The organism is Arthrobacter rhombi (assembly GCF_900163545.1).
GTDB lineage: Bacteria > Actinomycetota > Actinomycetes > Actinomycetales > Micrococcaceae > Arthrobacter_H > Arthrobacter_H rhombi_A.
This window is the reverse complement of the sequence record NZ_FUHW01000022.1, coordinates 1-54788: the sequence shown is the minus strand read 5'-3', so window position 1 is coordinate 54788 and position 54788 is coordinate 1. Positions and strand designations below refer to the sequence as shown.

Sequence of the window (54788 nt, the reverse complement as noted above, 5' to 3'; positions counted from 1 at the left end):
GGTGCGTTCGTGCACTCCGGCCAGGTCTGCTCCGCCGGGGCCCGGCTGGTCGTCCACGAATCCATCGCCGAAGCCTTCGTGGATCAACTGGTTCGCCGAGCCGAGGATATCCGCATCGGCGGCCCCTATGACGACAACGCCGAAACCGGTCCGCTGATCTCCGCCGCCCACCTGGAGAAGGTCGACGCCTACGTCAAGAAGGGGGTCGCCGAGGGGGCCCGCCTGCGCACCGGCGGCCGTGCCGCCACGGAGGAGGATGGTGCCGGGCTGGGCGCCGGGCATTACTACCTGCCGACCATTTTGGACCAGGTCAGCCGGGGCATGTCGGTCGTCGCGGACGAGGCCTTCGGCCCCACGGTCACCGTCGAGACGTTCTCCACCGAGGACGAGGCAGTAGCCATCGCCAACGACACGATCTATGGTCTGGCCGGCGCCGTGTGGACCCAGGATGCCGGACGCGCCCAACGGGTGGCCGGACGCCTGCGTCACGGAACCATCTGGATCAACGACTTCCACCCCTACCTGCCGCAGGCAGAATGGGGCGGCATGGGCCAGTCGGGTGTCGGCCGTGAGCTCGGCCCGACCGGCCTGGGCGAGTACCAGGAAGCCAAGCACATCTACCAGAACACGGCTCCGCAGGTCACCGGCTGGTTCGCCGATCGCGCCTAACCCGTTCCCGATCTTGAGCAAGGAGAGTACTGAGATGACTGATTTCGAGACGTTGGATGGTTCGACCTACGACTACATCATCGTCGGCGGTGGATCCGCGGGCGCCGCGGTCGCCGCACGACTCAGCGAGGATTCCTCCCTCGAGGTGGCCCTGGTCGAAGCCGGGCCCGATGACCGGGGAATCGACGAGATCCTGCAGCTGGACCGCTGGATGGAACTGCTTGAGTCCGGTTACGACTGGGACTACCCGATCGAGGAGCAGGAGAACGGCAACTCGTTCATGCGCCACGCCCGCGCCAAGGTGATGGGCGGCTGCTCCAGCCACAACTCGTGCATTGCCTTCTGGGCGCCGCGCGAGGACCTGGACGAATGGGAGTCGAAGTACGGGGCCACCGGCTGGAACGCCGAGACCGCCTTCCGGCTGTACAAACAGTTGGAGACCAACGAGGACGCGGGGCCTGACGCCCCGCACCACGGAGATTCCGGGCCCGTCCACCTGATGAACGTCCCCCCGGCGGACCCCAGCGGTGTGGCAGTACTGGACGCCGCCGAGCAGGCGGGCATCCCGCGGGCGAAGTTCAACAACAACGAAACCGTCACCAACGGTGCGAACTTTTTCCAGATCAACCGCAGGGCCGATGGAACCCGCTCCTCCAGCTCGGTGTCCTATATCCACCCGATTGCCGACCGGAAGAACTTCCACCTGCTGACCGGGCTGCGCGCGAAGGTGTTGACCTTCGACGAGGAGAACAGGTGCACCGGTGTGGCCGTCGTCGACAACGGGTTCGGCAAGACCTACCAGCTCAACGCACGCGCAGAGGTCGTGGTCTCCACCGGTGCCATCGATTCGCCCAAACTGCTGATGCTCTCGGGCATCGGCCCGGCGGAGCAACTGAAGCAGAACCGGGTGGAGGTCCGCGTGGATTCCCCCGGTGTGGGCGAACACCTGCAGGACCACCCCGAGGGGGTCATCCAGTGGGAAGCGAAGAAGCCGATGGTTTCCGAGTCGACCCAGTGGTGGGAGATCGGGATCTTCACGCAGACCACCGAAGGGCTGGACCGCCCCGACCTCATGATGCATTACGGCTCGGTGCCCTTCGATATGCACACCCTGCGTCAGGGCTACCCGACCACGGAGAACGGCTTCTGCCTGACACCGAATGTCACCCACGCGAAGTCACGCGGCACCGTGCGCCTGCGCAGCGCCGACTTCCGGGATAAGCCCAAGGTCGACCCGCGCTACTTCACCGACCCAGAAGGTCACGACATGCGCGTCATGATCGCCGGCATCCGCAAGGCCCGCGAGATCGTCTCCCAGCCGGCCATGGCCGAATGGGCCGGGCGTGAGCTCTACCCGGGGACGGAGGCCCAGTCGGATGAGGAAATCGCCGACTACATCCGGCGCACCCACAACACGGTCTACCACCCGGTGGGCAGTGTCCGGATGGGGCCCGCCGACGACGAGATGTCGCCGCTGGACCCCGAACTACGGGTCAAGGGCGTGCAGGGGCTGCGCGTGGCCGACGCCTCGGTGATGCCCGAACAGGTCACCGTAAACCCGAATATCACCACCATGATGATCGGCGAACGCTGCGCCGAACTGATCAGGCAGGCCCGCAAGGGCTGACCAGTCACCGGCCGGCCGGCGGAACGAGGACGCGGCGGGGGATCGTGCCCGGTACACTCCGGGAATGACCCCGCAGCGCCCCGTTTCCGTCCGCCCGGCAGTTGCCCTGTGGGCCGCGGTGACCGCCGCGGGCGTCTGGCTGGTGGCCACGCTGATCAATCAGTGGATCGCCGCGCCCGGCACCGGGCCGGTCATCACCGCCCTGAAGCCACTGATTCCCGCCACGGGGCCATCCGGGCTGGCCGGGATTCCGGCACCCTGGCCCTTCCTCGTTCCACTGGCCGCCGCGCTGGCCCTGGGTTCGCTTCTGTTGGCGTTGCTGCCTGCGGTGCTGCGACAGGTTCCCCGCCCGAAACCGCTGGCTCTCTTCCTGGCCGGCTGGGCGTGCGTGGTCGCTGCCGCAGCCCTGCTGGGCGCGCTGCTGGCCCTGGGCGCCATCGTTGCCGGATGGCCCCCGGCACGGTGGTCGTTCATCTTCTCAGGAGTCCAGCCACAGGTCGGGGCAGGAGCCTATTGGGGGCTGGTGTGGGGCTGGATTCCCGCGGCGGTCGCGGTCCTGGTGAGCCGACACTCCACCGAAGCTGCCACCGCACCGTCGGGGAGGAAGTCTCCTGCATGGCGGGGTACGCGCGCCATCGTGGATATTCTGCCGGCACTGGGCTTCGCCGTCGTGCTGGTGGCGGCGATCTCGCTGGCCGCTGCGGCACCCCGGGCCACGACCCCGGCTGTCTCCGAACCGCCCCCCGCACCGAAGCACTTCGGGCACCCCGACGTCTCGGCGGCCGTCGAGGAGGGGGCTCCCGGTTCCGCGCATCCCGAGGGCGGACACTGGTGTTCAGGGGATGCGGTGCACAGCGAATTCGGCATCGGGGACGCCGCGACCGGACACCGTTCCCAATTGCTGCGGGTCACCAACACCTCGGGGCAGGCATGTCGGCTGGGGAACTACCCCGATATCGTCTTCGACAACGCCGAGGGCGATGCGATGAACGTCTTGTTCTACCGGGGCGGATCCTTCATGACCGAGGATGCCGGCCTGGCGGCAGTGATCCTGGAACCGGGCTCCAGTGCAACGGCGGAACTGGGATGGAACGCCATGGCCACCGCGGGGGTTCCCACCCCGGGCACCGCGCTGGTGGCCCCGTATGCCGGCGCCGCGCGGGCCCGACTTCCGTTGCGCTCGGGCCGGGAGGGGCATTCCGCGGCCTCCGCGCCGGATACCATCCGCCACCCCGGTGAGCGCGACCCGGAGGTTCCCGACCGCGAGCGGGCCGACCCGTCACCGGTGCTGGACATCACCGATGGGTCGGCCGTGGCGATCACGGCCTGGGCCCGCGAAGTGGCAGCCGGGTCCTAGCCCTTCTTTGGGGCCTTCTTGGGTGCCTTCGGCTGGGCCTTGCGGGCGTGGCTGCGCAATTGGACGATGCGGGCCGCTCCGGCAATGGCGACGATGATGCCGCCGCCGACCGCTCCAACGAACAGTGCCAGTCCGAGTTGGACCGTCCCCTCCCACCCGAAGTAGCGCAGCTGCACCGTATTGGTGTTCTGCGCGATGAAGATGATCAGCAGCACCAGGAACACCAACGCCAGCACCGTCGCCGTCCACATGACCCCGCTACGGGTGACCCGGAGCGGGTCCTCGGCACGTGCGGCGGAGGTGCCGCCGGTGGGCTGATTGGCCGGTGTGCCGCCGGTGGGGGTGACCCCTGCGGGCGTCGGCCCTGCTGGCTGATCGCCGACCGGTGTCCCGGTGGCCGGCTTCCGGGGGTCCTTCGCTGGCTTCGGGTCCTTCGCCATGAGCACTACCTTTCGTCGACGTGGGCCGTGCCGTCCGTGCCCGGCGGTTCCGGGTCCCGGACCGCCGGGTGGCGAGCCAGAGGGCAGGTGCCCGTGGCTCTTCGCCATTAGTTTACTTCCAGAAGCCGCCGGCGTCCTGATTGGTAGGGTTTGGCTAGACCCGTCCCGAAGGAGCCACCATGAACCCGCGCCCGAAATTGCGTACCGCCGTGCTGGGATATGGGCTGTCCGGCCGCGTCTTCCACGCCCCGCTGATTGCCGCCGACCCCGATTACTCGCTGGACGCGATCGTCACTAGTCACCCGGTGCGCAGTGCCGACGCTGCTACGGCCCACCCAGAGACCTTGATCATCCCCGACGCGCAGACCCTCTTCGCCCGGGCCGCAGATTTTGATGTGGTCGTCATCGGAACCCCGCCGGCCACCCATGCACCCCTGGCACTGGAAGCGATCGGGCACGGCCTGCATGTGGTGATCGATAAACCCTTTGCCATCTCTGCTGCCGAAGGACGTGAAGTCATTGCGGCGGCCGACGCCGCCGGCGTGAAGCTCTCAGTTTTCCAGAACCGCCGGTGGGACGCTGACTTTTTGACTGTTGCCCGGGTGGTCCGTGAGGGGTCCCTCGGTGAGGTCCACACCTTCGAGTCACGGTTCGAACGCTGGAAACCCGCAGGACTGCGTGATTGGAAAGACAGCGCAGGAATTTCAGGTGGCGGGGGAGTCCTGTTCGATCTGGGCAGCCACGTCATCGACCAGGCAGTGGCCTTATTCGGACCTGCGGCGAAGGTGCATGGGCTGACCCGGAGGATCAGTGCTGGAGGATCCGACGCGGACGAAGATGCCTCCATCGTCATCCGGCACCAGTCAGGCGTGGATTCGCATTTATCGGTCGGGCTGCACTTCGCGGTCCCGGCTCCGCGCTTCCGGGTCCTGGGATCCCGTGCCGGATTCGAAATCTGGGGTACCGACGGGCAGGAGGCAGCGCTGGACGCCGGAATGAAACCCGACGACGCAGGGTATGGGCGGGTCCCAGAAAACCAGTGGGGTCGGCTCGGTGTTCCGGGGTCCATGGAACCGGTGCCCTCGGCGGTGGGCGCCTATCCGGAGTTCTATCGTCTCTTCGCCACGGCGGTCCACGGCAACACTTTGCTGCCGGTGGATCCGGAGGACGCCGTGGCCACCTTGCAGATCATCGAAGACATCCACGGGAGCAACCGGGCATGAACACCGAATCCAGCACCGCATCCAACCGAGGCAACCCATCTTCGGGCCCGGAGGCCTCCGTCCTGATCATCGGTGCCGGGCTGGCGGGATTCTCCACGGCGCGTCAGCTGCGCAGCCTGGGCCATACCGGACGGGTCAGAATCGTGGACCCCGAAGGACTGCCCTATGACCGGCCGCCCTTGAGCAAGGACTACCTGCTCGGGCGCACCGACCAGACGGGACTGCTGCTGGCCGACGCTGCCTGGTGTGAAGAGCACGAGATCGAAATCCTCACCGGAGCCGTGGCCAGCCTGCACCCGGCGACTGGCGAAGTGGTTCTGGTCGACGGCACGGTTTTGGATGCCGACGTGCTGGTTCTGGCCACCGGGGGGACGGCACGGAAACTTTCGATCCCCGGCGGGGACCTGGGCACCGTGCTGGAGTTGCGCAACCGGGACGACGCGGACCGGCTGCGCCACGCGTTACTGCCCGGCATACGGCTGGCGATTATCGGGGCGGGCCTTATCGGGGCAGAAACTGCCTCTGCGGCCCGTGAACTGGGCGCCGTCGTCGTCCTCATCGACCCCATGGACCCGCCCCTGGTCCCGGCCGTCGGTCCCGAACTGGCCCGCCGGTTGCACGATATGCATGCCGAGAAGGGAGTCACCGTGGTGACGGGAATTCCCGAATCCATCACCCGGAACGAGGGGCAACACATCATTGCGCTCGCGAACGGTGAAGAGATCATCGCCGACGCCGTCTTGGTGGGGGTCGGGATCACCCCCAATACGGCGCTCGCCGAGGCCTCGGGGCTGGAGGTCGACGGCGGGATCATCGTGGACAGCCAGCAACGCACCAGCCACCGGCGCGTCTACGCCGTGGGGGACTGCGCCCGGACCCGCACCGTTGAAGGCGTTCTCAAACGGCGGGCGGAGCACTGGGAAAACGCGATGAACTCGGGCCACCAGGCGGCATCGGCCATCGCCGGAGTCGACGCTCCGACGCAACGGGCCGACTGGTTCTGGTCCGACCGCCACGGGGTCCATGTCGAAGGGGTGGGCTCGATGACCGAACCGGGGACCACCGTGATCCGCGAGGCGGACGGGGTTCCGGTGATGGCCTTCCGGGTGGACGGCGAGGGTTATCTGCTCGGGTGTGCCACGGTGGACGGGGGGTTGGCGGTGAAGGCCGCCCGTCGGATCATCGACCGGCGGATCCGCGTGGATCCCGCGCACTTGGCAGACCCCACCGTCAACCTCAAGAAGCTCGCCCGCTAGCTGTCTTCCGGTTCGCGGGCCGCCTGGTGTCGCAGCGAGCTGCCGGCCTGGACGTCACGTTCCTCGACCAAGGCCTGCTTATCGCTGGCCTTGGTATCGCGTGGGGGCAACTGCACCGAGCGCTCTGCCTTGATGCCACCCTGCAACTGGCGGGCCCGTTCCATCTCCGAGTCGAAGACTGCCCCCAGGAGCAGCGAAAGGTTCGCGATCCAGATCCACAGCAGCAGGACGATGACGCCACCAATGGCCCCGTAGGTTGCGTTGTAGTTCCCGAAGTTGGACACGTAGAAGAAGAAACCGACGGTGGCCAGCGCCAAGACCACCAGCGCGATCACCGAACCCACGCTGAGCCAGCGGAACTTGGGCTGCTTCACGTTAGGGGTGCCGTAGTAGAGGATGGCGATCACGAGGATGACCAGGAGCACGGCGAGCGGCCATTTGGCGATGCCCCACACCAGCACCGCGGTGTCGCCGAGTCCGATCACATCACCGATGGTCTGGGCGATGGGGCCCGAGACGATCAGCAGGACCACCACGACGACGGCGACCAGCAGCATCACCAGGGTCACCAGCAGCAGCACCGGCTTGAGTTTGAAGAAGGAGCGGCCTTCGGTCACGTCATAGATCTGGTTCATCGCCCGCCCGAACGCCCCGGTGTAGCCCGAGGCCGACCACAAGGCACCGAGGATACCGACGATGAGAGCCAGCCCGGCCGAGGGGGTATTGGTGAGCTGCTCGATGGGCTGACGCAGCGTATCGACAACCCCCGGGCTCGCGAACTTCTCGAGGAAACCGATCAACGCCTTCGTGGTGGATTCGGCCTGGCCGACGACACCCAGCACGGAGACCATCGCCAGCAGGGCCGGGAAGATGGACAAGACCGCGTGATAGGTCAGACCCGCAGCCTGGTCCGTGCACTTATTACGGCCGAACTCGTGCAGTGACCGCTTCATCACGTATTTCCATGACGGGCCGCGCAGATCGGTCGGCGCCGAGGGTTTGCGTGCGTCGTCGGGCGAGGGTGCGTTGCGATCCTTCGCTGCGGTATCGGCGGCAGTGCCGCTCTCAGGTTCGACGCGACGATGACCTGGCATGGGAGCCTCCGCTGACTAGTGGTTGACGTGGGTTTTCGTGGGCACTGAAAGTCAAGCATGGGGGGCGGGGAGGCACAACCTCACGGGCGGCGTGTGATGACCGCCCTGTCCGGTGGAAGGCGGAGGCGCCAACTCGGTAGTGTGTAGGTATGTCCCTTCGTAACCGCCGCGCCGCGTCCCTGCCTGCCAAACTTTCCCGCTCGTGGCTGTTGGTCAATGCAGCAAACCCCGAGTTGTTTGCCCCGGCACTGTCATCCGAAGCGGACTCGGTCATTTTCGATATGGAAGCCTCGGTACCCGATAGCCAGAAGGCCGAAGCCCGCGATGCCGTGGTCGAAGCGCTGAGCACCGGGATGACCGCTTGGGTGCGCGTCAACGGAATCGAAACCGATTTCTGGGCCGAAGACCTGGCGGCACTGTCCAAGGCCAAGGGCCTGCGCGGGGTGATGTTGGCGATGACCGAAAAGCCCGAACAGGTGACCCTGACGGCCATGCGTCTGCAGGCCGGTACCCCGGTACTGGCGTTGATCGAATCGGCGGTCGGCATCGAAAACGCCACCCCGATTGCCTCCGCCCCCGGCACGTTCCGGCTGGCCTTCGGCGTCAACGACTTCCGCAAGGACACCGGCGTCTCCGACGACCCGCTGGCCTTGGCCTACGCCCGAGGCAAGCTGGTGGTGGCCTCCCGCGTCGGCCAGCTGCCCGGAGCCATTGACGGCCCGGCCGCAGCAGGAGCCGACTCCGAGGCTGTTCACGCCAGCTGCCGGACGACCGCCACCATGGGCATGACCGGAAAACTCAGCCTCTCCGCAGGGCAGGTCGACGACATCAACCAAGACCTCTCCCCGAGCACCGACGAACTCTCCTGGGCTCACGAACTCCTCGAAGCCCATGCCGCCGGCGCCTCGGTCGGCGACGGCTCCTACCTGCCGCGTCTGGCTCGCGCCCAGAAGATCGCCGACCTGGCCGACTCCTACGGCCTCTGGAACGCCTGATCTTTTGTCGTCAGGCCACGCCTTGACGGTTCACCGAGCTGCGGGCGGGCCAGGCCCGCCGTGCGGCCACTGCCGCTGCCACGGTGAGTCCGGCGAGGACCAGCGCCGTGGCCGGCAGCCCCAGCAGCGCCCCCGAGATTCCGGCTGCCGGATAGGTGAGAATGAAGCAGGCGTGGGAAAGGGAGAACTGTGCGGCGAACACCGCAGGCCGGTTTGACTCGTTCGAGAAACGCCGCAGAAGCCGAGCCGAGGGCGTCAGGATGAGGGAGGTCGCTGCCCCCAACACCAACCAGATGGTCAGCAGGAACGCCCATGTCGACCCCGAATCCGCGAGCATCGTCGCAGCTGAGGTGGCCACCAGCCCGGCCGGCAGAATGATGGCTCCGCCGAGCATGACCCGTCGATCGGGGATCGCGTCGAGCACCCGGGGAAGTGCCAGCGCAACGATCATGGAGCCGCTGCCGTAGGCGGCCAGAAGCAGCGCGACATCGGTTTGCGAGCGACCCAACTGTCCCTGGACCAGCACCACGGTGTTCACCACGACCATGGCGGTGGCCGCGGCGACCACCATGTTCAGTGCCAGGAGACTCCGAAGTTCAGGAGTTTTCCAGAACACCCGGGATCCGCGGGTCAGCCGTTCCAGGAACGGGGAAGCAGCGGCGGGCCGGAGGGCGGGAAAGACGGTCGCCAAGACCAGGACGGCCGAGCCGACGAATCCGATGGCCGTGCCCACGAAGAGATTGTGGTAGCTAAGAAGGGTGAGCAGGGCCGCGGCGAGCATCGGGCTGAGCAGGGATTCCAGGTCGTAGGCGAGGCGGGACATGGACAAGGCCCGAGTGTATTGGCGCTCCTCGGGCAAAATCTCCGGGATCACTGCCTGGAACGCCGGGGTGAACGTCGCCGAGGCGGCCTGCAACACGAAGATCAACACGTAGATCTGCCAAACTTCGGTGACGAAGGGCAGCATGAGGGCAACTCCGGCACGCAGCACATCGGAGCCGATCAGCAGGACCTTGCGAGGCACCTGCGAGGTGATGGCCGCGGCGATGGGTGCCACGGCGACGTAGGCGAGCATCTTGATGGTCAGTGCCGTGCCGAGAACGATGCCTGCGTCGCCGCCGGCCAGGTCGAAGGCCAGCAGGGACAGGGCCACCGTGAGTAGGCCGGTACCCAGCAAGGCGACGACTTGGGCGCTGAAGAGCTTCCGGTAGGACGCGTTGCGCAGGACCTCAAGCACGCGCGGCATCCGTAGTTGTTTCCGTGGGAGGACGGTCCTGCTTGTGGTGGGCCGGGTGTTCATCCAGGGCGTGTTGGGCTTGGAAAATAGCGTCGGTCACCAGCTGTCGGGCGTGCTCGTTGGCGAGACGGTAAAAGACCCTGTTTCCCCCCTGCCGCGTCGCCACGATGCGGGCCAGGCGCAGTTTCGCCAGGTGCTGCGACACTCCGGCCGGCGACTTGGAGACGATTTCGGCCAGGCTATTCACCGGCAATTCCCCATCGCGCAGTGCCAAGATGATGCGGACTCGGGTCGCATCGGCCAGCATCGTGAAGACTTCCACCGCCAACTCCACGTAGTCACTGTCCGGCGGCACAGTAAATTCACTATCTGCATTCATGCGTAGATAGTTGCATATAACTCGTCGCACCGCCATGGCGTCGGCAGGTGTGCCCGGAGCTCAGGCCTCGACGACGATCCCGTCCTCGTCCGAATGCAGCATGGCACCCGGCCTGAAGTCGACCCCGCCGAAGGAGAGAATGACGTCGGCCTCTCCGTTGCCGTGTTTGGAGGACTTGCGCGGGTTTGAACCGATGGCCTTCACCCCGAGGTCCAGTTCGGCCAGGGCCACCCGGTCGCGGATGCAGCCATGGATGACGACGCCCGACCAGCCGTTGGCCACGGCGGCCTCGCCGATCATGTCACCCATGAGGGCGGTCTCCAGTGATCCGCCGCCGTCAACAACGAGGACGGCGCCCTCGCCGGGAGTGTTCAGGGTCTGTTTGAGCAGGGCGTTATCGCGGTCGCAGCGGATGGTCCGTATCGGGCCGCTGAACCATGTCCGTCCCCCCAGGTTCTGGAGCTGCACGGAGAGCGTCTGGAGCGATTCGTCGTCGTCGAACAGGTCGCAGGTAGTGAAAGTCATGAACCCAGCATAATTCCAACGGCGATAAGACGTGGATCACCATAGTTGGACCATGAAACATCAGACGTCTAATGTTTCTCCGTGCCCTCTTCGACTTCCACCGCCCCACCACCCTCCGTCATCCCCCGGACGCGCTGGATCACGGTGCTCGGCGTGGTCGCCGTCGTGCTGGTGGGTTTGAACCTGAGGGCCGGCATCACCAGTGCCGCCGCCCTGTTCCACGACCTGCAGGCGGTGCTCGGGTACGGGCCGTTGGTGGCGGCCATCCTCCCTTCCATCCCCACGGTGACCTTCGCCTTCGCCGGTGCCGCGACCGCATGGTTGGTCCGCCGCATCGGGGTGGAGCGGACCATTTTGTTGGCGTTGGTCATCCTGGCTGCCGGGCTGGCGATCCGTGCCATCCCCTCGGTGGGCATGCTGCTGGTGGGGACCGTCGCAGGAATGTGCGGGATCGCGTTGTGCAACGTGGCGATGCCCTCCTTCATCCGCGAACACTATGCACACCGGACATCGACCCTGACCGGAACGTACACGATCACGATGTCCCTCGGGGCCACCGCAGCCTCGGCGCTGGGGGTCCCGTTGGCCCGGCAACTGGGTTCCCCGAGCCTGGGGTTGGCTGCCTGGTCGATTCTGGCCGCCGTCTCCGTCCTGGTCTTCATCCCGTTGGCGATCGCCGGTCGGCCGCGGCCGCGGCCGCGACAGGATGCCGCCCTGCCGGTGGCTCCGGCGGAACCCGGAGGCTCACTGCTGGCAGTCTTGCGAACCCGCCAGGGCCTGCTGATCACGGGGTTCTTCACCGTCCAGGCACTGTTGGTCTATTCGCTGATCAGTTGGTTGCCGGTCATCCTGATCTCCCGTGGCATGGACCCCTCGGCAGCAGGAATCATGCTGGGTCTCATGCAGCTGGTCACGATCCCGGCGACCGTGGTGCTGTTGGCCATGGCCACCCGCCCGCATCTGCTGCGTTCGGCCTTCATGGTGTGCTGTATCGGGATCCTGCTGGGTCTGAGCTGCCTGATCCTGCTGCCCGTCGGTTTCTCCGTCCTGTCAGTGGTCCTGTTGGGCCTCGGACTCACGATCTTCCCTCTCTTGCTGGTCGTCATTAGCCGCAGCGGCCGCAATGCTGTCGAAACCACGGCGATCTCCACGGTGGCCCAATCCGTGGGTTACCTGGTGGCCAGCGCTGGACCCTTCGGCCTGGCGTTGCTCCACACCCTGGCCGGCGGCTGGACCGCACCGTTGTGGGTGTTGTTCGTCGTCGCGGTGATCCAGCTGCTGCTGGCCTGGGCTCTCACCTCCGATAGACCGGCAGGACCGGCAGGTCAGGCACGCCGGAGGAGGAAGCGTGAGGTGCCGGCATGAACATCCCGCCGCGGACCCCCTTGGTCCAACAAGTCACCGATGCCCTGCGCCGGGCCATCAGCTCGGGCGAGTGGCCGGTCGGTGCACGGATCCCCGCCGAGCCGGCGCTGATCGAACGATTTGCCGTCTCGCGGGGCACGCTGCGTGAAGCCATCAAGGCCCTATCGCATGCCGGCATGCTTCAAGTCCGTCGCGGGGACGGAACCTATGTGCGCACTCGCAGCGAGATCGAAGGCGCCATCGGGCAGGCCTACCAACGTCATTCCGACCAGGACGTCATGCAGGTCAGGTTCGCCCTGGACGCCCAAGCGGCCCGGCTGGCAGCGGGCGTCGCCGGTGAAGCCGAGCTGGAGCAGCTGCGGGCAATTCTGGCCGAACGCCGTCGAGCGTGGGAGGTCGAGGATATCGAGGGGTGGATCGACGCCGACTGGAACTTCCATCTGGGGGTGGCCCGCGCCTCGGGAAATGCCTTATTGGCCGAGCTGTATGCCAGTTTCGGTGACGTCTTCCATGGCAGCAAGCTAGCCCAGCGCCTCTACCGCGGTTTCGACGGTTGCCGGGCGGCAGGTCATGAGGAACTTCTTGAGGCGATCGCCGCAGCGGATCCGGAGGCAGCGGATCGCAGCACGGTGTCGAACCTGCTGTACTGCCTGTCTTTCACCGAGGCGGGCTGAGCGCGGGTTCCGGAACCTTCTATCGGATCCGGTTGCGCTGAGTTCCGAGGCCGTCGATCCCTGTTTCCAGCACATCCCCGGAGGTGAGCCAGGGGTGGCGTCCCTGCTCGTTGCGCCGTCCCAAGGCCACCCCCGCCGGAGTCCCGGTGAGGATGAGGTCGCCGGGGACCAGGGTGACCATGGTGGAGAGGTAGGCGACCAGTCGAGCCGGGCCGAACACCAAATCTGCTGTCGAATCCTCCTGGACGGTCTCGCCGTTGACTCGGGTGCTGATGCGGGCCGCGTCGGGAAATTCTTCGGCGCTGACCAGATACGGGCCCACCGGGGTGGAGGCCTCCCAGCATTTACCGGCCAGCCATTCGGTGGTCCGCCCTTGCCAGCCGCGCATCGATACGTCATTGGCGACCGTATAGCCGGCAATATGCCCGGCGGCATCGGCCTCGGGGATCCGGCGGCCTGCCCTGCCGATGACGATGGCCAGTTCACCTTCCCAATCGAGGCGGTGGTCCTCCGGCGGCACGTCGATGGGGTCCATCGGCCCGGTGAGCGAGCGGGCGAACTTCGTGAACACCGTCGGATATTCGGGGAGCTGTTGCCCGGTTTCTAGGATGTGGTTGCGGTAGTTCAGCCCGATGCAGAAGACCTTCTCCGGGGAGCTGAGCAACGTCGCGAAATCGGCGTCGGCTACCGGTATCCCGGCGGAGGGGGCCCGCAGGGAAGCCGTGGGATCGGCGGCCGCCACAGCTTCGGCGCGGGTTTGTTCATCGGCGGCCAAGAAGGCCCCCACGTCGGAAAAGCCCGACAGTTCGTGGGCCGTCTCACCGTGGATCACTGCGGCGAAGGTGGACCCGGTGCCGGGTGTGCGAAGGGTGGCAAGTTTCATGCAACCATCCCACCACAGTGGTCTCCGCGGAACCTAGCGTGCCGCGGTGACCGCTGCGTCGTCGGGGTAGGCGGCCTGCGTACCCTTCTTCGTGGCAGCCAAGGCCGCGGCCACCGAGGCGAAGGAGGCGGCGTCGGACAGGGGGTCTCCTGCGGCCAACCGGGTCGCCAGGGCACCGGTGAAGGCGTCGCCGGTCCCGGTGGTGTCCACAGCGTGCACCCGGGTGGGGGCGACCCTGGTGATGCGGGCTCCGGCGCCTGGGTGGGCATCGAGCACCACCGAACCGTGGGCGCCCAGGGTGACGACCACGCGGTTCAACCCGCGGTCGGTGAAACGTCCGAGCACCGGCTCCCAGGCTTCATCGGCGGCGTCGGCCGCGGGGATGCCCGTGCCGTCCAAGAACTGGGAAGCCTCGTGCGTGTTGACCAGCAACACCGACGTCAGCTCCGCCAACTCCCGGGTGATCGGGGCATAGGGGGAGAGATTCAGGACCACGGTGGCACCGGCGTCGTTCCCGGCACGCGCCGCAGCCATGACTGCCTCCGGAGCAACTTCCAGACACAGGCACACCACGGAGGCACCGGTGAACAGCCCGGAGGCCTGGGTGATCGTGTCCTCCGAGACGGTTCCGTTGGCTCCTGCTGAAATGACGATGCTGTTCTCGCCCGCAGCGTCCACGGTCACCACGGCGACGCCGGTTTCCACCCCTGCCACGCGCTGTACCGCCTCGGTGCGGACGCCTGCGGCGGAACAGGAATCGAGCAGCATGGTGCCGTGCGGGTCATCGCCGACGGCACCCAGAAGAGTCACGTCGGCGCCGAGTCGGCCGGCGGCGACCGCCTGGTTGGCACTTTTGCCCCCGGGGTTCACGGTGAACCCTTCGCCATGCAGGGTCTCGCCCGGGGTGGGGAGGCGTTGGGTGTAAATGGTGAGATCGGCGTTCAGGGAACCGACGACTACGACGCGGCCCCGGTCTTCGGTGGTGTGGCTGGGGGTGTTCATGCGGTGACCTCCGCGTCGACGGGTTTGGGGATGAGCAACGAGGCGAATAGGGCGGCCGCGGTGATGACGAGGCCGGTGATGATGACCGCTGCGTAGGAGCCCTGCCCATCCGGCCCGGTCGTTGACACGAACACGGCAGGCAGCACGAGGAAACTGAGCCCGGCGCCGAGGTTGAACGCGCCGGCAGTCATACCCGGCAGGAAGCCGGGGTTGCCGACCGGGGACAGGACGATGCCCAACCCGTTGAGCATGATGTTCGCAGTGCCGGCATAGGCGATGCCCAGCAGGGCGGTGCCGGTGATCATCAAGGGCAGGCTGCCCAGACCGAACAGCAGGATCACCAGCAGGGCGGCGATGCTGCCGACCAGGCCGAGCCGCAACACCTTGTTGTAGCCGAGGACCGGGGCCAGCCGGCCGGCGAATGGCCCGACGATCCAGCCCAGCAGGGCGTACGGGGTGAGGATCAGCAGGGCCGTGGCCGTGGGTCCGAGGTCGAATCCCTGACCCGTGGCCTGTACGTAAGCGGGAACAATCCCGTTGATGACGGCGAAGACTCCGGTGATGGTCAGTACCGTGGTCAGCAGCGGGGCCCAGGTGGAGCGTTGGCGCAGATGGACGATCTGCACCATTGGCTCCGTGGAGGCCTTCTCAGTGGCCCAGAACGCAGCAAAGGCGGCGACGGCCACCGCCAACAGGAGCAGCGACACCAGCAGCCCGGAAGCCGAGAAGGCGGCCACCAGTTCGGCGCCCTCATTCAGGGCGGTCAGCAGCGCGCCGACGGCGACGACGATGAACAACACGCCGCGCCAATCCATGCGTGTCCCGGCCTGTGGCGTCGATTCGGGGGACTTCCAGGCGACGCAGGCAGCTGCGACGACGGAGATGACGACCATGAACCAGAAGATGCTGCGGAACCCGTGGTTCTCCGCCAGATACCCGCCCAGGAAGGAGTCGACGCCGGCGATGCCGCCGTTGACGGCGAGGATGAGACCCATCAAGGTGCCATAGCGGCGCTGGTCGGTCACGGCCGAGCGGAGCATGAGCAGGCAGAGCGGGACGGTGGGGCCGCTGACGCCCTGGATGATGCGTCCGGCGAACAGCCAGCCGATATTCGGTGCCAACGCGGCGACCGTGGAGCCGACGGCGGTCAGCAACAGCATCCCCACCAACACCCGGCGGCGTCCGATGATGTCGCTGAGCCGGGGAAGGAACAGCGAGAAGAGTGCAGCGGTGGTGAAAAACCAGGTCTGCGAGAGTCCGACGGCGGCCTGGTCGGTGTCAAGCTCCTGCCCGATGGTCACCAATGCGGGGCTGAGCATGGAGGCGTTGAGTTGGAAGGCCACGCAGGCGGCCAGCAGGGCGACCATGAGAGCGGTGGCCCCGCCGGTGGAGGATGCCGCCGGACGGGTGCTGGTCGCGCTCATCGGGCAGTCGCCGTCATCGGTGCGGTGGAGGCCAGATCCACGTCGCCAATGCGTTCGAGGGCGTCGGTGACCAGATCCCAGAAGCGCCCGTGGTCCAGGTCCACGGCGACCGAGGTGTTGCAGTCAGGTGGCGCCGGGGCCCTGAAGTCGGCGACCGTCATGCCCAGGGTCAGGGTTCCTCGGAGTTCTATGTTCACGGGGACCTTCACGGTGGAGACGATGGTCGGGTCGATGACGTAGGCGACGGCGCAGGGATCGTGGACCGGGGGAAAATCGAAACCCTGGTGGTCTTGGTAGGCCTGTGCGAAGAAGTCCATCAATTCGCGCACGAACTTCGCCGGTCCCGTGCCGATCGACTCGATCCGGGCGACGACCTCGTCGGTGGCCAGTGCCTGGTGGGTCAGGTCCAGACCGACCATGACTACCGGCCAGTCCTCGTTGAAGACGATATGGGCGGCCTCGGGGTCGATGATGATGTTGAATTCGGCCACGGCGCTCCAGTTCCCGGCGTGGTAGCCGCCACCCATCAGCACCACTTCGCGCACCCGTTCAACGATGCGTGGTTCCTTGCGGGCGGCCATGGCGATGTTGGTCAAACCGCCGGTGGGGACCAGGGTGATCGTCCCCGGCGCGTGGGCCATGATCGTCTCGATGATCAGATCCACGGCGTGACGCCGATCCAGTTCGATGGCCGGTTCGGGCTGGGTGGGGCCGTCCATGCCGGTCTCCCCGTGGATGTCGCCGGCGGTTTCGACCTGTCGAACCAGCGGACGATCGCAGCCGGCGGCGAAGGGGATGCCTGTCATGCCGGCGATGGTGCCCACGGACAAGGCGTTCTGGGTGACCTTGGCCAGGGTCTGGTTGCCCACGACGGTGGTGACCGCCAGCAGTTCGATATCGGGGTTGCCATGGGCCAGCAGGATGGCCACGGCGTCGTCGTGACCGGGGTCGCAGTCCAGGATGATCTTGCGGGGTCCGGCGGGGGCATCTGCGCCCATTTTTTTCTCCACGTCATTGGGGTGCCCGGTAGGAGCCAGGCGTCAGGGGTCTTCAGGGGCAGTTTTCCACTGCCAACCCCGGTACGTCAAACGCTTAACGTCAAACGCTTAACGTCAAACGGTGCGACGGCGGCCCGAGACGCTCGAGCTGGTGGCCCTGCCGGGCTGCCGGCTCGGTAGGATGGGGCCATGGAATCCGCCGATGCCCCACTTCCCGGCGCGCCCGGCAGGCGGCGGGCCACCGCGGCGATGGTCGCTGATCGGGCGCAGGTCTCCACCGCCACGGTGTCTCTGGTCGCCAACGGCAAATCACGTGGACGGGTCTCGGCGGTCAACGAGGCCCGCGTGTTGCAGGCCATCCACGAGCTGGGCTACGTGGTCGATGGCATCGGCAGCTCGCTGTCCCGCGGAGTCAGCTCGACCGTGATCATGGTGGCCCCCGATATCTCCAACCCCTTCTTCGCCAACGTGATCGCTGGAGTGCGCACGGCGCTGGGGCAGGACTACCAGCTGCTGCTCTCGGTCACGGACGCAGGTACGTTGCCCAGCGCCGCCGATACCCGCAGGCTGCTGTCCCTGCGACCTGCCGGATTGTTGGTCGATGCCCCGGACGAGGCGTTCCTGGAGGAGCTGTCGGCTCCGGACCCGCTGGTGCTGCTCGACGCTCCGGGCCTGGGGGAGCGGTTCGCCGCGGTGAACCTGGATGTCGCCCACGGCGCCCGGGAACTGGCAGGGCATCTGGCCGCAGCCGGCCACCGGAAGGTCGCCTATGTCGACGGCATCACCGGCACGGCGACCTTTGAGCTGCGCCGCGCGGCCTTCCTGGCCGCCGCAGATGCCTTGGGTCTGGAGGTCCCGGACGCCGCGTGCTTGGCGACCACCATCGACGTCGGTGTGGTCGCCTCCGAATTCGCCTCCGTCTGGCCTGCCTGGCAGCAGGCAGGGGTCACCGCTGTGGCCTGCGCGACCGATACCCATGCCTACGGGATCCTGCAGGAGGCCCGCGCCCGCGGGCTGCGCGTTCCCGGGGACCTGGCTGTCGCCGGCTTCGATGACCTGCCGTATTCGCGCACGAGCAATCCGTCACTGACCAGTGTGCACCTGCCGGGCGAGGAGCTCGGCCGGCAGGCGGCGCAGCAGCTGCGCCGGCTCATGGCCGGCGAAATGCTCGAAGACCAGGAGTTGACGTTGGCCAGCTCGTTGGTGGTGCGGGGCTCCACCACGGTGGACTAGCTACAGCACCATGAACAGCACGATCACGATGACGGAGAGCGTGGTGATCATGCCGATGATCGCCGGCCACGGGTTCCTGGGACCGGCCTGCGGGTCATAGGATTCCCGCAGGCCCGGTGCGCTCGGGTTTCCGCCGAGCAGCGGGGCGCTATCGGCCGGACGGGCCGTGGAGGGTTCGTCGTGGTCCATCTGTTGACTCCTCGAGAGCGGGTGGTTGAACCCCAGCCTAGCTCCAGGTGTTGTTCGGCGTGCGCTTGAACAGGCGTGAGAGCCAGCCGCCGGAGGTCGAGGATTCCTTGGGGGCATTCGGATCACAGGAGCAGCGGTCGGCGCGGGGCACATTCGCCATGACCTGCCGGACATGCTGTCCGCATCCGGCCCACGTCGTTTTCTGGCATTTGCGGCATTTCACGGCTCGGCACATGGGCTTCTCTTCGGTTCGGTGTCTGATTCTTCGGTTAGGCCAGCGAGAGGAAGAGGCGTTCCAGTTCCTTCTTGTCCATCGAGTTGTCCTCGCTGGACAGGCACTGCTCCAGCCCGGTGGCAATGATGGCGAAACCGGCCCGATCCAGCGCCTTGGAGACTGCCGAAAGCTGGGTGACGACGTCCTTGCATTCGCGCCCCTCCTCGATCATTCGGGTGACGGCCGAGAGCTGGCCCTGGGCGCGCTTGAGCCGGTTGATGACGGGGGTGAGTTCGGCGGTGTCGAGCTGCATGACTACTCCTGATGGTCGGTTTGTTGTTCCATTATACCCCCCTGGGTGTTTTTGCATACCCTAGGGGGTATGTGTGAGACTGCTGGGGAACCACTGAACCGATAGGAAGAAGTAGACGTGTCTCTTGCAACACCCGCCGTCACCGACCTCGACGCACAGACGGTCCGCAGCTGGATCGACGACCAGCAGAACGTGAAGATCATCGACGTCCGCTCCGCCGCCGAATTCGAGACCATGCACATTCGTGGCTCGTACAACGTGCCGCTTCCGTTGCTTTCCGAGCACACCGCCGAACTGGCCGAACGCCTCGATGGCCGCGTGGTGCTGGTCTGCCAATCGGGAGTCCGTGCCGATCAAGCACGCACTCGCCTCGACGGTGTCGGTGTCGACCACGCCCAGGTGCTCGATGGCGGCGTGGCGGCCTTTGCCGCTGCCGGTGGGGACGTCGTGCGCGGAGTCCAGCGCTGGGACCTGGAGCGTCAGGTACGCCTGGTGGCCGGATCCTTGGTGGTCGCCGGACTTCTGGCCGGAAAATTCCTGTCACCCAAGCTCCGCCTGCTTTCCGGGATGATCGGCACCGGGCTGACCGTCTCGGCGGCGACCAACACCTGCGCCATGGGCCAGGCGCTGTCCAAGATGCCGTGGAACCAGGGTGCCACCTGCCCGGCGCCGCGTGCGGTCATCGGCCAGATCCCGCGTTCGAACAGCTGATCCCAGACCCCCGAAGCCATTGGAGAAACCATGCCTGAAACCACGATCACCGAAACCGACCAACGCCGCAGGACCGAACAGGTCCTCGATGTCCGTGAGGACTTCGAATTAGTCGACGGGATGATCCCCGGCGCGGTGCATATCCCGATGGGACAACTGAACGAACGCGTGGGGGAGCTTGATGCCAACCGCCCCGTCATCGTGGTCTGCCGCAGCGGAAACCGTAGCGCCCACGTGGCCGACGCGCTCAACGCCGCCGGCTACACGGCGGACACCATGGCCGGCGGCATGTCCGCCTGGCAGGGCGCCGGTCTGCCCACCGCCTAGCCCGTGGGCCCCGCCTTCCTCCGACCTCCGATAAGGACCCTGCCATGACGCTGACCCTCCTGTTGACACTCGTCCTTTCGGTGCTGATTGGACTCTCCCTCGGACTGCTCGGCGGGGGTGGCTCCATCCTCACCGTTCCGATCCTGACCTATGTAGCAGGAATGAATCCCCAGGAGGCCATCGCCGCCTCGTTGTTCGTGGTGGGGGCCACCTCGGCGGTCAGTGCCGTGAGTCATGCCCGCAACGGCCGGGTGAAGTGGCGCACCGGCCTGGTTTTCGGGGCCGCCGGCATGGCGGGGGCCTTCGGCGGCGGACTGCTGGGCGGACATATCCCCGGAACGGTGCTCATGATCGCCTTCGCCCTGATGATGGTTGCCACGTCCCTGGCCATGATCCGTGGCCGCAAGGGCGGAGGCGCGCAGGTGCACGACGGCGATCTTCCGCTGGGCAAGGTCATCCTCGAAGGACTGGTCGTCGGCCTGGTCGCCGGGCTCGTCGGTGCCGGCGGCGGATTCCTTGTTGTTCCCGCACTAGCGCTGATGGGCGGGCTGTCCATGCCGGTCGCCGTTGGCACCTCTTTGGTGGTCATCGCCCTGAAGTCCTTCGCCGGACTGGGTGGGTACCTGACCACCATCTCCCTGGACTGGGCCCTGGTGTCGGGGGTGACTGCCGCAGCGATCCTGGGTTCACTGGTCGGGGCACGCCTGGCAGGAAAAATTCCCGAAAACGCGTTGCGCAAGGGATTTGGGGTGTTCGTCCTGGCCATGGGCGTGTTCGTCCTGGTCCAGGAGCTACCGGCCCCGGCCAACCTCGTGGTCGGCATCCTCGGGGTCGCACTGGCGGTGGCCGTGGTGGCCTGCAGGTACCTCATTCCCTCGTGCAAGGCCCGCTTCCTCGCCTCCACCGAAGAGCCCGTCATCACGACCTCCCGCTAATTATTCGACGGAACCACCGTCACCACGAAAAGGAGTCAACATGTCCACCATCGACCTGACCGAAAAGAACTTCGAGAAAATCCTGCAGGAGAACCCCATCGTCCTGGTGGACTTCTGGGCGGCTTGGTGCGGACCGTGTCGTTCGTTCGCCCCCACCTACGAGAAGTCTTCGAACAACCATGCCGACGTACTCTTTGGAAAGGTCGACACGGAGGCCGAACAAGCCCTGTCGGCTTCCGCGGGCATCAGCTCCATCCCGACACTGATGGCCTTCCGTGATGGCATCCTCGTATTCAGTCAGCCGGGTGCCCTGCCAGGGAAGGAACTGGAAAAGGTCATTGAAGCCGTGAAGGAACTCGATGTGGATACCGTCCGCTCCCAACTGGAGCAGCAGGGCCAGCAAGCCTGAAACCTGGGCCGCTGAAGCGGCTCTCGCCGAACCGCCTGACACCGACCGAAGGGAACTCCCGCATGAAGAAGAAGTCCGGCGCGAGGATCCCCGTGTTGGGGTTGCGGGCGAATGCCCCGCAGTTCGTGCTGCTCGTGGCGGTCAACGCCCTCGTCGGTGGAATGGTGGGCCAGCAGCAAACGGTGCTGCCCCTGCTCGCCGGCGCCGAGTTCGGCCTCTCCGGGTACACGTTCATCTTTTCCTATGTCGCGGCCTTCGGCATCGCCAAGGCCGTCAGCAACTGGTTCGCCGGAACGCTCTCGGACCGCCACGGGCGCAAACCAGTACTGATGATCGGCTGGCTTTTCGCCGTCCCGGTCCCCTTGATGCTCATCCTGGCCCCCAGCTGGGGATGGGTCGTGGCCGCGAATATCCTGTTGGGCATCAACCAGGGCCTGACCTGGTCCACCACCGTGGTGATGAAGATCGATCTGGTCGGACCCAATCGGCGAGGCCTGGCGATGGGGTTCAACGAAGCGGCGGGATACGGTGCCGTGGCCATCACCTCCCTGCTGGCCGGGCATCTGGCCGAACAATTCGGTTTGCGTCCCGCCCCGTTCCTCCTCGGGATCGCGTATACGGCCCTCGGGCTCGTGCTCACCGGCCTGTTCGTCCGTGAAACCAAGGGCCACGCCCGGTTGGAAGCAGAACAACAGGCGACGGCACGGTCTGCGGGCCCCACCCGGGTGGACGCGCAGCTGGACAACCGGCGGATCGCCGAGCTGACCAGCTTCAAGGACCCCTCGCTCTCCTCGGCCAGCTGGGCGGGGTTGGTGAACAACCTGAACTTCGGGCTCTCCTGGGGCGTCTTCCCCCTGCTGTTCGCCACAGCTCACCTCAGCGACGGGCGGATCGGACTCCTCTTCGCCATCTACCCGGGCGTCTGGGGCCTTGGGCAGCTAGTCACCGGAGCACTGTCCGACCGGATCGGGCGCAAACAGCTGGTGGTCTGGGGGATGGCCGTCCAGGGAGTTGCGCTCGCCGTCATCGCCGCCGGAGACGGCTTCGGCATCTGGGCGGCAGCGGCCGCGCTGCTGGGGGTCGGAACCGCGATGGTCTACCCCACGCTGCTGGCCGTTGTCGGGGACGTTGCCCATCCAGCCTGGAGGGGGAGGGCCGTGGGGGTCTACCGGGTCTGGCGTGATGCGGGCTACGCGGTGGGTGCAATCGCGGGCGGCCTGGTGGCCGACGCCTTGGGCTTGCAGGCCGCGGTCGTCATGGCAGCGATCCTGAGTGTACTCATGTCGATCATCGTTGCCGTCCGGCTGAAGGAAACCCATCACCCCATCCCCGCCGGAAACACCCCTACGCACTACTAAAACAGTTTCGACCCGGGGAGCCTATCGGTTGAGGAATACCCCCGGGTGTATTATCATCATTAATGAAACCAATACCCCCTGGGGTATCGAATCACGCGAAGGAGATCGCATGCTACTCGAGCGCATTTACGACCAGGACCTGGCGCAGGCAAGTTACTTCATCGGCTGTCAGCGCAACGGCGAGGCCGTGGTGGTCGACGCCCGTCGCGATATCGCCACCTATCTCGACCTTGCCGCGGAAAACGGCATGCGTATTGTCGCGGTGACCGAAACCCATATCCACGCCGACTACCTCTCAGGTACCCGTGAACTGGCCGCTGCCACCGGGGCCGAAATGTATGTTTCCGGCGAAGGTGGCCCCGACTGGCAGTATGACTTCGAGGCCAACCGCCTGTATGACGGTGATGCCGTCACCATCGGCAATATCAAGCTCACCGCTTCGCATACCCCCGGGCATACCCCTGAACACCTCTCGTTCCTCGTGACCGATGGTGCCTTCGCCGATCAGCCGGGCTTCATGCTCTCCGGCGACTTTGTCTTCGTCGGGGACCTCGGGCGGCCGGATCTGCTCGACGAGGCAGCTGGCGGAGTAGATACCCGGTTCGAAGGCGCCAGTCTCATCTTCAAGAGCCTGCAAGAAAAGTTCCTGAGCCTGCCGGACCACGTTCAGGTCCTGCCGGCCCATGGTTCGGGTAGCGCCTGCGGCAAGGCCCTCGGCGCGGTCCCGGCGACCACCGTAGGGTACGAGCGCCTGTACTCGTGGTGGGGCCCCTACGTTGCCGCCAATGACGAGCAGGGTTTCGTGGACGAGCTGCTCAATGGCCAGCCCGATGCCCATGCCTACTTCGGCCGGATGAAGCGTGAAAACCGCGATGGCCCGGCGATGCTGGGCGAACGCGCCGCCTTGAAGGAACTCTCCACCGACGACGTTCGCCGCGATCTCGAACTGGACACGGTGACCTTCGTCGATACGCGATCACACCACGAGGTGCATCAGGGCACGGTGGACAACTCGCTGAACATCCCCGCTGGTCAGAAGATTGCCAGCTATGGCGCCTGGGCGGTGGACCCGGAAACCGATGGACGTCCACTGGTCCTCCTGGCGGCCAGCCAGGAGCAGGCCCAGAACATCTGGGACCACCTGGTGCGGGTCGGGATCGACCGGGTCGCCGGCTACGTCACCGGCCTCGAGGGGCTCCCGATGCATACCCCGGCGTTGCTCCAGCCCGAGGAGCTCGAGGGCTTCGACGCGGCACTCGTGCTGGATGTGCGCAATAAGACCGAACACGCGGAGGGCCACATCCCCGGCTCCGAACAGCTCAGTGGCGGGCGCGTCCTGTGGCACCAGGACGAGCTGCCGACCTCCGGCACCATCGTGACCTACTGCCAGAGCGGGGTGCGTAACTCGGTCGCCGCCAGCGCCCTGCGCCGTGCCGGTCACGACGTCATCGAACTCGACGGCAGCTACGCCGGCTGGGAGGAGTGGAAGGGAGCGGGTCAGGTAGTGAATGCCTAGGCTCATTCCCTGACGAAGGAGGCTGATCCGCTGATGCGGGTCGGCCTCCTTCTGTGTGGGGTCAACAGGAAAACCCTTGACTTTATTGAACTGCTGTTTAGTATATTAAACATGCGTTCAGTTGATGGTGATGTCACCACCCGCGCCAGGATCCGCGATGCCGCGATCACCCTCTTCGGGCAGCGCGGCTTCGCCCGGGCCACGGTCCGAGACATCGCCTCCGCCGCCGAGGTCTCCCCGGGGCTGGTCATCCACCATTTCGGGACCAAGGACGGGCTGCGCCGGACCTGCGATACCCACGTGTTGGAAACGGCCCATGAATCGGCCACCGCCAAGTCCCAGGACCCCACCGAATTGCGGGACGCGCTGAGCGGATATCTGGCCAACCCCGGTGAGTACGAACGGGAGCTCGCCTATATCCGGCGATCGGTGGTGGACGATTCGGCGGCAGGGGACTCCCTCTTCGACGCGTACTTCTCACTGACCTTGCAGATCCTCCAGGATGGCGCCCGCGCCGGGACCATGCGCCGGGTCGATGATCCCGAAGCCACCGCAGCCCTGATGGTCACCCAGTCGTTGGGCCTGCTGGTCCTGGGCCGCCACGTTGCCCGCGGTTTGGGACAGGAGGGGTTCGGTGTGGAAACCATCGACCGACTCGCGGTCCCCGCCGCCGACCTCTACACGCATCCGCTGTATATGGACTCCGCGTTCCTGAAGGCGACGCGGGAAGCCGCCACCACGCGTGTGGGAAAGGGCAGTCATGGACCACGTCGTTGAGGTCATCGGGCTCCGTAAGAGCTACGGGGCGAACGAGGTTCTGCACGGTATCGACATCGCCGTTCCACGTGGATCCGTTGTCGGGGTCATCGGCCCCAACGGTGCCGGCAAGACCACGCTGATGCGCTGCCTGCTGGATATCATCCGCCCCAGCGGAGGAGACATCAGTGTCCTGGGCACCCCATCACGCGACGCCGGACCCGAGATCCGTCGACGTATCGGCTATCTGCCGGGGGAATTGATCCTCGAGGGCAGGACCACCGGGCGGCGGCTCTTGCGCCACTTCGAGGACATCAGCGGACCCGTCAAACCCGGCAAAGTCCAAGGTCTCGCGGAACGTCTTGGGCTCGACCTGGACCGGCAGACCCGTCGACTCTCCAAGGGTAATAAACAGAAGCTCGGGATCATCCAGGCCTTCATGCACGAACCCGAGCTACTGATCCTCGACGAACCCACCAGCGGGTTGGACCCGCTGATGCAACAAGAATTCCTGTCCTTGGTTTCCGAAGCGCGCGAAGCCGGGCAAACGGTTTTCCTCTCCTCGCATGTCATCAGCGAGATCCAACAGGCAGCAGACACCGTGGCGATCCTGCGCGAGGGGTCCATTGCCACCATCTCCACGGTCGCCGAACTGCGTGAAGGAGCGATCAGCCGGCTGCGCATCCACAGCCCGCTGCCCGTGGAGCAAGTGAGGGGGCTGCTCGGGAGGTTGGAGGGCCTCGGCGGGCTGCGGCTCGAGGAGAAGCACGACGGCGACGGCCGGCCCGTGTGCCAAGCCTCGGCGACGTGGTCGGGCCCGGTGGCTGAGCTGGTGGACCTCCTGCCCCAACTGCGCGTCGTGGACCTGGCCTTGGAGGAACCGGATCTGGAAGAAGTGGTACTGGGTCTCTACCGGGCCCCGGGAGCCACCGACGGGCAACACACCGCTGGAAGGGCCACGTCATGAGCGCCACCGCACTGCATCGCCGCCGGGAAAGCCGTCCACAAATGCTTCCACTCTTCTTCAAGGCCCTGATCGACGCGAGGGCCTCGATGCTCATCTGGGCCGTGGCCATGTTGGCGGTGATGGGCCTCTATCTGCCGCTCTACCCGTCCATCGGGGGCAGCGAGCAGATGAAGCAAATGATCCAGTCCCTACCCCCGGAACTGGTCGACGCGTTGAACTACGGTCAGATCACCAGCGGGCCGGGCTACACCCAGGCGACCGTCTTCGGCCTGATCGGCTTCCTGTTGATGACGATCATGGCCGTCGGCGCCGGGGCGGCGGCCATTGGTGGGGATGAGGAGTCCGGTCTTCTCGAACTCACCCTGGCCCACGGGGTGACCCGCAGCCAGGTGGTCCTCGAGCGCGCCGGGGCCCTGGTCGTGAGGATCCTGGTCCTGCACCTGTTCATTCTGGCCGTGTTGCTGGTCCTCAAGGGGCCTGCGGAACTGGGGATCGACGCCGGTCATGCCGCGGCAGGGGTGCTGATGTTCGCCCTGTTGGTCTTCCTCAACGGTTCCTTCGCCCTGCTGGGCGGTGCCATCGGGGGGCGGCGGATCCATGGGATTGGTGTCGGGGCCGTGGTGGCTGTGCTGGGATATGCGTTCAACGCGATCGGCAACCAGAATGCCCAGCTGGAATGGTTGCACGGCCTCTCGCCCTACTACTGGGCCTACGGACAGTCCCCGCTGGTGGGCGGGGTGGATGTCCCGGCGGCCCTGCTGTTGGCAGGTGTGGGCCTGGCCTGCACCGGGTTCGCGGTGCTGGCATTGAACCGCCGGGACATCCGTGGGGCGTAACTAGCCCTGGGTCGGATCGGTGGGCTGCTGGTAGCCCTGCGGGGGGTTCTGTCCCGCGAAACCGCCTGCCGCCGGTGCTCCGGGGTAGCCGGCCGGTGCGCCGAAGGCGTTCCCGTGGGCTGCAGCGCCGCCATCGGCGTCGAAACGAGCGCCTTCGGGGACGGAGGGCATGATCATGAGGACCAGGACCACCAGCCCGCCGAGAATCGGCACCAGGATCAGCAGGTACAAGAGACCGCTGAAGTTGCCGTCATGCAGGCGGCGGACGCCCAGGGCGATGGACGGGATGATGATGGCCAACCCATAGAGCCCGATCAGCACGGTGGGGATGGTTCCGCCGGCACCCATTTCACCGGTGACGGGATCAGCGCCGGCCAGCCCGAATCCGATGGCCAAACCGTAGAGCACGATGTAGATGATCGCGTTGAAGAGTGCGAAGAACCAGTACTCGCTGCGGCTGGCTCGACCCGAGAAGGTCGCATACTTCTTGAAGAAGCGTTTGATGGCCTGGCCAAAGCTGGCGCCGTAGAGCGGCTGGTCCAGGGGAGCCTCGCCGTATGCGGGCATGGTGACCCCCCCGGGGTTGCCGTAGGGGTTGGGGGTGCTGCTGCTCAAAGTTTCCTCCATCGAAAGTATTGCGGGTGATCGGGAATAGTCTTTCAGATGGAGCCTTGACATGCGATGGGGAGTACTCCCCATGTCTTGTCGTGTCGCGGCCTTGCGTGGGCGGTCTCAGGCCCACGCCACCACGAGCCGGGCTGCCTGAGCCGGAATTGAGAGGTCGATTCCCGTGAGCGAGGCGAACCGGCGCATGCGGTTCATCAACGTATTTCGATGGCAAAACAGGAGCTGGGCCGAGGCCGAGACACTTCCGGTTTCGAGGTAGGCTCTGGCCGTTTCCACGAGTCGTTCCCGCTCGCCGGGCCCGCATTCGCTGAGGGTCCTCTCGACGTCGGTGGCCAGTCCGATGCCCTCGGATCCCAATCGGGCCCGAGCCAGCCGCCCCCAGGCGGTATCCAGGCTCAGGGCCCCTTCATCTTGGGCGGTGGCCAGCTGGGCGAGTTCCAAGGCCAAGGTGCTGGCATCGTGCAATGCCCCCACCCCCTGGACCTCCTCGACCAGGCCGCATCGCAGGGTGGAAATGCGATCCGCAGCTTCGTACAGCGCGGACCCGGGCTTTGAACCGGCCGGCCAGAAGGCCAGCAGGGCATCGGCGAACGGGTGCGTGAAGATCTCCGTTCCCCGTCGTGCGGCGAGGGCGATGCTCACGCGCAGGGCGGGAGCATCCTCGCCGGCTGCCACGGCAACGTCCAGCCGTGCCCCGGGATCCAGGCCCAGTGCCGCGGCGGCTTGCTGAACAACGGTGCTCGGCGGTGGCGTCTCACCGAACAGGGAAGCGACCAGGCCCTGCCTGACGGAGGAGGCCTCGGTGGCCATGCGCTGGCGTTCGGACATATAGGCGCCCTGGCTCTGGCTCGCATAGGCATCCACGACCTGCCAAACACTGTTCGCCCGGGCCACCAACAACGGGGCGTCCGATGGCGAGGAGAGTGCTGTCAGCGCATCCCACAGGACGGAGAAGTCCATTCGGATGGCCGTCATCAGGGCGTCCAGCGGGATATCCGCCCGGGCGCGGGAGACCCCGACGTCGGTGGCGATACCGACCTTCACATCGTGCAGCTCCGCGGGATCGGCAGGTGCCCCGGTAGGGTCGGTGGAGCGCAGGCTGGTGATCAGTGCCGCGAAGGATTGCTCGCCGGTGCGTCGGACCTCGGTGGTGGGCAGCAGCGCGTCACGATAGTAGGGCAGCTCCAGCACCCGGGCCAGGAAGTCCGACGTCAGCCGGGTGACTTCCAAACCGTCGAGCAGGCTGTTCCAGCGCGCCACGTCCACATTCGCCGTCGTACCGTGATTTTCCACTGTTCGTGGAGTATTTTCCGAACCCATACCGTTACTTTATGTGCTTTTGCACATATCCGGTCGTCGAAACGGTGACGATTCACTCTTCAGGTGACCGCCCTCACACTGGAAGACTGGAAGGCATCAACGGGCAGGGCGGTGATCGCCGTCCTGCCTCGGCACCAGTGCGGAGGCACCCATGACACAAGCAGCGAACCTCGAAGCCGGGGCTACCCACCAGGTCACCGACAAGGAGGCCACCAAGGTCGCCGTCGGCGCCCTCGTGGGTACGGCCCTGGAATGGTACGACTTCTTCCTGTTCAGCGCCGCGGCGGCGCTGATCTTCAATGTCCACTACTTCACCAACGAGAATGCGACGGCTGCTGCCATGGCCTCCTTCGCGACCTTCGGCGTCGGACTGGTGGCCCGTCCGCTGGGCGGGATGTTCTTCGGCGCCATGGGCGACAAGATCGGCCGGCGTAAGACTCTGATGATCACCATCATCGGCATCGGTTTGATCACCGGGTTGATCGGGCTGCTGCCCGACTACGCGGCCATCGGGATCGCCGCACCGATCCTGCTGGTGGTGTTGCGGATCTTCCAGGGTCTCTTCGTCGGCGGCGAATGGTCGGGTGCCATGACGATCGTCGTGGAGAACGCCCCGCTGAAGCGCCGGGCCCGCTACGCCGCCCTGCCCCAGATCGGCTCACCGATCGGCACCATCCTTTCCTCCGGTGGATTCTTCCTGGCGACCCTGTACTTCTCGCAGGACAGCTTCACCTCCTACGGCTGGCGCATCCCCTTCCTGGCCGCCTTCCCGATGCTGCTGCTGGCCCTGTACATCCGCTCGCGGCTTGACGAGTCCCCGGTCTTCACCGAGATGAAGGAAGCAGGAGCCACCGAAGCCGCCCCGATCCGCACCGTGGTGCAGCGGAACTGGAAACACATCATCGTCGGCATGGCAGCTGCACTGCTCGGCGTGGGCGGCTTCTACCTGGTCACCGCGTTCATGGTCTACTACGGCACCACGATCCTGGGCTACAGCGCATCGCTGATGCTCCTGGCCACAATCATCGCCGCAGCCGTGGAAATCCCCGTGCTGCTCGCCGGCGGCCGGCTCTCCGAGAAGTTCGGGGCCAGCAAGGTCATCACCTACGGCGGCATCGTCTCGGCACTGGTCGCGGTCCCCGCCTTCCTCATGGTCGGCACCGGGAACCCCGTCGTCGTGGTGTTGGGCGTGACCATCGCGGTCGCCACCCTGTCTTTCCCCTACGCCGCCTCGGGCACCGTGCTCACCGGACTCTTCCCGGCCAGCACCCGGTACACCGGCGTCGGGTTCTCCCAGAATGTCGCCGGCATGCTCTCCGGCTTCATCCCGCTGCTCGCCGTCAGCGTCACCGCAGCGGCAGGAAATCACTGGTGGCCCGCAGCCGCGATCCTGGTCTTCCTGTCCCTGTTCACCGCCGTAGCCGGCGTGCTCGCCCCGCGGATGAGCGTGGACCTGCCCGGCTTCAAGCACTAACCCGAAGGACATTACGCATGAGCACCTCCGCAGGACACCTGATCGTCCGCCAACTCGAGGCCCACGGCGTCCGCCGCGTCTACTCCGTCCCGGGGGAGAGCTTCCTCGATGTCTTGGACGGACTGCATGATTCACCGATCACCACCGTGGTCGCCCGGCAGGAGGGCGGCGCCGGATTCATGGCCCTGGCCGAATCCCGGCTCACCTCAATCCCGGGCATCACCCTGGTCACCCGCGGCCCCGGAGCCGCCAACGCCATGATCGCCGTGCATACCGCCTGGCAGGACGCCACCGCGCTGGTGCTCTTCGTCGGGTTGATCCCCGTCGCGGACCGCGGACGCGACTCCTTCCAGGAGTTCAGCCTCGACGGCTGGTTCGGGACGACGGCGAAACGCGTCATCGTGCTCGATGACGAACACCGCGCCGCCGACGTGGTTTCCGAGGCCATGCACGCCGCCGCCTCGGGCCGCCCGGGCCCGGTGGTGGTGGGACTACCCGAGGACGTCCTGGTCCGGATGACCGACGCGCAGCCGGTATCCCCGCGTCCCGTGCCCGCCCCCGTTCCCGATGCGGCCTCGAACCAAGAACTGGGCGCCCGGCTCGGTGCCGCCCAACGCCCGCTGATCATCGCCGGCGGCGACGGATGGGCCCTACCGGCCCCCGAAAAAGTAGGGACGGCGGGGGCTGCCCTGGCGGCATGGGCGGAACAAGCCCACGTGCCGATCGCCGCGGATTGGCGGGCCTACGACACCGTCCCCCACGACTCGGCGGCATGGGCCGGATACTTGGGCTACTACCGCTCCGACGCGCTCGCCGAAGCACTGGGGCAGGCCGATCTGCTGGTGTTCATCGGCTGCGCCCGCACCGATGTCCTCTCCGACGGGTATACCCGCGGCCTCGAGGCGGAAACCGTCCTCGTCCTCCCCGAACCCGAGGCCACCGGGCATGCCGGGCGGATCGACCAGCAACTGATGGCCACCCCTGCCTCCTTCACCTCGGCCCTGCCCCACGTCGAAGGAGCCCGGGGGAGTCGCGGCAGTGAATGGATGGACCGGCTGACCGCCGAGCAACGCGGATTCGCCACCCCGCAACCTGAAGACCCGGCCACCGGAGTCGACCTTTCAGTGGCCTTTGGATTGCTGGAAGCGAAGCTGCCCGCCGATCGGATCCTGACCTACGGCGCAGGCAACGCGACCCTATGGGGTCACCGCTACCTCAAGCATTCCGGGCCCGGCACGCTGGTGGCCCCCCGTAACGGGGCCATGGGTGTTTCCATCCCGGCGGCCGTAGCCGCCACGCTGGTCCACCCCGAGCGGGTATCCGTCGCGATCTGCGGGGACGGGGACTTCATGATGAACGGGCAGGAACTGGCCGTGGCCATGGCCCACGGGGCGGCACCCTTGGTGGTGGTGGTCGACAACGGGGTCTTCGCCACGATCGTCCAACACCAGGAACGCCATTACCCCGGGCGGCCCTCCGGCACCGCGATGACCAACCCCGACTTCGCGGCGTTCATCGCGACCTTCGGCGGCCACGGGGAGGACGTCAGTGACACCGCAGAGGCCGGGGCAGCGATCGACAGGGCCCTTGAAGCGGTCACCGTGCGCAAGGTCCCGGCACTGCTGCACCTGCGCATCGACCCGGCGACCATGCCGCCGTCGACAGCTCTCCCCGCCTTCGGGGCGGGAGCCGAGGCATGAAACTCGACCTGATCCTGCGCGGGGCCGACATCATCACCCTCGAGAACGAGCGCCCCCGCGCCAACAGCCTCGGGGTGCTGAACGGGCGCATCGCCGGATTCGATGAGGAGCTCACCGGCTGCACCGCCGAACGCGATATCGATCTGAACGGGGCCACCCTGGTCCCGGGGTTCATCGACGCACACTGCCACACCACGTGGTGGGGCCTCGGGCTGGAATCCGTGGACCTGGCCCAGGCCAAGGGCCTGGACGAGGTCTACACGTTATTGGAAGCAGAAATGGGACGGCTCGAGGCTCTCGAGGCAGACGCCATGACTGGCCCGGATGCCGACCCGGCCTGGCTCCAGGGCACCGGGTTCAATCACGAACATCACGGAGGAGCGTTCCCCGACATCGCCCGGCTCGATGCCATCAGCGGGGACCGGCCGCTGTATCTGCGCCACGTCTCAGGCCACCAATCGATCACCAACACCGCGACCCTGCGCCTGGCCGGCGTGCTGGAAGACGGTTTCGAGAACCCTGTCGGCGGCGCAGTCCTCCGCGACGACGCCGGGAAGCCGACGGGAGTCGTGGAGGAATCCGCGCAGGCACTCATCCAGACCCTGCTGCTGCCGTATTCACGCGATCAGATCGTCGCCGCCCTCGACGCCGCGACGACCCGCTACGCGGCCCAGGGCATCACCAGTTTCACCGAAGCCGGCATCGCCGCCGGATGGATCGGGCACTCCCCACTGGAGGTCGGCGCCTACCAGGAGGCCCGCCGCACCGGCCGGCTCCATGCCCGCGCCCAGCTGATGCCCGTCCTGGACGCCCTGCACCCGGTCACCGGCCATACCGAGGACCTGCACGGCGCGGGGCAGGGACGCGGACTCGATCTGGGCCTGGGGGCAGGATTCGGCGACGAATGGGTATCGCTGGGACCGGTCAAAGTGTTCATGGACGGTTCACTGTTGGGGGCCACGGCAGCAGTAACGGAGGACTTCTGCGGTCATCCACACCAGCGCGGATACCTGCTCGACGACGAAACCACCTACCGCGAACGAGTGGCCGGTGCGTACCGGGCCGGCTGGCCGATCGCCCTGCACGCCATCGGCGACGCGGCCATCGACCTGGCCCTTGACCTGGTCATCTCCTGCCAGGAAACCTACGGGCAGAACCTGCTGCCCAACCGGATCGAACACTTCGGCATCGCCCGCCAAGACCAGGTCGACCTCGCCGCGCAACACGGCATCGCCGTCACCCCGCAGGCCGCGTTCATCGGACCGCTGGGGGACCAGATGGCCGAGCTCGTCGGCCCCGACCGTGAAGGCTGGCTCTACCGCGGACGCTCCATCGTCGACGCCGGCGGACTGCTGGCCGGTTCCTCCGACCTACCCGTGGCCGATAATAATGTCCGCCGCGGCATGCAGGCCTGGGTCGACCGCCGCACAGCCGACGGGCGCATCCTGGGCGGGGTGCACGACGACGGTATGCCCGTCGAGGCGCTGACTGCCGAAGAAGCTCTGCGCAGCTACACCGCCTGGGCCGCCCGCGCCACCGGCACCCTCGACGACAAGGGCACCCTGCGCACCGGCAAACTCGCCGATTTCGTCATCCTCTCCGGCTCCCCGCTGGAGGTCGCAGATATTTCCTCCCTCGAGGTAGTGGCAACGATCCTCGGCGGCCAATTCACCCACACCACCTACCCGATGACCACCTCGAATGGAGACCTTGTATGAGCAACACCGCCACGTCCACCTCTGCCGTCGAACACTCCGAGGCAGCCCGCGCCTTCCTGACCGATTTCCGCTCCATGAGCACCTTCGGCGCCACCGCCGGAGGGGGAGTGGACCGCCAGGCCGGCACCGCCGCCGACGGTCAGACCCGCAACTGGTTCCGCGGACTCGTCGAGGGCCACGGCTTCGAGGTCCGCTACGACGCGGTCGGGAACCAGTTCGCCTTGCTCGAACTCGTGCCCGGGGCACCCTATGTGGCGTTGGGATCCCATCTGGATTCCCAGCCGCTCGGCGGCCGGTTCGACGGGGCCTACGGTGTGCTCACCGCAGCCCACGCGGCCATCCGGTTGCAGCAGGTGGCCGAGGGCGCGAAGTTCAACATTGCCGTCATCAACTGGTTCAACGAGGAGGGCTGCCGCTTCAAACCCTCCATGATGGGCAGCTCGGTGTTCACCGGCAAACTCCCGGCCGACCAGGTCCTTCAAACGACCGATCCGCAGGGCACGACCGTGCGTGAGGCGCTGGAGTCGATCGGCACCATCGGCGATTTCAGTCTCGATGTCGCCGCCTACCTGGAGATCCACATCGAACAGGGCCGCTCCCTGGAGAACGACGGGCTGACCATCGGTTTGGTGGAATCGACCTGGGGCGCGAATAAATACGAGTTCGTGGTCCACGGCGAGCAGGCCCATACCGGGGCGACCATCATTGCCGACCGTCACGATGCCCTCTTGGGGGCTTCGCTCTTGGTTGCCGCGGCCCGGGATATCGCCGACGAATACAGCACCGAGGATCATGCGGTGATCACCTCCTGCGGGGAATTCACCGTCTTCCCGAACTCTCCGGTGGTCGTGGCCAGTCGGGTGAACCTGCTGGTGGATCTGCGCAGCACCGATCCCGATGTCCTGGCCACCGCCGATGCCGAACTACACCGCCGCATCGCGGCCATCGAGCAGCGTGCCAGCGTGTCGATCGAGCGTGGGGCCGAACATATCTGGGCCGCCAAGGCCTACGACGCCGCAGGCATGGAACTGGCTGCCGCGTCGGCGGAAACGCTGGGCCTGTCTCATGGCACGGTGCGCACCTTAGCCGGCCACGATTCGACGAACATGAAGGACATCGTCCCCACGATCATGCTCTTCGTCCCCAGCGTCGAGGGCATCTCCCATAACGAGAAGGAACTGACCTCGGATGAGGACATGCTCGCCGGCGTTGACCTGTTCACCGAGCTGTTGGGCCGGGTCGTACGCGGGGAATTCGTCTAACCCTCCACGGGTAGCAGGTCCAGGAAGGCCCGGGCCGCGGGCGAGGGGTTGAAGTCGCTCCACGCCAGGTATTCGATGCGGGTTGGCCCATCGTCGACCTTGATGGTCCTGAGATTCGGGCCCGGCGTGACGAAGGCCGGAGGCAGAAGCGCGATGGCCAGGCCCTGCCTGATCATCCCCAAGGTGAAATCCGTGGACATCGATTCGAAGGCGACCTCTCGGCGCAGGCCGGCGGCCTTGAAGGCGAGATCGCTTTGGGTCCGGCCGGGTGTGCCTTCGGGGAAATCGGCGAAGGTCTCATCGGCCAGGTCCGCCAGACGCAGCCTCTTCCTCCCGGCCAGACGATGGCCGGAGCCGAGAACAGCCACCAATCGTTCGCGGGAGAGCTCCACGGTGCGCACGCGGGCCGGAACCGTCTTTTCGGCCATGCCCAAAAGCGCGATATCGAGTCCCCCCGCAGCGATGGCCGCGATGAAGTCATCGCTTCCACCGCTATTCAAGACCACCCGGACTCCCGGATGGGTCCGATGGAAGGCGCCCAGGGCGGCAGGAACGTCCAGGGCAGTCACCGTCGGAATGATGCCGACCCTCAAGGTGCCCCTGACCTGGCCGATGCTGGCGGAGGCATCTGCAGCGGCGCGCTCGGCTGAATCCAGGCTTGCCCTGGCGGCGGGAAGAAAAGCGGCCCCTTCCTCGGTGAGCTCAACGCGGCGACTCGTGCGCGTGAAAAGTTGGACGCCCAGTTCGTGTTCCAGGGATTTGATCTGGTGGCTCAGCGCCGACTGGACGACGAAGCACTCTTCGGCCGCCCGGGTGAAATTGCGGGTCCGGGCCACGGCGAGCACATAGCGAAATTGTTGAAGTTCCATGAATCCATCGTGCATGACGATTGTTCCCATGAAAAGCATGTGTTGGACTCATGGATCGCTTACGGCGACATTGGAAGGGTGACTACCTCAACCTTCTCCCCGAGCCGTGGTTCCGCGGCGACTTCGCATCGCGGCCGACTGACCCTGGCGACCGCTGTGGCCCCGATGGCCTGGGGCACCACCTATCTCGTCACCACGGAGCTGTTGCCACCGGACCACCCCCTGTTCGCCGCACTCATGCGTGCCCTACCCGCAGGTGTCATCGCCCTGCTGATGACCAGGAGACTTCCCCAGGGCCGGTGGTGGTTCAGGATCCTCGTCCTGGGGGCGTTGAACATCGGGCTCTTCTTCCCGCTGCTGTTCTTCACCGCCGAACGACTGCCGGGTGGTGTGGCAGCGACCCTGGGGGCCAGCCAGCCGTTGCTGGTCGCGGTGCTCGCCGTCCTCGTCCTGGCCGAACGCTTCTCCTGGTGGCGGATGAGTTGGGGCGTCGTCGGCGTCGTCGGAGTCGGATTGGTGGTCCTGGGCCCGACGGCGGAACTCGATCCAGTGGGAATCAGCGCTGGGCTTGCCGGCGCTGCCTCGATGGGCACCGGCGTCGTCCTGACCAAACGCTGGGGCAGACCAGTAGGCGTGGGCCCCCTGCAATACGCCGGCTGGCAATTGACCGCTGGCGGACTGATCCTGCTGGTGCCCGCCATGCTGCTCGAGGGACCACCCAGCCAGATCGATGCCGCCGGGGCGGCCGGATATCTCTGGCTCGGCGGCATCGGAGGGCTTACCGCCTACACGTTGTGGTTCAAGGGACTGTGGACTCTGCCGGTCACCGCGACTGCCCTTCTGGGGCTGCTCTCACCACTGGTGGCAGCCGGCCTCGGCGCCCTGGTGCTCGGGGAAAGCCTCGATCCGCAACAACTCGCTGGTTTCGCTCTGGCCATCATGGCACTGGGCGCCGGGCAGTTCTCACCCCGACGGCGAACTCGACAGGAGATCACCTCATGAACATCACGATCCTCGGCTCCACCGGAATGGTCGGATCCGAACTGGTTCTCGAATCGGCACGGCGTGGACACCACGTTTTTGCCGGTTCGCGGCGGGCCACGGCGCACCAGAACCCCGCAGTCACCGTCTTCGGCGTGGATGCCGGATCATCGGCACAACTGGCGTCCGCGCTTGCCGGCTCGGACATCGTCATGCTCGCCATTCGCCCCGATCACCGCAACGAGCAGTCCACCGCGTCCGTGACCGGCACAGTACTTGAGGCAGCAGCGGTGGAAGGAGCGCCCGTGCTGGTGGCCGGTGGGGCGGGGCCGCTGCGTTCCATGGATGATCCGCTACGCCTGGTGGTGGACGACCCGCGATATGTAGGGCGTTCATGGCGAGGCGTCGCCCTGGCCAGCGTGGTCCAGCTCGAAACGTGCCTCCGGCATGAGAACCAACGGTGGACCTATGCCAGTCCACCCGCGGTGCTGGAGCACGGCCAACGCACCGGGTCCTACCGACGCGGAACCACCACACTGCTCGTCGCCCCGGACGGATCGTCATGGATCACCGTCGAGGATTTCGCGGTGGCGATGCTGGACGAGATCGAGAGCCCCGGTGAAGACCGCCACTTCACCGTCGCGCAGTCGCTGGACCACGTGGCAGGATCGGGCCATGCAAATCATCGGTGACGAACAAGTGCGTAGGACCGCGGCAGCGGACGTCGTGGAATGGATGCGGGAGGCGCTGGCGATGCATGGGCGCCGCGAGCTGGTCGCCCCACCGCGGGCCAGAAGCGCGCTCGGGTCCCTTGACTACGTCTATACGGCGGGTGCCTTGCCCGATGGGACCAGCGGCTTCAGGGCCTACCGTGCCGGTCAACCTGCAGGAGAACAACTCGTGGCCATATGGAATGGAGCAGGTGATCTGGAGGGCTTGGTCGGGGGGGGACGAACTGGGCATCCGGAGGACCGGTGCGTTGGGTGCCGTGGCCGCCGATGTCCTGGCTCGCCCGGAGGCAGAGAGCGTTGCGGTCATCGGTAGTGGTCTCCATGCCTGGGCCCAGTTATGGGCACTCACGGCAGTCCGGCGCCTGCACCAGGTTCGGGTTTACGGGCGCACCAGAGCTCATGCCGCGGATTTTGCCGCGCGAGCGCAGGGCGAGCTGGGCCTGAATGCCGTTGCTGTCACCGACGCCGCGGACGCGGTCCGGGATGCAGATATCGTCATCGTGGCTACGCGTTCTTCCACACCGGTCATCGACGCTGCCGACGTGGCCCCGGGGACCCATGTGACGACCCTCGGCCCGAAGTCGCAGGGCAGTCATGAAACACCGGTGGCGTTATTGGATGTAGCAGCCGTGCTCACCTGCGACTCCCCGGACCAGGCGGCGGCATATCCTGACCCCTTCTTCGCCGACCCGGGTTCCCTGGTGGCCCTAGGCGAGGTCCTGCTGGGAAAGGTCCCCGGACGCCGCAACGCCGAGGACATTACCGTGCATTGTTCGGTCGGCCTGGCCGGCTCGGAAGTCCTGCTGGCGAGCCGGCTGCTGGCCGCCTCTAGGAGTTGACCCGCAAAGTGGTAGTCACCGGTGTCGGATTCGTGAAGATGTCCAATACCGGGCAGTGCGCATCGACCGCCGCCTGAAGTTCGGCATAACGTTCCTCGGCGTCCGGGCCCGAGACCTCTACGGTCAACCGAACGGCGCCGAATCCGGGGCGAACCTTCTCCTCGATCCCGAACAAGCCGCGCACATCGAGGTCGGCATCCGCGGAGATATCCAGCGAGTCGATGCTGATGCCCAGTTGGTGGGCGTACAGCCGGTAAACCACCACCTGGCAGGAGATGAGCGCCCCGAGAGCGTATTCCACCGGGCTGGCAGCGACGTCGTCCCCGGCCAAAGCAGCCGGTTCGTCGACGGTGAATTCGTGGCGTCCGGCGCGGATGGTCGAACCGACCGATCCCACCGGGTCGGCGGTGGCACGGAACTGCAGCGATGCGCTGGCGGTATTCTGGCCGATCCGTTCTGCCCAGGCGGATCCCGCGGAATCGAGGCGTTCGGCGCGGTTGGAAATGCTGGTTTCTGCAAGGGTCTCGGTCATGGCGTTCCTTCGCTGTCATGGCGAGCGTAGCGCTGCGCCATACTTACGCCTCCCGGTCGGGACGGCGTCGAATCGTCACCTGGGGCACCCCACTATGGCGAAGGGGGTTGCCGTCCAACCGGCCAGGGCCTCGGGTTGGATCTCTTGATTCTTGGGTTCGATTCTGCTGGCGGGAGAGTAGATCGGGCAAACCCGTCGCGTCATCCGGGGACACACACCAGCGCGTCCGCATGTGGAGGGACCGCCATCCCTGCAGCGTGATTCCCGTCGCCACGCGGTATCCCGGCGGCTACCGTGGGGCTATGAGCGGATATCGGCGCCCAGACTTCACCCGGGAGATCCATCGCGATGGACAGGGCGCACCGATCGCCTACGGCCATCGGTGGGAAGGAACGTCTCCGCCTTCACGCGCCTACTCCACGGTGGGTCATCGGCACCGTTTCATCCCCTTGCACGAGGTTGCCGATGCCCTGATCGACTGGCTGTTGGGTGCTTTCGACGTCGTCGTCGAACGGGAACCGGAAGTTGCCTCCGATTTGCTGTTCCCTTCGGAAGACGTCGTCCGTGCGGTCCGGGTCGTCCCGTCCATCCTGTTCGCGGCCCCGGTGACCTTCGTCTTCACCGGGTTCCCGGGGATCTTCCTGCACGCGGGTGCCCTCTACGACGCCCACTATCCGGTATGCGGTTGCGACGCCTGTGATGACGACGTTCCGGAACTTCTGGAAAACCTTGAATCCGTGGTGCGAGCCGTCATCTCCGGCTGCTTTTTTGAACGGATTAGTCCCACCGACGACCAATCGGTCGATTATCGGCTGGCCGAGCCGGGCCGGTGGGAAGAAGCCGGGTGCATCCAGGCCGAGGACGTGCCCGAGGGAAGGATGGAGACTGCAGAAGCCATGCTCCCTTCCGATGGGCACTGGCTGCCGTGGCCTGAAGCGATGCGCGACGCGGCTGGTGCGGCAGGGGGCTGACAAACCGTGTGCCCGTGGCGCAATATTGGGTCATGCCTCATGCGCCCAGAGATTTTGAATACTCCGTCGGTGGCGGTTCCGTCGTCATCTTCCATCAGGGCCGGCGAGCGTCGACGCTCCGCGGGACGGCAGCCTCGCGATTCCTTCGTGACGTCGAAACACAAGAACCACAAGCGCTGATGGCGCGAGTCACCGGCAACTATAAGCGCGGAAACGAACGCGTTGCGCAGAGTCATCCACGGAATCGGGGCTAAGCATCGCCTCCGATTCGGTGTCCAATCCTGGTCGATGACTCATGCCCAGACCCGGCGCTGAGATGGCGATTCCGCTCCTCGATGAGCTTCTGCAGATAGCGGGCCAGGACCAACTTCTCGACCAGACGACCGAGAGGGCCGAAGGGCGCCGCGAAATCGATGCGGTCACCCATGGTCGTTCCCCCGACTCCTGGCTGAACTCATGGATATGCCGAAACCATCGGAACGGGCCCTTGACCTGTTCGTCGATGAAGGAGTGCGGTGCTTCCATCTGCATGACGCGGCTGGTCATCTTCAGGGGGACGCCGAAATGCCAAGCCCGCCACGTCACGTCGTCCCCTTGTGAGACGAGGCCCGACGTGACGTCGGCGACGGCCTCCTCCCGGGACTTCCCCAGCGATTACTGATAGATGTCGATATTCCGAGCCAGATCGAATAACCGTTCCTGAGGGATGGTGGTCCACGTCGTGCACTGGAAAGACACGCTCATGGGCAGAGTCTCTCAGGTGTTGGCCACCTCTGGAACGGCCGGCGAATACGCGGTAAGGTGCGCACATGCGCTTCACCTCCAAGCAACGCCTCCTCATAGCCGCCTACTGCGCCATGATGCTCGTGGGCCTGCTTCTCCTGATCCTCGGGCTCTTCGGAGAATCCTGGTGGCTGCCCGTGATCGGAGCGCTCATCGCCGCAGGATCCGGATTCACGCTCTCCATCTGGTTGCGGGAGTTTCGAGGTCAAGACACCCTGAAGAACCGGGCCTGAGGGTTGTTCCACGGGAGGCGCTGAATCCGTAGTCTGTAGGCGTGAACAGAACAGCAACGCCCTTCCTCGTTATCGGTGGCCTTGGCATTGTGCTCGGCGGTCTTTTCTCCGCCATCAGTGCCGGTTCCCCCTCCTATTTGGCCGCCTGGGCGGTCGCCTATTTGGTGCTGGTGGTCGGAGTCGCGCAGGTGGTGCTGGGCCTGGGCCAGGACCGGCTGGCCGTAAAGACCCCTTCGGAGGGCATCGTTTCGGCCGAGGTCTTGACCTACAACCTCGCCAATATCGCCGTGCTGGGCGGCTCGATGTTTTCACTGACGTTGCTGACGTGGACTGGTGCAGGACTGATCGTCGTTGCCATGGGCCTGTTCATCTGGGCGGCCCGCGGTGCTGCCTCGGAACAGCGGTGGTGGCTTTATGGATACCGGGCGATGATCGTGGTCATTCTGGTGTCGGCCCCGATCGGCATCATTCTGGCGAATTCACGGATGGGCTGAAGGCGGCCGCCAGTGGCCGCGCCGGCAAGTCCGGCGCGGCCATTGGCACTACTGCGTGACTGCCCGGCCCAGCGGGGCCGGGTCGACGACGTCGTGGGCTTCGAAGTAATCCAAGGCAGCGACCAGGTCGCTTTGGCCCGAGTCGGTCGCGTTTGCGCCCTCGGCCAACGTCGTGAAGTTGTCGCCACCGGCAGCAAGGAACGAGTTCATAACCACCTTGAACACGTCGTCGTCCGCAATTGCCTCGCCTTCGAAGGTCATCGAGGTGATATGTGAGCCGCGGGCCGCGTCCTGCATATAGGTGTATGCCAGGCCTTCGGAAATCCCCAGATGCAACTTGGGGCGGCTGGAGCCGTCGGGCTGCCACTGTTCTTCCAGCACCGATTTCAGCTGCGCCCCGGTGAGGTCCTCGGTCCACAAGGTGTTACCGAAAGGTTGGACGTTGGCCACGTCCTTATACGTGACGGTCCCGTCCGTGCCATACAGCAGGTCTGCCCGCAGGCCTCCCGGGTTCATCAGGGCGATCTGTGCCGGTTCTCCGCCGAAATCCTCATTGGAGGTCGCCCACAGCTGCATATCTGCCACGAGATTGCCCATCGAGGATTCGACGCTGCGGTCGGCGCCGGGCTCGGCCCCACCGCGCAGAATGTCGCCACTGATCTGGCCCACCTCTTCCGCGCCGACGATCTCGGCTTGCTCGGCGGCCTTCTTCACGACCTGCGCCACTCGACGATCCGCCGGGAAGGCAGGAACGGTCTCGCCGGCGTCGCTCGTTTTCGTCAGTTCCACCAGCGAACCAGAGAGGGCAACAGGCTTCTTGGAACGACGGTCCACGGTGATCTTCACCCGGTCCAGCGTGGTGCCGTATTCATGGGCCTGCACGACCGGGCGCTTCATCGAGGAGGACCAACCCTTGACCGGTAAGGAGCAGGCATATTCCTGGTGGGTGTGGCCGGAGAAGATGGCGTCGACGTCAGCCGATGCCCCGCGGATCAACTCGCCATAGGCGGTGTCTTCGTTGGCGATCGCCGAGCAGTCCGTGCTTGCGGAGCCCTCATGAGCCAGCAGAACGATCACATCCGCCTCGCCGTTGGACTTCTTGCCGTCGGAGAGCTGCTCCGATACCCGGTTGACGGCCTCAAGCTGGTTGCCGAAGTCGAGGCCGGCGACTCCGGAGGGGGTGACCAAGGATTTGGTCTGTTCGGTCACGACGCCGATGAATCCGACCGTGACACCCTGGACCTTGCGCAACGCATATTCCTTCAACGCCGGCTTCTGGGTTCCCTCGTAGTAGACGTTGGCCCCCAACGCGTAGTCGGCCCCGGCATTCTTGTTGTGCTTACCGTAGCGCGGGATGACCCGATTCTTCAGGTCGTCGATCCCGCGATCGAATTCGTGGTTTCCCACGGAGGAAACATCAAGCCCCGCGGTGCGCAGTGCATCGATCGTCGGGGTGTCGTCCTGGGAAAATGAGGTGAAGGTCGAGGCGCCGATATTATCGCCCGCGGAAACGAACAGGGTGTTGTTCTTTTTCTTCCCGGATAATTCGTTGACAGCCCCAGCCAAGACCGCCGCACCGGCAGACGTACCGCCCGCCTCGATCCGACCGTGGAAGTCATTGATGCCCAGCAGCTGGATGGTACTCGTTCCCGGCTGGTGGTGACCCTGTCCATGGCCCCCACCATGATGACCGCCATGACCGTTGCCGTGGCCTCCGCCATGGTGGCCCCCGGGGCCGCCACCGTGATGGCTTCCGTGGCTGCCTCCCAAGGGCATGGCTGCCTGGGCCGGGGCCACCAGTGCGGTGGCCGCCAGGGCGAGGCCGGCGATCACCGCGCCGGCCGCTCGGAGTGTTTGCTGATGTGGGTTCATGACTGGACTCCCGGATGCGAGGTGTGATGTATCGCACATTTTCGGTACGACACTCGGGTGATCCTACCGAGGGTCGTCGTGGAGTCAATGGCAAAATGTGTTTCATGGAACAACTTTGCAGTTGTGCAATGTTTGCAGTCGTGCATAAACTGTACCCATGCAAGAAGTCCCCTTAACCCAACGAGAGCGCAATCGTCTCGACACCTGGAATGCGATCCATGATGCAGCGGCGGCCATGGCGCTCGAGGACGGCCCCGTCTCCGTGACGATCGAGGCCGTCGCCGCCCTGGCCGGAGTTTCCAAGCGAACCTTCTTCAACTATTTTCCGACCAAGGAAGATGCCATCCTCGGCACCCGGGATCCGTCGGTTTCCGAGGAGCTGCTCGAGCAGTTCCGCACCAGTGATGCTGATCTGTTGACCCGGATCGTGAGGATCCTGACCGGCGTCATGTCCACCAGCCTGGGCCGGGGCCACGCCTACCAGACCCGTCGCGACATTATTGCCCGTTACCCCGAGCTCAAGGGGCGGATGATGCAACATATTAATGCCGCAGAGCAGCTGGTCGAGGAAATTCTGCAGGAGCGCATCGATAGCGATGCGGCCGAGGAAACACTGAACTTGCTACCCGATGGTCAAGACTCCGCCAGGGCGCTCCTGATGCTCGCGGGAACCATCACCCGATACGCCTACCGTTCCGATCCACAAGGGACCGTCGCCGATATCGAGCTCCATATCGATTCAACCGTCAAGATTTTCCGAGAGGTAATGCAATCCACCCATGACAACGCTTAAAACCACCAAAGCCAAACCGGTGATCGGCAGCAAAAACCACATCATGCTGCTCTTCGCCGCCCTGATGATCACGATGCTCATGGCGTCGCTGAATCAGACCGTGCTCTCCGCCGCCTTGCCCACCATGGTGGGTGAGCTCAACGGCGTCGAGCACATGGCGTGGATCATTACGGCGTTCATCCTGGCCTCCACCATCATGATGCCGGTCTACGGCAAGCTCGGCGACTTGTTCGGGCGCAAACCCCTGCTGATCGTCGCCATCCTGATTTTCATGAGCGGCTCCATTCTTGGTGCCCTTTCCGGCACGATGAACGGCGTCATCATCGCCCGAGTCGTCCAGGGGCTCGGCGGCGGCGGCTTGATGATTCTTTCTCAGGCCACCATCGCCGACGTCATCCCTGCCCGCGAACGCGGCAAATACATGGGGATCATGGGCGGGGTCTTCGCTCTGTCCTCCGTCGCTGGCCCGTTGCTGGGCGGTTGGCTGACCGAAGGGCCGGGCTGGCGCTGGGCCTTTTGGCTGAACCTGCCGTTGGGCGTCCTCGCGGTCCTGGCCACCATCTTCCTGCTGCACGTGCCCCGCACGCTCAATGACGTCCGCCCGAAGATCGACGTCGTCGGGATGATGATGATGGGCATCGCGACCACCACCCTGGTGCTCGCCTGCACCTGGGGCGGGAACACCTACGCCTGGGATTCCCCCGAAATTCTGGGTCTCTTCGGTGCCACCGTGCTCTTCGGCGTGGCCTTCGTCCTCGTTGAGCGCAAGGTCTCCGAACCAGTGATCCCGCTGATGCTGTTCAAGAACCGCAACTTCGTTCTCACGACGTTCGCCGCCCTGATGGTCGGCATCGCCATGTTCGGTGCCATCGGCTACATGCCGACTTACCTGCAAATGGTCACCGGGTTCGGCCCGACCGAAGCCGGTTTGCTGATGATCCCGATGATGGGTGCCCTGCTGGTGACCTCGGTCGTCGTTGGCCGGCAGGTCTCCGCCTCCGGGCGCTATAAGAAGGTCATGATGGCCGGCACGTTGCTCTTGGGCTTGGGTCTCGGACTGCTGTCGAGCATTCACGCCGATACCGAGGTCTACATGATCTGTGTGTTCCTGGGTGTGATCGGTCTGGGGTTGGGCATGAGCATGCAGATGCTCACCCTGGTGGCGCAGAACTCCTTCCCGCTGAAGTTCGTCGGTACGGCGACCGCAGGACAGAACTACTTCCGTCAGGTCGGGGCCACCCTCGGCTCGGCAGTGGTCGGCTCGCTCTTTGCCAGCCGGTTGAAGGACATTTTGGCCGATAAGCTACCCGCGGGGGCCTCTTCGGGGGCCAGCACCAACTCATTGACTCCCGAATTGGTCACCTCCCTGCCCGCTCCGATCCGCGACGTGATCGTCTCCGCCTATAACGAGGCCCTGGTCCCGCTGTTCCTGTGGATGGTCCCGCTGGCCATTGCCGCGACCATCGCCCTGTTCTTCATGAAGGAGGTGACGCTGGCTACTCGTATCGAGCGCGAGATCCCGGCGGCATCGGTTTCCGAGGGACAGCTGCCAGGAGCAGACGCGCCTGTCCCGGCCGAGCAGCGCGAACCGGTATCCGTGGGAGCCGGCGGTGGCGGCAGCGAACCATCCCAGGTGCCGTCCATGGCACCAGTACCGGCTACACAGGTGTCCGAGGCGGTGGGTAGCGAGGCGGGGCAACGTCCTCGCGGCGCCCACCGTGCCACCGGCCAGGCCGAGTAACCGACCGATACCAGCGGCCGACGGACAGCTTCACCCAGGGGCATCTCCCGAAAGGGGGTGCCCCTTTGTGATGCCCCACATTGCGTGGAAGTCAGCCGTGGACAACACTGGAATGAAAGGGACCCACCTGGTGTCCCGCTGCGCCAACCAAGGAGTAACACCGTGAGCGAACCCATCAATGTGGGACCGGTTGAAGAGATCGAAGAAGGCGAGGCCAAGGTCATCGACGCCGATGACACCGGGACCGGAAACGATATTTCCATCTTCCATAGTGAAGACGGCAACTTCTACGCGCTCGACGACGAATGCACCCATGAAACCGCTTCGCTGGCTGAAGGCTGGATCGAAGATGGCGAGGTCGAATGCCCCGTGCACTCGGCGCGTTTCTGCCTCAAGACCGGTGAAGCACTCTGCCTGCCGGCAACCGTCAACGCCCGCATCCATAAGGTCGAGGTCCGTGACGGGGACGTCTTGCTCTACCCCGGGGTTTCACCCAACGCCGGCTAGACGCTCCAGCGCCAGGGCGGTTCCCAATTCGGGCCGATCCGACGGGTGTTCAAGATAATGCACCAGGGCCGAATGCAGGCCGTTCGGATCCGCCAACAGGTACGCCACCTGCACCACCACCTCTGGGGAGGTGGTGGTGTTGTGTGTCGGCCCCTCACCTGCCGACCGGTCGTGGGCCCTCAGGACCATTAGCGCCGGGCCACGCCGGCCCAGGGGCGTACGACCACGTGGATTCTCGGCGCTGATCGATTCCATATCCCGCCAATACATTTCGGTCAGGCCCAAGGGCCCAAAGACCACCACGCGGCTCCGGGTCAGGAAAACCCCCGGCTCCTGCTCGGCGGAGGCGATGCGCAGCAGCCGCAGGCCTTCACGCAGGATCATGAATCCGGTAATGCCCAAGGCGATGGCACCGGCTATCGTCCAGAAGCGCTCGAACCCGGCATGTAGCAGAGCGAATTTTCCGACAGCAGCCAGGGCGGCGACCAGCCCGATCACCCCGAGGCCGACCGTTGCTGCGGCAAAAGCCGGCGAATTATGGCGGTAGGCGAATCGGGTGGAGGCGCGCAGGCCGCTGGACGTGTTGACGGGGCTGAGCTCGGGCACCTGGGCGGTGGCGGGCAGGCGGAACTCGCGGACCAGCGACACGATGGTGCCGATGCCGAAGGCCACCAGGGGGATACCGAAGAGGAGCGATTGCAGGACCAACGCCCAGACGCCCAAACCGATCAGGAACCCTGCCATGACGAAGGCGGGAAGTAGGTGGTGAGCCAGCTTCCACCCCCGGTTACGCGGGGCCCACTGGACCTCGTGGCGTTCCTGTGCTGACATGCATCCATCGTATCGAGGAACCGTGCCGTTCGGCGGCAGCCGGGCGTGGCTCAGTTGAGTCGGCGCAACGGCTCACCATCGAGCCAGGCTTTCACATCCTCGAAGGCTTCCCCGTAGAAGACCTCATAGGTCTGCCGGGTCACGTAGCCCAGATGCGGGCTGAGCACGGTGCGAGGCGCGGAGGTGACCGGGTGGTGGGCCGGCAACGGTTCGACGTCGAAGACATCCAGCGCAGCCCCGCCCAGCCAGCCCTCATGCAGGCAGCGCAGCATCGCGTCCTGGTCCACGATTCCGGCCCGTGAGGTGTTGACCAGCAGCCCGTCGGGACCCAGGAGGGGCAGCTCTGCTTCGTCGACCAGGCCACGCGTGCGTTCGGATAGTTGCAGGTGGATGCTCACGACATCGGCGCAGGCAAAGAGCTCCTCGCGGCCCACGAGCCGAGCGCCGGCCGCCGCGGCCCGGTCCGCTGCGAGGTTCTGACTCCAGGCGATGACCTCCATCCCGAAGGCGGCACCATAGGCGGCAATACGCGAACCGATCCTGCCCAGTCCCAGGATGCCCAACGTCGTGCCGGAGAGGCCCCTGCCAACAGTGGTGCCGTTTTGCCACGTTCCTGCCCGCAACGAAGCCTGTTGGGCAGGAATATCCCGCATCCAGGCCATCAGCAGTGCCCACGTGTGCTCGGGAGTGGCGGTGGTCGACCCGGCGGTCCCGCAGACCGTGATCCCGGCTCCGGTTGCCGCGTCAAGGTCGATGGACGCGTTGACTTTTCCGGTGGTGACCAGCAATTTCAACCGAGGTAAAGCGGAGATCACCTCGGCGTCGAAGGCCGTGCGTTCACGCATGGCGATGATGATGTCGAATCCGGCCAAGGCCTCCACGGTTTCCTGCAGGGTGGGTAGCGGGTCGTGGAAGACGACGATTTCGACATCCTGCAGCGTGTTCCAGGGAGCGAAATCCAGGGCGACATCCTGATAGTCGTCGAGGATGGCCAGCCGATGGGCCGGATGGTCGGTGGGGGACATCGAAGGCGCCTTCCGTACGGATAGTCGTGTTCTGTGAACCCTAGCGCCGTATGCTGGCAGTCTCTGGCCGGGGCGGGCCGGAGCGGCCACCGTCATGAAGGAGCCCAGAATGCACGACGCCGGATCACGACTGGTTTTCGGTTGCATGGGACTCGGCGGAGATTGGGGGACCGGCCCCATTGAGGCGGCGGACGTGGCCACGGCGCATGCTGCGGTGGACGCGGCGCTCCACGCAGGGATCACCGTTTTCGATCATGCAGACATCTACCGCAACGGGAAAGCCGAAGCAGTCTTCGGGATGGTGCTGGCCCAGCGCCCCGGGCTGGCCGGGAATCTGCAGCTGCAAACCAAATGCGGAATCGTGCTGGGGGATGCCCAGACCCCGGGACGGTACGATTCCAGCGCGGCGTCGATCCTGTCGCGGGCCGAGGAATCGTTGGTCCGGTTGGGGGTCGAACGGATCGATACTCTGCTGGTCCATCGGCCCGACCCGTTGACGCCTCCCGAAGAGATCGCCGCGGCCTTCAGTGAGTTGCACCGGGCAGGGAAGGTTGGCCGTTTCGGGGTCTCCAACCACTCGGCGGTGCAGATGACTCGGCTGCAGTCAGTGCTGGATCAACCGTTGGCGGTCAACCAGCTACACATCAGTCTGGGGCACCGTGGTTGGGTGGAATCCGCGGTCATGGTCAACGTCCCCCAGGGTCCTGCCGGGCCGGCCTCCGGAGACGACGGCGACCAGCAAAAGCAGACTGACCCGTCACCGGCCCTGGCGGCGGCGGGGTTCCCCGCGGGGACGCTGGAATACTGCGCCGCACATCAGGTGCAAGTGCAAGCCTGGGGGTCGATGGATCGCGGCCGCTATACGGCACCGGCAGCCGATGCTCCCGACGCCGACCGTGACACCGCGGCACGGGTGGAACAGGTGGCACGGAAACTCGGGAGCACCAAAGAGGCGGTCGTGCTCGGTTGGCTGATGCGCCACCCCGCCGGCATCCGGCCGGTCATCGGGACCACGAACCCGCGACGGATCGTTGATTGCGCCCCGGCGGAGGACGTCGCGGCACGGATGTCGGGCGCCGACTGGTACGGGATCTGGACCGCGGCCCGGGGAGAGCCGCTGCCATAACAGCAGGTCCGGACCGGGGCCCCGGCAGAGGAGGATCAGCCTGCCTGGCGCTCCAGCGTCTGGCGGAGAGACGGCGTCGTACATCCCGCTCCGAGACGAAGTGCGCGGATCTGCCGATGGCCGAATACGATGGCGTCATCATGAAAAAAACTCGTTCACTCGCCAAGCCCCTGACGTGGCTGCTCATTATTGCCCTGGTAGGAACCGTAGGAGCCGGTGCACTGCAAGGCGTCTTGTGAGCGGAGGAGTCGTGAACGACGGCGTCACCGGCGCCGGTACCGCCGCCTCAGACGTCGAAGCGCTGATGGAGCCGACCCGCCGCGTCAGTGCCCGGTGGGTCACCGGGGCGGTGATGGTGAACCTGGTCATCAATGTGGCGTTCTTCGCGCCGATCAACATCCTGATCGGGTTGCAGGCTACGGCGATCGATGCCGGGAACAAGGAGGCCATCCTCACCCTGGTGACCGCTTGCGGTGCCGCCGTCGCCCTGGTCACCAACCCCGTCACGGGGGCACTCTCGGACCGGACGACCTCCAGGTGGGGTCGGCGCTCGCCGTGGATCCTGGCCGGAGCGGTGTTGGGCACCGCGGCGATGCTCTTCCTCTCGGGGGCCACGACCGTCGCCGCGCTAGTGATCGGATGGGCGTTGGTCCAAGCCGGTTGCAATGCCATGTATTCAACCATCACCGCTGCCGTCCCGGACCGGGTCCCGGTGGCCCAACGGGCCTCCGTCGGTGGACTGGCCGCAATGGGTCAGACCCTGGGGATCCTCGGCGGATCAGTGGTCGGTTTCGTGATCTCCGGAAATGTGGCCGTCGGGTACTGGATCTGCGCTGCGGCCATCGCCCTCGGGGTGATCCCCTACCTGACTCATCGGAATGATCCGGTTCTGCCTTCGGGGCACCACCCACCGTTCCGGATCGGCGGATTCCTGCGCTCCTTCTGGATCAACCCCGTCCAGTATCCCGACTTTGGCTGGGCCTGGCTGACTCGGTTCCTGATGTTCGTGGGCAACCAGCTGGTCATCGTTTACCTGCTGTTCTTCCTGACCGATGTGATCCACCATCCGGATCCCGCCGCCGGGGTGCTGGTTCTGACGGGGCTCTACGCCGTCATGGTGGTCATCACCAGCGTGTTGGCCGGGCGGTGGAGCGATCGGGTGGGGAAGCGGAAGGTCTTCGTCGCCGGGGCATCGGCAGTGATCGCCTGTGCGGCGCTGATCATGGCGTTCTTCCAGGTCTGGCCGGCGGCGATGGTCGGCGCAGCCGTCCTGGGCATCGGCTTCGGCGCCTACCTGGCGGTCGATTTTGCCCTGTTGACCCAGGTGCTTCCCTCGGCGGCGGCCCGTGGCAAGGACATGGGGGTGGTCAATATTGCTGCCGCCTTGCCCCAGGTGGTGGCCCCGGCACTGGCCCTCGTGGCGGTGAAGTTCCTCGGCGGCTATCTGGCCCTCTTCGTCCTGGCGGCAATTATCGGTCTGGCTGCAGCAGCCTTGGTGTATCGGATCAAATCCGTCCCCTGATGGCTGACCCGTGGCGAGGGCGGCCGGGTTTCGGCGGTATTCTGGGTCAATGGATTGGTTACGCGAGGCTCCCTTTGGCTGGGCGTACCTCTTCCTTTTTCTGCTGTCCATGGCCCGCGCGAACACCACCTACTGGGTGGGGCGCGGCGTGGTCGCAGGGGTCAAGCATTCTCGTTTCGAATACGTTTTGGAAGGCCCGATCTACCGGCGGGCCAAACGCTTCGTCGCCCGCTGGGGGATCCTTGCGGTTCCGCTGTCCTTCCTGACCATCGGCATCCAGACCGCAGTCAACGCGAGCGCGGGGATGTCCAGGATGCCCTTATCTCGCTACCTTCCTGCGGTGATCGCCGGCTGCCTGATGTGGGCGCTGATCTATGCCACGGTGGGGATGGCTGTGGTCTACGCGGCGATTGCCGTTGGCTGGCAATGGATCGCTCTGGCGGGGGTTCTGGTGGTGGCCGGAGCCATCCTGTGGATCAGGTACCGGCGCAGGAACGGCTAGGCGGAGGGACCGGCTCTTATTCGGTCCGCACTGCCATGAACGACGCTGGCACCAGGTCTGCGCCCGCGACACCCTCGAGCATTCGCGGCTCGATGAGCACCCCCGAACGCAGGATGCTGATCTGCCCGGTGGACTCCAAGATCACGCAGGCGACCTCGGACCGGTGGCGGATGCCTGCCTGACGCAAGCGGGCGACCAATTCCCTTTCGGAAACATGGGTGCGGCGAAGGTTGGTCTGGACGATCTCGTCCCCGGCCATGAGCAGGAACGAGCGGTTGTTGATCATTCCCGAGACCCGCCGGAACCGACGCAGCTGCCCGGTGATCGCCTGCAGGGCCAGCAGCGTGACCAGGCCCAATGCGCCGGCGACCACCGTCGGGGTGTAGCCCAGGATCGCACGCCCGACGACGGCGCCGAGGGCGACGGCGGCCGCCAGATCGAAGCTGGACAGGCTGGCCATCGTGCGTTGGCCCATGATCCTGATCAGCGCCAGAATCACGAGATAGAGCGCGATGGCGGATACCACCACGCGTGCCGCGTCAATCCAGGTCAGTCCGTATTGTTCCCACATCTTTTTTCCTTTCCGCCAGCCTCCAGCCTAGACCGGGGGAATGCGGCGGTCCGACGGGGGGACGGGATCGAACTCTGCTACTGCTGTCCTGCCCCGTTCAGGATCTCGGCGGTCGGGGTATGGGCCAACCCCAGGGCCTCGGCCACGGGGGCGAAAGTGACGTGGCCGTCGTGCACGTTCAAGCCGTTGGCCAGCCCGGCGTCTTCCTGCAGTGCCTGGTGCCAGCCCTTGGAGGCGATGCGCAGTGCGTAGGGCAGGGTTGCGTTGGTCAGTGCCACCGTCGAGGTTTGCGGCACGGCACCAGGCATGTTCCCCACGCAGTAGTAGACGGCGTCGTGGACCGTGAAAGTGGGGTTGAGGTGTGTGGTGGTGTGCGACCCCTCGAAGCAGCCGCCCTGATCGATCGCGATGTCCACCAAAACCGATCCGGGGCGCATATGCGAGACCATTTCGGTGGTGACCAATTTCGGGGCGGCGGCGCCGGGGATGAGGACGGAACCGATGACCAGGTCGGCCGCAGCCACCTCGCCGGCGATCGTGAACTTGGTGGAGGCCAGGGTTTTGATCCGGCCGTTATAGGCGACATCGATTTCCTTCAAGCGGGCCAGACTGATGTCGATGATGGTCACGTCGGCGCCCATGCCCGAGGTGATCGCCGCGGCATTTTCGCCGGCAACACCACCACCGATGACCACCACCTTGGCCGGACGGGTGCCGGGAACACCTCCCATCAGGATGCCCGACCCGCCATTGGGCTGCTGCAGCTGGAAGGCCCCGATCTGTGCGGCGAGCCGGCCGGCGACCTCGGACATGGGGGCCAATAGCGGCAGGGTACGGCCCATGGTGACCGTCTCATAGGCAATCGCGGTGGCCCCGGCATCGATGATGGCCTGGGTGCATTCGCGGGAGGCGGCCAGATGCAGGTAGGCGAAGAGGATCTGTCCGGCGCGGATGCGGTGGTATTCTTCGGCGATCGGTTCCTTGACCTTCAGGACCATGTCGGCGCTGGCCCACGCGGCGTCGGCGTCTGCGCAGATCTGCGCACCGGCTTCAACGTAGAGTTCATCGGGAATACCTGAACCGAGGCCTGCGCCGGTCTCGACGATGACCTCGTGACCCTGTGCGACGAATTCGGAGACACCTGCCGGGGTGATGGCGACACGGAACTCGTTGTTCTTGATTTCACGGGGAACGCCGATGATCATAAGGACTCCTTGGTGTGTTTTCTGCGGCCCTTCGGGTGTTACACAGATTTTATTTCGGTACAATCGAGAATATCCGTAATTTCCATCCATCGGAAAGAGTGTGACGTGGCCACAGCGAAGAATGTTCGGACCGGTCGGCACTATGAGCTCGATGATATCGACCGTGGCCTCTTGCGGATGCTCACGGAGAACTCCCGGCGGACCAACAACTCGCTCGCCGAAGAACTCGGGATCGCCCCCTCGACCTGCCTGGCCCGCATGAATGCGCTGCGCGAAACGGGGGTCATCCGTAAATTCACACTGGATCTGGATCCAGAGGTCCTCGGACATGCGCTCGAGGCGCTGATCTTCGTGAGGATCCGTCCCGGGGCGCGGCACCTGATGTCCAGTTTTGCCGAGGAGATCCGCAGCAAGGCAGGGGTGATGCAGCTGTTTTTCCTCGGCGGAACGGATGACTTCGTGATCCATGTGGCGGTCAAAGATTCCAACGACGTGCGCCAATTCGTGCTCGACAACCTGTCGGCCAACCCGGCGGTGGCCTCCACGCAGACATCGCTGGTCTTCGAGCACACCCGCGGCGAAGTCCCCTGGCTCTAGGGTGTCCGACGGCGCAGGGTGATGGATCCCAACACAATGGAACCGACGATCCACGCCCCGATGAACAGGGCCCGCACCACGACATAACTGGAATCCTCGTCGCCGGTGGCCACGGCGGTCAGGGCGTCCATGGCGTGTGAGAGGGGCAGCCAGTCCCCGATGGTTTCCAAAACGCCAGGTAGTTGGGTGCGGGGCAAAAAGAGTCCTCCCAGCAGGATCTGCGGAAAAACGAAGGCCGGCATGAACTGGACGACCTGGAACTCGGTGCGGGCAAAAGCGCTGGCCAGGAGGCCCAGGGCGGTTCCCAGCAGGGCATCGGCGACGGCGATCACCAAGAGCAGCCACAGCTGGCCGTTGATTTCCAGGCCGCAGACCCAGATCGAGAACGTCACGGCGATCGCTGTCTGAGCCAGCGCGAGGAGCCCGAAAGCCAGCGTGTAGCCGAGGATGAACGACCCCTTGCCCAGTGGCATGGTCAGCAGCCGCTCGAGGGTCCCGGAACGGCGTTCGCGCAGCGTGCTGATGCTCGCCACCAGAAACATGATGATGAAGGGGAACATCGCAATAATGGCCGGCCCAATGGTGTTGAAGACATCGGTCTCCGTGAAGATCCAGGCCACCAGGCCGATGAGGAGACTGGGAACCACCAACAGGAGCGCCATCGTGCGTGGATCATGGAGGATCTGAGCCAGAACGCGTCCGGCGGTGGCCCATGTGGCGGAGAGGTTCATGGTTTGACTCCGTGGGTCGGAGCGGCCGCAGCCCTGCGATGTCGCCCAAGTGCCGGAAGGCTGGCCGGGGAGGGGGCACCATCGGAGGCAATCAGGGCCAGAAAAGCGTCCTCAGCTGTCTCTGTGTTCGTGGCCCGCAGCAGCCCTTCGGGGGAATCGTCGGCGATGAATCTGCCCTCGCGCATCAAGAGCAACCGGTCGCAGCGGGTGGCCTCATCCATCACATGGCTGGAAATCAGCAGGGTGGCCCCATCGGCGGCTAGTTGTATTGACCACGGACGTTGGTAACGCTCCGGGGTAGTTGAAATAGGGAAGACCT

59 protein-coding genes, 1 pseudogene and 1 riboswitch (1 of these 61 running past the window's edge) are annotated in these 54788 nt (G+C 65.7%); of the genes and pseudogenes, 36 read left to right on the top strand and 24 right to left on the bottom strand.

Features of this window, described 5'->3' with window-relative positions:
- The 3 genes from FM101_RS05395 to FM101_RS05385 form a co-directional block, all read left to right on the top strand.
- Window positions 1-669, top strand: partial view of an aldehyde dehydrogenase family protein gene (locus tag FM101_RS05395; RefSeq protein ID WP_086996578.1) — the end only. It extends 849 nt beyond the left edge of the window; only the last 669 of its 1518 coding nucleotides appear in the window; its start codon lies beyond the left edge, outside the window; it ends in the stop codon at window positions 667-669.
- Between the two features lie 34 nt (window positions 670-703).
- A complete protein-coding gene (locus tag FM101_RS05390; protein WP_086996575.1) occupies window positions 704-2296 on the top strand; it encodes a GMC family oxidoreductase in 1593 nt (530 codons plus the stop codon).
- 64 nt (window positions 2297-2360) lie between these two features.
- Window positions 2361-3653, top strand: a complete 1293-nt coding sequence (locus tag FM101_RS05385; RefSeq protein ID WP_086996572.1) for a DUF4232 domain-containing protein — start codon at window positions 2361-2363, stop codon at window positions 3651-3653.
- Here the strand turns inward: FM101_RS05385 and FM101_RS15840 are convergent.
- Complete coding sequence (locus tag FM101_RS15840; RefSeq protein ID WP_086996569.1) at window positions 3650-4093, bottom strand: LapA family protein; 444 nt, start codon at window positions 4091-4093, stop codon at window positions 3650-3652. The two genes, FM101_RS05385 and FM101_RS15840, sit on opposite strands and share 4 nt — an antisense overlap.
- A 179-nt stretch (window positions 4094-4272) precedes the next feature.
- Between FM101_RS15840 and FM101_RS05375 the strand changes: the two genes are divergently transcribed.
- Entirely contained in the window at window positions 4273-5316 is a 1044-nt protein-coding gene (locus tag FM101_RS05375; RefSeq protein ID WP_086996567.1) for a Gfo/Idh/MocA family protein, read from the top strand.
- Window positions 5313-6572, top strand: a complete 1260-nt coding sequence (locus tag FM101_RS05370; protein WP_086996564.1) for an NAD(P)/FAD-dependent oxidoreductase — start codon at window positions 5313-5315, stop codon at window positions 6570-6572. Before FM101_RS05375 ends, FM101_RS05370 begins: the two co-directional genes overlap by 4 nt.
- Here FM101_RS05370 and FM101_RS05365 read toward each other — a convergent pair.
- Entirely contained in the window at window positions 6569-7666 is a 1098-nt protein-coding gene (locus FM101_RS05365; RefSeq protein WP_086996562.1) for a YihY/virulence factor BrkB family protein, read from the bottom strand. The two genes, FM101_RS05370 and FM101_RS05365, sit on opposite strands and share 4 nt — an antisense overlap.
- A gap of 149 nt (window positions 7667-7815) precedes the next feature.
- On the opposite strand from FM101_RS05365, the gene FM101_RS05360 reads away from it, so the two are divergent.
- Window positions 7816-8661, top strand: a complete 846-nt coding sequence (locus tag FM101_RS05360; protein ID WP_086996559.1) for an HpcH/HpaI aldolase/citrate lyase family protein — start codon at window positions 7816-7818, stop codon at window positions 8659-8661.
- Between the two features lie 10 nt (window positions 8662-8671).
- Here FM101_RS05360 and FM101_RS05355 read toward each other — a convergent pair whose 3' ends face one another.
- From FM101_RS05355 to rraA, 3 genes are read right to left on the bottom strand one after another with little or no spacing between them, the layout of a single operon-like run.
- The gene (locus FM101_RS05355) at window positions 8672-9907 is read right to left on the bottom strand and encodes an MFS transporter (RefSeq protein ID WP_428844140.1); all 1236 of its coding nucleotides are present in this window, start codon (window positions 9905-9907) and stop codon (window positions 8672-8674) included.
- Window positions 9891-10277, bottom strand: coding sequence for an ArsR/SmtB family transcription factor (locus tag FM101_RS05350; protein WP_086996555.1), 387 nt, complete (start codon window positions 10275-10277; stop codon window positions 9891-9893). The genes FM101_RS05355 and FM101_RS05350 overlap by 17 nt, the downstream gene beginning before the upstream one ends.
- A gap of 60 nt (window positions 10278-10337) precedes the next feature.
- Complete coding sequence (gene rraA / locus FM101_RS05345; protein WP_086996552.1) at window positions 10338-10802, bottom strand: ribonuclease E activity regulator RraA; 465 nt, start codon at window positions 10800-10802, stop codon at window positions 10338-10340.
- An 81-nt stretch (window positions 10803-10883) separates the two neighbouring features.
- Here rraA and FM101_RS05340 point away from each other — a divergent pair, with 81 nt between their 5' ends.
- Window positions 10884-12167 (top strand): MFS transporter, encoded by a 1284-nt coding sequence (locus FM101_RS05340; RefSeq protein WP_086996549.1) that lies wholly within the window; start codon window positions 10884-10886, stop codon window positions 12165-12167.
- Complete coding sequence (locus FM101_RS05335) at window positions 12164-12841, top strand: FadR/GntR family transcriptional regulator (protein ID WP_086996546.1); 678 nt, start codon at window positions 12164-12166, stop codon at window positions 12839-12841. Before FM101_RS05340 ends, FM101_RS05335 begins: the two co-directional genes overlap by 4 nt.
- A 19-nt stretch (window positions 12842-12860) precedes the next feature.
- On the opposite strand, the gene FM101_RS05330 is transcribed toward FM101_RS05335, so the two are convergent.
- The 4 genes from FM101_RS05330 to FM101_RS05315 are packed head-to-tail and all read right to left on the bottom strand — an operon-like array spanning window position 12861 to window position 17148.
- Window positions 12861-13724: a fumarylacetoacetate hydrolase family protein gene (locus FM101_RS05330; protein ID WP_086996544.1), complete on the bottom strand. Its 864-nt coding sequence runs from the start codon at window positions 13722-13724 to the stop codon at window positions 12861-12863.
- A 33-nt stretch (window positions 13725-13757) separates the two neighbouring features.
- Entirely contained in the window at window positions 13758-14726 is a 969-nt protein-coding gene (locus tag FM101_RS05325; protein ID WP_086996541.1) for a ribokinase, read from the bottom strand.
- The gene (locus FM101_RS05320; protein ID WP_086996538.1) at window positions 14723-16150 is read right to left on the bottom strand and encodes an MFS transporter; all 1428 of its coding nucleotides are present in this window, start codon (window positions 16148-16150) and stop codon (window positions 14723-14725) included. The genes FM101_RS05325 and FM101_RS05320 overlap by 4 nt, the downstream gene beginning before the upstream one ends.
- The gene (locus tag FM101_RS05315; RefSeq protein ID WP_086996535.1) at window positions 16147-17148 is read right to left on the bottom strand and encodes a nucleoside hydrolase; all 1002 of its coding nucleotides are present in this window, start codon (window positions 17146-17148) and stop codon (window positions 16147-16149) included. The genes FM101_RS05320 and FM101_RS05315 overlap by 4 nt, the downstream gene beginning before the upstream one ends.
- A gap of 189 nt (window positions 17149-17337) precedes the next feature.
- On the opposite strand from FM101_RS05315, the gene FM101_RS05310 reads away from it, so the two are divergent.
- Entirely contained in the window at window positions 17338-18381 is a 1044-nt protein-coding gene (locus FM101_RS05310; protein ID WP_086996532.1) for a LacI family DNA-binding transcriptional regulator, read from the top strand.
- Here FM101_RS05310 and FM101_RS05305 read toward each other — a convergent pair whose 3' ends face one another.
- From FM101_RS05305 to FM101_RS05295, 3 genes are all read right to left on the bottom strand, one after another.
- A complete protein-coding gene (locus tag FM101_RS05305; RefSeq protein ID WP_086996529.1) occupies window positions 18382-18570 on the bottom strand; it encodes a hypothetical protein in 189 nt (62 codons plus the stop codon). It abuts the gene before it with no gap.
- 37 nt (window positions 18571-18607) lie between these two features.
- The gene (locus tag FM101_RS16190; protein ID WP_428844139.1) at window positions 18608-18730 is read right to left on the bottom strand and encodes a hypothetical protein; all 123 of its coding nucleotides are present in this window, start codon (window positions 18728-18730) and stop codon (window positions 18608-18610) included.
- Window positions 18731-18839: 109 nt separating this feature from the next.
- Window positions 18840-19097: a metal-sensitive transcriptional regulator gene (locus FM101_RS05295; RefSeq protein WP_086996524.1), complete on the bottom strand. Its 258-nt coding sequence runs from the start codon at window positions 19095-19097 to the stop codon at window positions 18840-18842.
- A gap of 117 nt (window positions 19098-19214) precedes the next feature.
- Between FM101_RS05295 and FM101_RS05290 the strand changes: the two genes are divergently transcribed.
- From FM101_RS05290 to FM101_RS05250, 9 genes are all read left to right on the top strand, one after another.
- Window positions 19215-19808, top strand: a complete 594-nt coding sequence (locus FM101_RS05290; RefSeq protein ID WP_086996521.1) for a rhodanese-like domain-containing protein — start codon at window positions 19215-19217, stop codon at window positions 19806-19808.
- Between the two features lie 30 nt (window positions 19809-19838).
- Window positions 19839-20135, top strand: coding sequence for a rhodanese-like domain-containing protein (locus FM101_RS05285; RefSeq protein WP_086996518.1), 297 nt, complete (start codon window positions 19839-19841; stop codon window positions 20133-20135).
- A gap of 44 nt (window positions 20136-20179) precedes the next feature.
- Window positions 20180-21070 carry a sulfite exporter TauE/SafE family protein gene (locus FM101_RS05280; protein ID WP_086996516.1) on the top strand — a complete coding sequence of 297 codons (891 nt, stop codon included), beginning with the start codon at window positions 20180-20182 and terminating at the stop codon, window positions 21068-21070.
- A gap of 40 nt (window positions 21071-21110) precedes the next feature.
- Window positions 21111-21479 carry a thioredoxin gene (gene trxA / locus FM101_RS05275; RefSeq protein ID WP_086996513.1) on the top strand — a complete coding sequence of 123 codons (369 nt, stop codon included), beginning with the start codon at window positions 21111-21113 and terminating at the stop codon, window positions 21477-21479.
- 62 nt (window positions 21480-21541) lie between these two features.
- Complete coding sequence (locus tag FM101_RS05270) at window positions 21542-22837, top strand: MFS transporter (RefSeq protein ID WP_086996510.1); 1296 nt, start codon at window positions 21542-21544, stop codon at window positions 22835-22837.
- Between the two features lie 109 nt (window positions 22838-22946).
- Window positions 22947-24353, top strand: a complete 1407-nt coding sequence (locus FM101_RS05265; protein WP_086996507.1) for an MBL fold metallo-hydrolase — start codon at window positions 22947-22949, stop codon at window positions 24351-24353.
- 111 nt (window positions 24354-24464) lie between these two features.
- Window positions 24465-25130, top strand: coding sequence for a TetR family transcriptional regulator (locus FM101_RS05260; RefSeq protein ID WP_086996505.1), 666 nt, complete (start codon window positions 24465-24467; stop codon window positions 25128-25130).
- Entirely contained in the window at window positions 25114-26076 is a 963-nt protein-coding gene (locus tag FM101_RS05255) for an ABC transporter ATP-binding protein (RefSeq protein WP_086996502.1), read from the top strand. The genes FM101_RS05260 and FM101_RS05255 overlap by 17 nt, the downstream gene beginning before the upstream one ends.
- The gene (locus FM101_RS05250; protein ID WP_086996500.1) at window positions 26073-26912 is read left to right on the top strand and encodes an ABC transporter permease subunit; all 840 of its coding nucleotides are present in this window, start codon (window positions 26073-26075) and stop codon (window positions 26910-26912) included. Before FM101_RS05255 ends, FM101_RS05250 begins: the two co-directional genes overlap by 4 nt.
- Here the strand turns inward: FM101_RS05250 and FM101_RS05245 are convergent, their stop codons facing one another.
- Together FM101_RS05245 and FM101_RS05240 are read right to left on the bottom strand one after the other, a co-directional pair.
- On the bottom strand, window positions 26913-27527 hold the full coding sequence (locus FM101_RS05245) for a DUF805 domain-containing protein (protein ID WP_342744366.1): 615 nt from the start codon (window positions 27525-27527) through the stop codon (window positions 26913-26915).
- Window positions 27528-27644: 117 nt separating this feature from the next.
- Window positions 27645-28799 carry a PucR family transcriptional regulator gene (locus tag FM101_RS05240; protein WP_241895462.1) on the bottom strand — a complete coding sequence of 385 codons (1155 nt, stop codon included), beginning with the start codon at window positions 28797-28799 and terminating at the stop codon, window positions 27645-27647.
- 211 nt (window positions 28800-29010) lie between these two features.
- Here FM101_RS05240 and FM101_RS05235 point away from each other — a divergent pair, with 211 nt between their 5' ends.
- From FM101_RS05235 to FM101_RS05220, 4 genes are read left to right on the top strand one after another with little or no spacing between them, the layout of a single operon-like run.
- On the top strand, window positions 29011-30333 hold the full coding sequence (locus FM101_RS05235) for an MFS transporter (protein WP_086996494.1): 1323 nt from the start codon (window positions 29011-29013) through the stop codon (window positions 30331-30333).
- A gap of 17 nt (window positions 30334-30350) precedes the next feature.
- Window positions 30351-32033, top strand: coding sequence for a thiamine pyrophosphate-dependent enzyme (locus FM101_RS05230; protein WP_086996492.1), 1683 nt, complete (start codon window positions 30351-30353; stop codon window positions 32031-32033).
- The gene (locus FM101_RS05225) at window positions 32030-33751 is read left to right on the top strand and encodes an amidohydrolase (RefSeq protein WP_086996489.1); all 1722 of its coding nucleotides are present in this window, start codon (window positions 32030-32032) and stop codon (window positions 33749-33751) included. Before FM101_RS05230 ends, FM101_RS05225 begins: the two co-directional genes overlap by 4 nt.
- Window positions 33748-35013, top strand: a complete 1266-nt coding sequence (locus FM101_RS05220; RefSeq protein WP_086996486.1) for a M20 family metallo-hydrolase — start codon at window positions 33748-33750, stop codon at window positions 35011-35013. The genes FM101_RS05225 and FM101_RS05220 overlap by 4 nt, the downstream gene beginning before the upstream one ends.
- Here the strand turns inward: FM101_RS05220 and FM101_RS05215 are convergent.
- Window positions 35010-35912 (bottom strand): LysR family transcriptional regulator, encoded by a 903-nt coding sequence (locus tag FM101_RS05215; RefSeq protein ID WP_281255507.1) that lies wholly within the window; start codon window positions 35910-35912, stop codon window positions 35010-35012. The genes FM101_RS05220 and FM101_RS05215 overlap by 4 nt on opposite strands.
- 48 nt (window positions 35913-35960) lie before the next feature.
- Between FM101_RS05215 and FM101_RS05210 the strand changes: the two genes are divergently transcribed.
- The 3 genes from FM101_RS05210 to FM101_RS05200 all read left to right on the top strand — a co-directional run bounded on the left by FM101_RS05210 (window position 35961) and on the right by FM101_RS05200 (window position 38433).
- Entirely contained in the window at window positions 35961-36884 is a 924-nt protein-coding gene (locus FM101_RS05210; protein WP_245806623.1) for an EamA family transporter, read from the top strand.
- A complete protein-coding gene (locus FM101_RS05205; RefSeq protein ID WP_086996483.1) occupies window positions 36881-37555 on the top strand; it encodes an NAD(P)-dependent oxidoreductase in 675 nt (224 codons plus the stop codon). Before FM101_RS05210 ends, FM101_RS05205 begins: the two co-directional genes overlap by 4 nt.
- Window positions 37556-37785: 230 nt before the next feature.
- A complete protein-coding gene (locus FM101_RS05200; protein WP_179204244.1) occupies window positions 37786-38433 on the top strand; it encodes a hypothetical protein in 648 nt (215 codons plus the stop codon).
- On the opposite strand, the gene FM101_RS05195 is transcribed toward FM101_RS05200, so the two are convergent.
- The gene (locus FM101_RS05195; RefSeq protein WP_086996478.1) at window positions 38423-38965 is read right to left on the bottom strand and encodes an OsmC family protein; all 543 of its coding nucleotides are present in this window, start codon (window positions 38963-38965) and stop codon (window positions 38423-38425) included. The genes FM101_RS05200 and FM101_RS05195 overlap by 11 nt on opposite strands.
- A gap of 34 nt (window positions 38966-38999) precedes the next feature.
- A riboswitch (SAM riboswitch) is annotated at window positions 39000-39115 on the bottom strand.
- Window positions 39116-39267: 152 nt separating this feature from the next.
- On the opposite strand from FM101_RS05195, the gene FM101_RS05190 reads away from it, so the two are divergent.
- The gene (locus tag FM101_RS05190; protein ID WP_143269224.1) at window positions 39268-39936 is read left to right on the top strand and encodes a DUF6226 family protein; all 669 of its coding nucleotides are present in this window, start codon (window positions 39268-39270) and stop codon (window positions 39934-39936) included.
- A gap of 250 nt (window positions 39937-40186) precedes the next feature.
- On the opposite strand, the gene FM101_RS16105 is transcribed toward FM101_RS05190, so the two are convergent.
- Window positions 40187-40363 (bottom strand): hypothetical protein, encoded by a 177-nt coding sequence (locus FM101_RS16105; RefSeq protein WP_342744365.1) that lies wholly within the window; start codon window positions 40361-40363, stop codon window positions 40187-40189.
- A 382-nt stretch (window positions 40364-40745) separates the two neighbouring features.
- On the opposite strand from FM101_RS16105, the gene FM101_RS05175 reads away from it, so the two are divergent.
- Both FM101_RS05175 and FM101_RS05170 read left to right on the top strand, forming a co-directional pair.
- Window positions 40746-40952, top strand: coding sequence for a DUF3040 domain-containing protein (locus FM101_RS05175; RefSeq protein WP_086996473.1), 207 nt, complete (start codon window positions 40746-40748; stop codon window positions 40950-40952).
- A gap of 41 nt (window positions 40953-40993) precedes the next feature.
- Window positions 40994-41446: a hypothetical protein gene (locus FM101_RS05170; protein WP_143269222.1), complete on the top strand. Its 453-nt coding sequence runs from the start codon at window positions 40994-40996 to the stop codon at window positions 41444-41446.
- A gap of 48 nt (window positions 41447-41494) precedes the next feature.
- Here FM101_RS05170 and FM101_RS05165 read toward each other — a convergent pair whose 3' ends face one another.
- Window positions 41495-43318, bottom strand: coding sequence for a bifunctional metallophosphatase/5'-nucleotidase (locus tag FM101_RS05165; RefSeq protein ID WP_245806622.1), 1824 nt, complete (start codon window positions 43316-43318; stop codon window positions 41495-41497).
- 157 nt (window positions 43319-43475) lie between these two features.
- On the opposite strand from FM101_RS05165, the gene FM101_RS05160 reads away from it, so the two are divergent.
- The 3 genes from FM101_RS05160 (at window position 43476) to FM101_RS05150 (ending at window position 46359) form a co-directional block, all read left to right on the top strand.
- Entirely contained in the window at window positions 43476-44111 is a 636-nt protein-coding gene (locus tag FM101_RS05160) for a TetR/AcrR family transcriptional regulator (protein WP_086996467.1), read from the top strand.
- A complete protein-coding gene (locus FM101_RS05155; protein WP_086996464.1) occupies window positions 44098-45852 on the top strand; it encodes an MDR family MFS transporter in 1755 nt (584 codons plus the stop codon). The genes FM101_RS05160 and FM101_RS05155 overlap by 14 nt, the downstream gene beginning before the upstream one ends.
- Before the next feature lie 162 nt (window positions 45853-46014).
- Complete coding sequence (locus FM101_RS05150) at window positions 46015-46359, top strand: bifunctional 3-phenylpropionate/cinnamic acid dioxygenase ferredoxin subunit (RefSeq protein ID WP_086996461.1); 345 nt, start codon at window positions 46015-46017, stop codon at window positions 46357-46359.
- Here FM101_RS05150 and FM101_RS05145 read toward each other — a convergent pair.
- Complete coding sequence (locus tag FM101_RS05145) at window positions 46342-47190, bottom strand: hypothetical protein (RefSeq protein ID WP_086996458.1); 849 nt, start codon at window positions 47188-47190, stop codon at window positions 46342-46344. The genes FM101_RS05150 and FM101_RS05145 overlap by 18 nt on opposite strands.
- Before the next feature lie 50 nt (window positions 47191-47240).
- Window positions 47241-48215, bottom strand: a complete 975-nt coding sequence (locus FM101_RS05140) for a D-2-hydroxyacid dehydrogenase family protein (protein ID WP_086996455.1) — start codon at window positions 48213-48215, stop codon at window positions 47241-47243.
- A 109-nt stretch (window positions 48216-48324) separates the two neighbouring features.
- On the opposite strand from FM101_RS05140, the gene FM101_RS05135 reads away from it, so the two are divergent.
- From FM101_RS05135 to FM101_RS05125, 4 genes are all read left to right on the top strand, one after another.
- Window positions 48325-49341: an aldo/keto reductase gene (locus tag FM101_RS05135; protein ID WP_086996452.1), complete on the top strand. Its 1017-nt coding sequence runs from the start codon at window positions 48325-48327 to the stop codon at window positions 49339-49341.
- Between the two features lie 116 nt (window positions 49342-49457).
- A complete protein-coding gene (locus FM101_RS16055; protein ID WP_256382365.1) occupies window positions 49458-49580 on the top strand; it encodes a hypothetical protein in 123 nt (40 codons plus the stop codon).
- Between the two features lie 65 nt (window positions 49581-49645).
- Window positions 49646-50863 (top strand): MFS transporter, encoded by a 1218-nt coding sequence (locus tag FM101_RS05130; RefSeq protein ID WP_086996759.1) that lies wholly within the window; start codon window positions 49646-49648, stop codon window positions 50861-50863.
- A 49-nt stretch (window positions 50864-50912) separates the two neighbouring features.
- Window positions 50913-51365: a DedA family protein gene (locus FM101_RS05125; protein ID WP_086996449.1), complete on the top strand. Its 453-nt coding sequence runs from the start codon at window positions 50913-50915 to the stop codon at window positions 51363-51365.
- A 16-nt stretch (window positions 51366-51381) separates the two neighbouring features.
- Here FM101_RS05125 and FM101_RS05120 read toward each other — a convergent pair whose 3' ends face one another.
- Together FM101_RS05120 and ald are read right to left on the bottom strand one after the other, a co-directional pair.
- Complete coding sequence (locus tag FM101_RS05120; RefSeq protein WP_086996446.1) at window positions 51382-51936, bottom strand: DUF421 domain-containing protein; 555 nt, start codon at window positions 51934-51936, stop codon at window positions 51382-51384.
- Window positions 51937-52013: 77 nt separating this feature from the next.
- Entirely contained in the window at window positions 52014-53141 is a 1128-nt protein-coding gene (gene ald / locus FM101_RS05115; RefSeq protein WP_086996442.1) for an alanine dehydrogenase, read from the bottom strand.
- A 105-nt stretch (window positions 53142-53246) separates the two neighbouring features.
- On the opposite strand from ald, the gene FM101_RS05110 reads away from it, so the two are divergent.
- Window positions 53247-53738 carry an Lrp/AsnC family transcriptional regulator gene (locus FM101_RS05110; protein WP_256382364.1) on the top strand — a complete coding sequence of 164 codons (492 nt, stop codon included), beginning with the start codon at window positions 53247-53249 and terminating at the stop codon, window positions 53736-53738.
- On the opposite strand, the gene FM101_RS05105 is transcribed toward FM101_RS05110, so the two are convergent.
- Window positions 53735-54469, bottom strand: coding sequence for an ABC transporter permease (locus FM101_RS05105; protein WP_086996439.1), 735 nt, complete (start codon window positions 54467-54469; stop codon window positions 53735-53737). The genes FM101_RS05110 and FM101_RS05105 overlap by 4 nt on opposite strands.
- Window positions 54466-54788, bottom strand: a pseudogene (locus FM101_RS15835) (hypothetical protein); the annotation flags it as partial. The pseudogene FM101_RS15835 and the gene FM101_RS05105, both read right to left, overlap by 4 nt.

Excerpts from the sequence above, each read along its gene's own strand:
- FM101_RS05350 (WP_086996555.1), bottom strand. The coding sequence starts at position 10,277 with ATGAATGCAGATAGTGAATTTACTGTGCCGCCGGACAGTGACTACGTG.
- FM101_RS05220 (WP_086996486.1), top strand. The coding sequence starts at position 33,748 with ATGAGCAACACCGCCACGTCCACCTCTGCCGTCGAACACTCCGAGGCA.
- FM101_RS05120 (WP_086996446.1), bottom strand. The coding sequence starts at position 51,936 with ATGTGGGAACAATACGGACTGACCTGGATTGACGCGGCACGCGTGGTG.
- FM101_RS05285 (WP_086996518.1), top strand. The coding sequence starts at position 19,839 with ATGCCTGAAACCACGATCACCGAAACCGACCAACGCCGCAGGACCGAA.
- FM101_RS05250 (WP_086996500.1), top strand. The coding sequence starts at position 26,073 with ATGAGCGCCACCGCACTGCATCGCCGCCGGGAAAGCCGTCCACAAATG.
- FM101_RS05390 (WP_086996575.1), top strand. The coding sequence starts at position 704 with ATGACTGATTTCGAGACGTTGGATGGTTCGACCTACGACTACATCATC.
- FM101_RS05355 (WP_428844140.1), bottom strand. The coding sequence starts at position 9,907 with ATGCCGCGCGTGCTTGAGGTCCTGCGCAACGCGTCCTACCGGAAGCTC.
- FM101_RS05310 (WP_086996532.1), top strand. The coding sequence starts at position 17,338 with ATGGAATCCGCCGATGCCCCACTTCCCGGCGCGCCCGGCAGGCGGCGG.
- FM101_RS05195 (WP_086996478.1), bottom strand. The coding sequence starts at position 38,965 with ATGACCGAGACCCTTGCAGAAACCAGCATTTCCAACCGCGCCGAACGC.
- FM101_RS05145 (WP_086996458.1), bottom strand. The coding sequence starts at position 47,190 with ATGTCAGCACAGGAACGCCACGAGGTCCAGTGGGCCCCGCGTAACCGG.
- FM101_RS05235 (WP_086996494.1), top strand. The coding sequence starts at position 29,011 with ATGACACAAGCAGCGAACCTCGAAGCCGGGGCTACCCACCAGGTCACC.
- FM101_RS05315 (WP_086996535.1), bottom strand. The coding sequence starts at position 17,148 with ATGGGCGCAGATGCCCCCGCCGGACCCCGCAAGATCATCCTGGACTGC.
- FM101_RS05295 (WP_086996524.1), bottom strand. The coding sequence starts at position 19,097 with ATGCAGCTCGACACCGCCGAACTCACCCCCGTCATCAACCGGCTCAAG.
- FM101_RS05230 (WP_086996492.1), top strand. The coding sequence starts at position 30,351 with ATGAGCACCTCCGCAGGACACCTGATCGTCCGCCAACTCGAGGCCCAC.
- FM101_RS05105 (WP_086996439.1), bottom strand. The coding sequence starts at position 54,469 with ATGAACCTCTCCGCCACATGGGCCACCGCCGGACGCGTTCTGGCTCAG.
- FM101_RS05280 (WP_086996516.1), top strand. The coding sequence starts at position 20,180 with ATGACGCTGACCCTCCTGTTGACACTCGTCCTTTCGGTGCTGATTGGA.
- FM101_RS05155 (WP_086996464.1), top strand. The coding sequence starts at position 44,098 with ATGACAACGCTTAAAACCACCAAAGCCAAACCGGTGATCGGCAGCAAA.
- FM101_RS05135 (WP_086996452.1), top strand. The coding sequence starts at position 48,325 with ATGCACGACGCCGGATCACGACTGGTTTTCGGTTGCATGGGACTCGGC.
- FM101_RS05320 (WP_086996538.1), bottom strand. The coding sequence starts at position 16,150 with ATGAGCGCGACCAGCACCCGTCCGGCGGCATCCTCCACCGGCGGGGCC.
- rraA (WP_086996552.1), bottom strand. The coding sequence starts at position 10,802 with ATGACTTTCACTACCTGCGACCTGTTCGACGACGACGAATCGCTCCAG.
- FM101_RS05330 (WP_086996544.1), bottom strand. The coding sequence starts at position 13,724 with ATGAAACTTGCCACCCTTCGCACACCCGGCACCGGGTCCACCTTCGCC.
- FM101_RS05305 (WP_086996529.1), bottom strand. The coding sequence starts at position 18,570 with ATGGACCACGACGAACCCTCCACGGCCCGTCCGGCCGATAGCGCCCCG.
- trxA (WP_086996513.1), top strand. The coding sequence starts at position 21,111 with ATGTCCACCATCGACCTGACCGAAAAGAACTTCGAGAAAATCCTGCAG.
- FM101_RS05215 (WP_281255507.1), bottom strand. The coding sequence starts at position 35,912 with ATGGGAACAATCGTCATGCACGATGGATTCATGGAACTTCAACAATTT.
- FM101_RS05270 (WP_086996510.1), top strand. The coding sequence starts at position 21,542 with ATGAAGAAGAAGTCCGGCGCGAGGATCCCCGTGTTGGGGTTGCGGGCG.
- FM101_RS05225 (WP_086996489.1), top strand. The coding sequence starts at position 32,030 with ATGAAACTCGACCTGATCCTGCGCGGGGCCGACATCATCACCCTCGAG.
- FM101_RS05255 (WP_086996502.1), top strand. The coding sequence starts at position 25,114 with ATGGACCACGTCGTTGAGGTCATCGGGCTCCGTAAGAGCTACGGGGCG.
- FM101_RS16055 (WP_256382365.1), top strand. The coding sequence starts at position 49,458 with ATGGCCGAATACGATGGCGTCATCATGAAAAAAACTCGTTCACTCGCC.
- FM101_RS05175 (WP_086996473.1), top strand. The coding sequence starts at position 40,746 with ATGCGCTTCACCTCCAAGCAACGCCTCCTCATAGCCGCCTACTGCGCC.
- FM101_RS05370 (WP_086996564.1), top strand. The coding sequence starts at position 5,313 with ATGAACACCGAATCCAGCACCGCATCCAACCGAGGCAACCCATCTTCG.
- FM101_RS05160 (WP_086996467.1), top strand. The coding sequence starts at position 43,476 with ATGCAAGAAGTCCCCTTAACCCAACGAGAGCGCAATCGTCTCGACACC.
- FM101_RS05205 (WP_086996483.1), top strand. The coding sequence starts at position 36,881 with ATGAACATCACGATCCTCGGCTCCACCGGAATGGTCGGATCCGAACTG.
- FM101_RS16105 (WP_342744365.1), bottom strand. The coding sequence starts at position 40,363 with ATGGGTGACCGCATCGATTTCGCGGCGCCCTTCGGCCCTCTCGGTCGT.
- FM101_RS05140 (WP_086996455.1), bottom strand. The coding sequence starts at position 48,215 with ATGTCCCCCACCGACCATCCGGCCCATCGGCTGGCCATCCTCGACGAC.
- FM101_RS16190 (WP_428844139.1), bottom strand. The coding sequence starts at position 18,730 with ATGGCGAATGTGCCCCGCGCCGACCGCTGCTCCTGTGATCCGAATGCC.
- FM101_RS05375 (WP_086996567.1), top strand. The coding sequence starts at position 4,273 with ATGAACCCGCGCCCGAAATTGCGTACCGCCGTGCTGGGATATGGGCTG.
- FM101_RS05265 (WP_086996507.1), top strand. The coding sequence starts at position 22,947 with ATGCTACTCGAGCGCATTTACGACCAGGACCTGGCGCAGGCAAGTTAC.
- FM101_RS05130 (WP_086996759.1), top strand. The coding sequence starts at position 49,646 with ATGGAGCCGACCCGCCGCGTCAGTGCCCGGTGGGTCACCGGGGCGGTG.
- FM101_RS05165 (WP_245806622.1), bottom strand. The coding sequence starts at position 43,318 with ATGAACCCACATCAGCAAACACTCCGAGCGGCCGGCGCGGTGATCGCC.
- FM101_RS05190 (WP_143269224.1), top strand. The coding sequence starts at position 39,268 with ATGAGCGGATATCGGCGCCCAGACTTCACCCGGGAGATCCATCGCGAT.
- FM101_RS05325 (WP_086996541.1), bottom strand. The coding sequence starts at position 14,726 with ATGAACACCCCCAGCCACACCACCGAAGACCGGGGCCGCGTCGTAGTC.
- FM101_RS05385 (WP_086996572.1), top strand. The coding sequence starts at position 2,361 with ATGACCCCGCAGCGCCCCGTTTCCGTCCGCCCGGCAGTTGCCCTGTGG.
- FM101_RS05335 (WP_086996546.1), top strand. The coding sequence starts at position 12,164 with ATGAACATCCCGCCGCGGACCCCCTTGGTCCAACAAGTCACCGATGCC.
- FM101_RS05360 (WP_086996559.1), top strand. The coding sequence starts at position 7,816 with ATGTCCCTTCGTAACCGCCGCGCCGCGTCCCTGCCTGCCAAACTTTCC.
- FM101_RS05365 (WP_086996562.1), bottom strand. The coding sequence starts at position 7,666 with ATGCCAGGTCATCGTCGCGTCGAACCTGAGAGCGGCACTGCCGCCGAT.
- FM101_RS05125 (WP_086996449.1), top strand. The coding sequence starts at position 50,913 with ATGGATTGGTTACGCGAGGCTCCCTTTGGCTGGGCGTACCTCTTCCTT.
- FM101_RS05260 (WP_086996505.1), top strand. The coding sequence starts at position 24,465 with ATGCGTTCAGTTGATGGTGATGTCACCACCCGCGCCAGGATCCGCGAT.
- ald (WP_086996442.1), bottom strand. The coding sequence starts at position 53,141 with ATGATCATCGGCGTTCCCCGTGAAATCAAGAACAACGAGTTCCGTGTC.
- FM101_RS15840 (WP_086996569.1), bottom strand. The coding sequence starts at position 4,093 with ATGGCGAAGGACCCGAAGCCAGCGAAGGACCCCCGGAAGCCGGCCACC.